The sequence below is a fragment of the Ruegeria sp. BG11 genome, from assembly GCF_056538565.1.
Map to the genome: position 1 here is coordinate 168,664 of NZ_JBQFTH010000002.1, position 55,742 is coordinate 224,405.

The 55,742-nt window shown below is 58.9% G+C and carries 54 protein-coding genes, 1 pseudogene and 1 riboswitch (2 of these 56 only partly in view); of the genes and pseudogenes, 29 read left to right on the plus strand and 26 right to left on the minus strand.

Going from position 1 to position 55,742, the window contains the following annotated elements:
• The 6 genes from rpiA to ACR0JF_RS05020 form a co-directional block, all read left to right on the plus strand.
• Positions 1–499 carry the 3' portion of a ribose-5-phosphate isomerase RpiA gene (gene rpiA, locus ACR0JF_RS04995; RefSeq protein WP_170660460.1) on the plus strand. It extends 290 nt beyond the left edge of the window, so 499 of the gene's 789 nt are visible here — the last part of the coding sequence; its start codon lies off the left edge, out of view; its stop codon occupies positions 497–499.
• Between the two features lie 124 nt (positions 500–623).
• Positions 624–1,982, plus strand: coding sequence for a glutathione-disulfide reductase (gene gor, locus ACR0JF_RS05000; RefSeq protein ID WP_170660554.1), 1,359 nt, complete (start codon positions 624–626; stop codon positions 1,980–1,982).
• Positions 1,983–2,054: 72 nt separating this feature from the next.
• Positions 2,055–3,200, plus strand: coding sequence for an FtsH protease activity modulator HflK (gene hflK / locus ACR0JF_RS05005; protein WP_170470140.1), 1,146 nt, complete (start codon positions 2,055–2,057; stop codon positions 3,198–3,200).
• Positions 3,200–4,078 (plus strand): protease modulator HflC, encoded by an 879-nt coding sequence (gene hflC / locus ACR0JF_RS05010; protein ID WP_170376326.1) that lies wholly within the window; start codon positions 3,200–3,202, stop codon positions 4,076–4,078. The genes hflK and hflC overlap by 1 nt, the downstream gene beginning before the upstream one ends.
• Positions 4,078–4,272 (plus strand): DUF2065 domain-containing protein, encoded by a 195-nt coding sequence (locus ACR0JF_RS05015; protein ID WP_170660459.1) that lies wholly within the window; start codon positions 4,078–4,080, stop codon positions 4,270–4,272. Before hflC ends, ACR0JF_RS05015 begins: the two co-directional genes overlap by 1 nt.
• A gap of 185 nt (positions 4,273–4,457) precedes the next feature.
• A complete protein-coding gene (locus tag ACR0JF_RS05020) occupies positions 4,458–5,894 on the plus strand; it encodes a Do family serine endopeptidase (protein ID WP_170642501.1) in 1,437 nt (478 codons plus the stop codon).
• Positions 5,895–6,119: 225 nt separating this feature from the next.
• On the opposite strand, the gene ACR0JF_RS05025 is transcribed toward ACR0JF_RS05020, so the two are convergent.
• The 5 genes from ACR0JF_RS05025 to ACR0JF_RS05045 form a co-directional block, all read right to left on the minus strand.
• Entirely contained in the window at positions 6,120–6,788 is a 669-nt protein-coding gene (locus ACR0JF_RS05025) for a Crp/Fnr family transcriptional regulator (RefSeq protein ID WP_170376330.1), read from the minus strand.
• A 121-nt stretch (positions 6,789–6,909) separates the two neighbouring features.
• A complete protein-coding gene (locus ACR0JF_RS05030) occupies positions 6,910–7,515 on the minus strand; it encodes an inner membrane-spanning protein YciB (RefSeq protein ID WP_170376332.1) in 606 nt (201 codons plus the stop codon).
• Positions 7,516–7,531: 16 nt separating this feature from the next.
• Positions 7,532–8,434 carry a DMT family transporter gene (locus ACR0JF_RS05035; protein ID WP_170660458.1) on the minus strand — a complete coding sequence of 301 codons (903 nt, stop codon included), beginning with the start codon at positions 8,432–8,434 and terminating at the stop codon, positions 7,532–7,534.
• Between the two features lie 86 nt (positions 8,435–8,520).
• Entirely contained in the window at positions 8,521–9,603 is a 1,083-nt protein-coding gene (gene ftsY, locus ACR0JF_RS05040; protein WP_170747504.1) for a signal recognition particle-docking protein FtsY, read from the minus strand.
• Between the two features lie 59 nt (positions 9,604–9,662).
• Positions 9,663–10,301 (minus strand): lysoplasmalogenase, encoded by a 639-nt coding sequence (locus ACR0JF_RS05045; protein WP_170660456.1) that lies wholly within the window; start codon positions 10,299–10,301, stop codon positions 9,663–9,665.
• A 129-nt stretch (positions 10,302–10,430) separates the two neighbouring features.
• Between ACR0JF_RS05045 and ACR0JF_RS05050 the strand changes: the two genes are divergently transcribed.
• Positions 10,431–10,826, plus strand: coding sequence for a hypothetical protein (locus ACR0JF_RS05050; protein ID WP_170660455.1), 396 nt, complete (start codon positions 10,431–10,433; stop codon positions 10,824–10,826).
• A 2-nt stretch (positions 10,827–10,828) separates the two neighbouring features.
• Here ACR0JF_RS05050 and ACR0JF_RS05055 read toward each other — a convergent pair whose 3' ends face one another.
• Genes ACR0JF_RS05055 through xseA form a run of 3 tightly spaced genes read right to left on the minus strand, consistent with a single transcriptional unit; the run spans position 10,829 to position 12,957 of the window.
• Entirely contained in the window at positions 10,829–11,083 is a 255-nt protein-coding gene (locus tag ACR0JF_RS05055) for a glutathione binding-like protein (protein WP_480668926.1), read from the minus strand.
• 38 nt (positions 11,084–11,121) lie between these two features.
• Positions 11,122–11,469, minus strand: a complete 348-nt coding sequence (locus tag ACR0JF_RS05060) for a glutathione S-transferase N-terminal domain-containing protein (protein ID WP_480668928.1) — start codon at positions 11,467–11,469, stop codon at positions 11,122–11,124.
• Between the two features lie 3 nt (positions 11,470–11,472).
• A complete protein-coding gene (gene xseA, locus ACR0JF_RS05065; protein WP_170660454.1) occupies positions 11,473–12,957 on the minus strand; it encodes an exodeoxyribonuclease VII large subunit in 1,485 nt (494 codons plus the stop codon).
• 76 nt (positions 12,958–13,033) lie between these two features.
• Between xseA and purD the strand changes: the two genes are divergently transcribed.
• Positions 13,034–14,296: a phosphoribosylamine--glycine ligase gene (gene purD, locus ACR0JF_RS05070; protein ID WP_170660453.1), complete on the plus strand. Its 1,263-nt coding sequence runs from the start codon at positions 13,034–13,036 to the stop codon at positions 14,294–14,296.
• An 80-nt stretch (positions 14,297–14,376) separates the two neighbouring features.
• Here the strand turns inward: purD and ACR0JF_RS05075 are convergent, their stop codons facing one another.
• On the minus strand, positions 14,377–15,144 hold the full coding sequence (locus tag ACR0JF_RS05075) for an FG-GAP repeat domain-containing protein (protein WP_170660452.1): 768 nt from the start codon (positions 15,142–15,144) through the stop codon (positions 14,377–14,379).
• Complete coding sequence (locus tag ACR0JF_RS05080; RefSeq protein WP_170376365.1) at positions 15,144–15,467, minus strand: 2Fe-2S iron-sulfur cluster-binding protein; 324 nt, start codon at positions 15,465–15,467, stop codon at positions 15,144–15,146. Before ACR0JF_RS05080 ends, ACR0JF_RS05075 begins: the two co-directional genes overlap by 1 nt.
• Before the next feature lie 127 nt (positions 15,468–15,594).
• Here ACR0JF_RS05080 and ACR0JF_RS05085 point away from each other — a divergent pair, with 127 nt between their 5' ends.
• Entirely contained in the window at positions 15,595–15,972 is a 378-nt protein-coding gene (locus ACR0JF_RS05085; RefSeq protein ID WP_170660451.1) for an OB-fold nucleic acid binding domain-containing protein, read from the plus strand.
• A gap of 17 nt (positions 15,973–15,989) precedes the next feature.
• On the opposite strand, the gene ACR0JF_RS05090 is transcribed toward ACR0JF_RS05085, so the two are convergent.
• Positions 15,990–16,382 (minus strand): hypothetical protein, encoded by a 393-nt coding sequence (locus ACR0JF_RS05090; protein WP_480668931.1) that lies wholly within the window; start codon positions 16,380–16,382, stop codon positions 15,990–15,992.
• 185 nt (positions 16,383–16,567) lie between these two features.
• Complete coding sequence (locus tag ACR0JF_RS05095; protein WP_170660450.1) at positions 16,568–17,257, minus strand: glutathione S-transferase N-terminal domain-containing protein; 690 nt, start codon at positions 17,255–17,257, stop codon at positions 16,568–16,570.
• A 128-nt stretch (positions 17,258–17,385) separates the two neighbouring features.
• Positions 17,386–17,463: riboswitch (SAM riboswitch) on the plus strand.
• 65 nt (positions 17,464–17,528) lie between these two features.
• Between ACR0JF_RS05095 and metZ the strand changes: the two genes are divergently transcribed.
• Positions 17,529–18,722: an O-succinylhomoserine sulfhydrylase gene (gene metZ, locus ACR0JF_RS05100; protein WP_170660449.1), complete on the plus strand. Its 1,194-nt coding sequence runs from the start codon at positions 17,529–17,531 to the stop codon at positions 18,720–18,722.
• 218 nt (positions 18,723–18,940) lie between these two features.
• On the plus strand, positions 18,941–20,044 hold the full coding sequence (gene folE2 / locus ACR0JF_RS05105) for a GTP cyclohydrolase FolE2 (RefSeq protein WP_170660448.1): 1,104 nt from the start codon (positions 18,941–18,943) through the stop codon (positions 20,042–20,044).
• A 413-nt stretch (positions 20,045–20,457) separates the two neighbouring features.
• On the opposite strand, the gene ACR0JF_RS05110 is transcribed toward folE2, so the two are convergent.
• The gene (locus tag ACR0JF_RS05110) at positions 20,458–21,150 is read right to left on the minus strand and encodes a hypothetical protein (RefSeq protein WP_170660447.1); all 693 of its coding nucleotides are present in this window, start codon (positions 21,148–21,150) and stop codon (positions 20,458–20,460) included.
• Here ACR0JF_RS05110 and ACR0JF_RS05115 point away from each other — a divergent pair.
• Both ACR0JF_RS05115 and ACR0JF_RS05120 read left to right on the plus strand, forming a co-directional pair.
• Positions 21,149–22,597 (plus strand): TrkH family potassium uptake protein, encoded by a 1,449-nt coding sequence (locus ACR0JF_RS05115; RefSeq protein ID WP_170660446.1) that lies wholly within the window; start codon positions 21,149–21,151, stop codon positions 22,595–22,597. The two genes, ACR0JF_RS05110 and ACR0JF_RS05115, sit on opposite strands and share 2 nt — an antisense overlap.
• Positions 22,597–24,171 carry a 5-guanidino-2-oxopentanoate decarboxylase gene (locus ACR0JF_RS05120; protein ID WP_170660445.1) on the plus strand — a complete coding sequence of 525 codons (1,575 nt, stop codon included), beginning with the start codon at positions 22,597–22,599 and terminating at the stop codon, positions 24,169–24,171. Before ACR0JF_RS05115 ends, ACR0JF_RS05120 begins: the two co-directional genes overlap by 1 nt.
• Positions 24,172–24,227: 56 nt before the next feature.
• Here the strand turns inward: ACR0JF_RS05120 and ACR0JF_RS05125 are convergent, their stop codons facing one another.
• The gene (locus ACR0JF_RS05125; protein WP_170660444.1) at positions 24,228–25,967 is read right to left on the minus strand and encodes a serine protease; all 1,740 of its coding nucleotides are present in this window, start codon (positions 25,965–25,967) and stop codon (positions 24,228–24,230) included.
• A gap of 205 nt (positions 25,968–26,172) precedes the next feature.
• Between ACR0JF_RS05125 and ACR0JF_RS05130 the strand changes: the two genes are divergently transcribed.
• Entirely contained in the window at positions 26,173–27,102 is a 930-nt protein-coding gene (locus ACR0JF_RS05130; protein WP_170376388.1) for a glycine--tRNA ligase subunit alpha, read from the plus strand.
• Positions 27,103–27,110: 8 nt separating this feature from the next.
• On the opposite strand, the gene ACR0JF_RS05135 is transcribed toward ACR0JF_RS05130, so the two are convergent.
• The gene (locus tag ACR0JF_RS05135; protein ID WP_170660443.1) at positions 27,111–27,743 is read right to left on the minus strand and encodes a MarC family protein; all 633 of its coding nucleotides are present in this window, start codon (positions 27,741–27,743) and stop codon (positions 27,111–27,113) included.
• Positions 27,744–27,822: 79 nt separating this feature from the next.
• Here ACR0JF_RS05135 and ACR0JF_RS05140 point away from each other — a divergent pair, with 79 nt between their 5' ends.
• From ACR0JF_RS05140 to glmM, 8 genes and pseudogenes are all read left to right on the plus strand, one after another.
• On the plus strand, positions 27,823–28,344 hold the full coding sequence (locus ACR0JF_RS05140; RefSeq protein WP_170660442.1) for a DUF6446 family protein: 522 nt from the start codon (positions 27,823–27,825) through the stop codon (positions 28,342–28,344).
• Positions 28,345–28,354: 10 nt separating this feature from the next.
• Positions 28,355–29,565: pseudogene (gltS, locus tag ACR0JF_RS05145) on the plus strand (sodium/glutamate symporter).
• 9 nt (positions 29,566–29,574) lie between these two features.
• Positions 29,575–31,794, plus strand: coding sequence for a glycine--tRNA ligase subunit beta (gene glyS, locus ACR0JF_RS05150; protein WP_170660441.1), 2,220 nt, complete (start codon positions 29,575–29,577; stop codon positions 31,792–31,794).
• A 68-nt stretch (positions 31,795–31,862) separates the two neighbouring features.
• Positions 31,863–34,424 carry a pyruvate, phosphate dikinase gene (locus ACR0JF_RS05155; protein WP_170660553.1) on the plus strand — a complete coding sequence of 854 codons (2,562 nt, stop codon included), beginning with the start codon at positions 31,863–31,865 and terminating at the stop codon, positions 34,422–34,424.
• Positions 34,425–34,610: 186 nt separating this feature from the next.
• Positions 34,611–35,252 (plus strand): cell wall hydrolase, encoded by a 642-nt coding sequence (locus ACR0JF_RS05160; RefSeq protein WP_170660440.1) that lies wholly within the window; start codon positions 34,611–34,613, stop codon positions 35,250–35,252.
• 163 nt (positions 35,253–35,415) lie between these two features.
• The gene (locus ACR0JF_RS05165; RefSeq protein WP_170470064.1) at positions 35,416–36,336 is read left to right on the plus strand and encodes a dihydroneopterin aldolase; all 921 of its coding nucleotides are present in this window, start codon (positions 35,416–35,418) and stop codon (positions 36,334–36,336) included.
• Positions 36,333–37,331: a dihydropteroate synthase gene (gene folP, locus ACR0JF_RS05170; RefSeq protein WP_170660439.1), complete on the plus strand. Its 999-nt coding sequence runs from the start codon at positions 36,333–36,335 to the stop codon at positions 37,329–37,331. The genes ACR0JF_RS05165 and folP overlap by 4 nt, the downstream gene beginning before the upstream one ends.
• A 34-nt stretch (positions 37,332–37,365) precedes the next feature.
• Positions 37,366–38,709: a phosphoglucosamine mutase gene (glmM, locus tag ACR0JF_RS05175; RefSeq protein WP_170660438.1), complete on the plus strand. Its 1,344-nt coding sequence runs from the start codon at positions 37,366–37,368 to the stop codon at positions 38,707–38,709.
• Here the strand turns inward: glmM and ACR0JF_RS05180 are convergent.
• Both ACR0JF_RS05180 and ilvC read right to left on the minus strand, forming a co-directional pair.
• On the minus strand, positions 38,706–39,608 hold the full coding sequence (locus ACR0JF_RS05180; RefSeq protein ID WP_170660437.1) for a DMT family transporter: 903 nt from the start codon (positions 39,606–39,608) through the stop codon (positions 38,706–38,708). The two genes, glmM and ACR0JF_RS05180, sit on opposite strands and share 4 nt — an antisense overlap.
• 125 nt (positions 39,609–39,733) lie before the next feature.
• Positions 39,734–40,756, minus strand: coding sequence for a ketol-acid reductoisomerase (gene ilvC, locus ACR0JF_RS05185; protein WP_170660436.1), 1,023 nt, complete (start codon positions 40,754–40,756; stop codon positions 39,734–39,736).
• Between the two features lie 131 nt (positions 40,757–40,887).
• Between ilvC and ACR0JF_RS05190 the strand changes: the two genes are divergently transcribed.
• Complete coding sequence (locus ACR0JF_RS05190) at positions 40,888–41,343, plus strand: Lrp/AsnC family transcriptional regulator (RefSeq protein WP_170660435.1); 456 nt, start codon at positions 40,888–40,890, stop codon at positions 41,341–41,343.
• Positions 41,340–41,798 (plus strand): Lrp/AsnC family transcriptional regulator, encoded by a 459-nt coding sequence (locus ACR0JF_RS05195; protein ID WP_170376412.1) that lies wholly within the window; start codon positions 41,340–41,342, stop codon positions 41,796–41,798. Before ACR0JF_RS05190 ends, ACR0JF_RS05195 begins: the two co-directional genes overlap by 4 nt.
• A gap of 6 nt (positions 41,799–41,804) precedes the next feature.
• On the opposite strand, the gene ACR0JF_RS05200 is transcribed toward ACR0JF_RS05195, so the two are convergent.
• Complete coding sequence (locus tag ACR0JF_RS05200) at positions 41,805–42,506, minus strand: GntR family transcriptional regulator (protein WP_170470049.1); 702 nt, start codon at positions 42,504–42,506, stop codon at positions 41,805–41,807.
• A 231-nt stretch (positions 42,507–42,737) separates the two neighbouring features.
• On the opposite strand from ACR0JF_RS05200, the gene ACR0JF_RS05205 reads away from it, so the two are divergent.
• Positions 42,738–43,865, plus strand: coding sequence for an aminotransferase class V-fold PLP-dependent enzyme (locus tag ACR0JF_RS05205; protein WP_170660434.1), 1,128 nt, complete (start codon positions 42,738–42,740; stop codon positions 43,863–43,865).
• A 12-nt stretch (positions 43,866–43,877) separates the two neighbouring features.
• Here ACR0JF_RS05205 and ACR0JF_RS05210 read toward each other — a convergent pair whose 3' ends face one another.
• From ACR0JF_RS05210 to ACR0JF_RS05220, 3 genes are all read right to left on the minus strand, one after another.
• Positions 43,878–45,074 carry a UbiH/UbiF family hydroxylase gene (locus ACR0JF_RS05210; protein WP_170660433.1) on the minus strand — a complete coding sequence of 399 codons (1,197 nt, stop codon included), beginning with the start codon at positions 45,072–45,074 and terminating at the stop codon, positions 43,878–43,880.
• 73 nt (positions 45,075–45,147) lie between these two features.
• Complete coding sequence (locus tag ACR0JF_RS05215) at positions 45,148–45,396, minus strand: hypothetical protein (protein ID WP_170660432.1); 249 nt, start codon at positions 45,394–45,396, stop codon at positions 45,148–45,150.
• Positions 45,397–45,482: 86 nt separating this feature from the next.
• On the minus strand, positions 45,483–46,127 hold the full coding sequence (locus ACR0JF_RS05220; RefSeq protein WP_170660431.1) for a pyrimidine 5'-nucleotidase: 645 nt from the start codon (positions 46,125–46,127) through the stop codon (positions 45,483–45,485).
• A 100-nt stretch (positions 46,128–46,227) separates the two neighbouring features.
• On the opposite strand from ACR0JF_RS05220, the gene ACR0JF_RS05225 reads away from it, so the two are divergent.
• On the plus strand, positions 46,228–46,875 hold the full coding sequence (locus tag ACR0JF_RS05225; RefSeq protein ID WP_170376422.1) for a GntR family transcriptional regulator: 648 nt from the start codon (positions 46,228–46,230) through the stop codon (positions 46,873–46,875).
• Here ACR0JF_RS05225 and ACR0JF_RS05230 read toward each other — a convergent pair.
• Together ACR0JF_RS05230 and carA are read right to left on the minus strand one after the other, a co-directional pair.
• The gene (locus ACR0JF_RS05230; RefSeq protein ID WP_170660430.1) at positions 46,872–48,755 is read right to left on the minus strand and encodes a glycosyltransferase; all 1,884 of its coding nucleotides are present in this window, start codon (positions 48,753–48,755) and stop codon (positions 46,872–46,874) included. The genes ACR0JF_RS05225 and ACR0JF_RS05230 overlap by 4 nt on opposite strands.
• Before the next feature lie 94 nt (positions 48,756–48,849).
• Positions 48,850–50,016, minus strand: coding sequence for a glutamine-hydrolyzing carbamoyl-phosphate synthase small subunit (gene carA / locus ACR0JF_RS05235; RefSeq protein WP_170660429.1), 1,167 nt, complete (start codon positions 50,014–50,016; stop codon positions 48,850–48,852).
• Between the two features lie 182 nt (positions 50,017–50,198).
• Between carA and ACR0JF_RS05240 the strand changes: the two genes are divergently transcribed.
• The gene (locus ACR0JF_RS05240; protein WP_170660428.1) at positions 50,199–50,684 is read left to right on the plus strand and encodes a GatB/YqeY domain-containing protein; all 486 of its coding nucleotides are present in this window, start codon (positions 50,199–50,201) and stop codon (positions 50,682–50,684) included.
• A gap of 12 nt (positions 50,685–50,696) precedes the next feature.
• On the opposite strand, the gene ACR0JF_RS05245 is transcribed toward ACR0JF_RS05240, so the two are convergent.
• From ACR0JF_RS05245 to ctaD, 3 genes are all read right to left on the minus strand, one after another.
• Positions 50,697–51,188: a DUF2244 domain-containing protein gene (locus ACR0JF_RS05245; protein ID WP_170457932.1), complete on the minus strand. Its 492-nt coding sequence runs from the start codon at positions 51,186–51,188 to the stop codon at positions 50,697–50,699.
• A 44-nt stretch (positions 51,189–51,232) separates the two neighbouring features.
• Complete coding sequence (locus tag ACR0JF_RS05250; protein WP_170660427.1) at positions 51,233–51,832, minus strand: 2-hydroxychromene-2-carboxylate isomerase; 600 nt, start codon at positions 51,830–51,832, stop codon at positions 51,233–51,235.
• A 145-nt stretch (positions 51,833–51,977) separates the two neighbouring features.
• Positions 51,978–53,636: a cytochrome c oxidase subunit I gene (ctaD, locus tag ACR0JF_RS05255; RefSeq protein WP_170470015.1), complete on the minus strand. Its 1,659-nt coding sequence runs from the start codon at positions 53,634–53,636 to the stop codon at positions 51,978–51,980.
• A 307-nt stretch (positions 53,637–53,943) separates the two neighbouring features.
• Here ctaD and ACR0JF_RS05260 point away from each other — a divergent pair, with 307 nt between their 5' ends.
• Both ACR0JF_RS05260 and ACR0JF_RS05265 read left to right on the plus strand, forming a co-directional pair.
• Positions 53,944–54,360 (plus strand): HIT family protein, encoded by a 417-nt coding sequence (locus tag ACR0JF_RS05260; RefSeq protein WP_170376449.1) that lies wholly within the window; start codon positions 53,944–53,946, stop codon positions 54,358–54,360.
• Positions 54,361–55,419: 1,059 nt separating this feature from the next.
• A protein-coding gene (locus tag ACR0JF_RS05265; protein WP_480610687.1) for a hypothetical protein crosses the window boundary here: on the plus strand, positions 55,420–55,742 show its 5' portion. It continues 76 nt past the right edge of the window; the window shows 323 of its 399 coding nt (coding positions 1–323); its start codon is at positions 55,420–55,422; its stop codon lies beyond the right edge, outside the window.

The window sequence follows — 55,742 nt, forward strand, 5'->3', positions numbered from 1 at the left end:
TCTTAACCTGATCAAAGGCGGAGGCGGTGCGCATCTGCAGGAAAAAATCGTGGCAACGGCCAGCGATCAGATGGTAGTGATCGCTGATGCTGGGAAAGAGGTCGAAACGCTCGGCGCATTCCCGCTGCCGGTCGAGGTGATCCCATTTGGCTGGCAGACCACTCGAACGCTGATCGAAGAAGTTCTGGACACGATGGATGTGCTTGGCACCAATTCAGCCCTTCGCATGAATGGTGAGGCCCCATTTGTAACCGATGAGGGCAACCATATCCTCGACCTGCATCTGCAGCGGATCGGCAATGCCCGGCAAATGGCGCTGGTTCTGAATCAGGTGCCCGGTGTGGTCGAGAACGGGCTGTTCATAGACATCTGCGATAAGGTTGTTGTGGGCTACGGCGATGGCCGGGTCGAGCTACGCGATATCAATGCCGGAACCGTTGAACTGGACCAGTTCCTTGGGGGCACCAAGGACAACCTGTTTTCGGATTTTTCCGACTGAGTGGAAAGCGACATCCCGAAGACGTGTTGGAATATACTGGAAATTTACGCCTTTGGGGGTTGGCAGGGCGGTTTTCGCGCCCAGATATCCAAAGAATTTTGCAAGCTGAATGAAGGAACCCAGCATGAGCTTTGACTATGACCTCTTCGTAATCGGCGGAGGCTCGGGTGGGGTCCGCGCGGCGCGCGTAGCAGCGGGTGAAAACGGCGCCAAGGTGGCGCTGGCGGAAGAGGATCGGTACGGCGGCACTTGCGTTATCCGTGGCTGCGTTCCAAAGAAACTTATGGTCTTCGCCAGCGAATATTCGGGGATGGTCGGTGACGCGCAGGCCTATGGGTGGGACATTCAGCCCGGTGCGTTCAACTGGAACACCTTCCACGACAAGCTGGTGACGGAACTGGATCGGCTGGAAGGTATCTACCGCAACATCCTGAAAAACAACGGTGTCGAAAGCTTTGATCAGCGCGCAAAAGTGGTCGATCCGCATACGGTTGAACTGGCCGACGGCACACGCAAAACTGCCAAGCATATCCTGATTGCGACGGGTGGCCGTCCGGTTGTGCCGGATTTCCCCGGCTCGGATCTGGCGATCACCTCGAATGAAATCTTCCACCTTGAGAAGCTGCCCGAAAGCATCCTGATCGTCGGTGGCGGCTATATCGCCAGCGAATTTGCCGGGATCATGAACGGGTTGGGCGTCAAGACCACTCAGTTCTACCGCGGTGCGCAGATCCTGCGTGGCTTTGACGAAGAAGCGCGTGGCCTGATCTGCGAAGAGATGCGCCAAAACGGTATCGACGTGCGTCTGGGCACCAATGTGCTTGAGATGACGAAAGAGGGCGACAAGATCCGGGTCAAAGCCACCGACGGGACCGAGGATCATTTCGACGTGGTCATGTATGCCACCGGGCGCACTCCGAATGCGGACAATCTGGGGCTTGAGGACGTGGGCGTCGAACGGGGTCGCAAGGGTGAAATCGTTGTGGATGAATACAGTCAGACCGGGGTGCCCTCGATCTATGCGATTGGCGATGTGACCGATCGTGTGAACCTGACCCCGGTTGCGATCCGCGAAGGCATGGCCTTTGTTGAGACCGTCTTCAAAGGCAACCCGACCCCAGTGGATCATGAGCTGATCCCGACCGCGATTTTCACCCAGCCCGAATTCGGCACGGTGGGCCTCAGCGAGGAAGAGGCGGCCGCGCAGGAACCGATCGAGGTCTATGCGACTTCGTTCAAGCCGATGCAGAAATCCTTTGCCGGTGGTACTCAGAGGGTTCTGATGAAGCTGATCGTCTCTCAGGCGACGCGCAAGGTGTTGGGTTGCCACATCGTGGCGCCTGGCGCGGGTGAGATGATCCAGCTGGCGGGCATTGCCGTCAAAATGGGCGCGACCAAGGAAGATTTCGACCGCACGGTTGCAGTTCACCCGGTCATGGCCGAAGAACTGGTGACAATGCGGCAACCTGTACGCACGGCTTGATTTGCAACTGCGCGCAACCAAGTTACAAGGAACACCGTGATCACACGGTCAAACACAAGGGAATAGACACATATGGCGGGCAACAGCGGTGGCCCCTGGGGGGGCGGAGGCTCCTCTGGTGGTGGAGGAAATCGGGGTAATAACGGTGACGGGCGCAAGCCTCCCGAAGGGGAGAGCCCGCAGATCCCCGAGATCGATGAGCTGATGAAAAAAGGGCAAGAGCAGCTGCGTGTCCTCATGGGCGGTCGCGGCGGCGGTGGCCGTGGCAGCAACGGTTCAGGCGGTGGCGGCGGTGGTCCGATCTTTACCAAAGGCACTGTGGCGATTGGCGCATTGGTTGCGATCGGCCTCTGGGCTGCAGCCAGCTTTTACACCGTCAAGCCGGAAGAGCAGTCGGTTGAACTGTTCCTTGGCGAGTTCTCGGCTGTTGGAAATCCCGGTCTGAACTTTGCGCCTTGGCCGTTCGTAACCGCTGAAGTCATTCCTGTTACGCGGGAACAGAACGAAGACATGGGCGGCGCGCGTGGCAGCGACGATGGTCTGATGCTGACCGGTGACGAAAACGTGGTCGATATCGACTATCAGGTCGTTTGGAATATCAACGACCCCGCCAAGTTCCTCTTCAACCTGCGTGACCCGCGCCAAACGATCCAAGCGGTGTCGGAATCTGCGATGCGTGAGATTATCGCGCAAAGCGAACTTGCTCCGATCCTGAACAGAGACCGCGGCATCATCGCAGAACGTCTGCAAGAGCTGATTCAGGCGACAATGGACAGCTACGATTCGGGCGTGAACATCGTCCGTGTGAACTTCGACAAGGCTGACCCGCCTCAGGACGTGATTGCCGCGTTCCGTGACGTTCAGGCTGCTGCGCAGGAACGGGATCGTTTGCAGAACGTTGCTGATGCCTATGCCAACCGTGTTCTCGCGGAAGCGCGCGGTGAAGCCGCTCAGGTTCTGGAAGAGGCTGAAGCCTATCGCGCCCAGCAGATTAACAGTGCACAGGGTGAGGCCAGCCGCTTCAGCGCGGTTCTGGAGGAATACTCCAAAGCACCAGATGTGACCCGCAAGCGTTTGTATCTGGAGCGTATGGAGCAGGTTCTGGGTGACGTGGACAAGATCATCCTGGACGAAAACACCGGCGGCTCGGGGCAGGGCGTTGTGCCGTACCTGCCGTTGAACGAACTGCGTCGTACCCCTGCAGCGGAGAGCAACTGATGCGTAAAACGACATTTATCCTACCCGTCGTCTTCCTCGCGATTGTTGGTGTTCTGTCCTCGATCTTCATCGTGGATGAGCGTGAGCGCGCTCTGGTTCTGCAGTTTGGTCGCGTTGTCGCAGTCAAGGAAGAGCCCGGATTGGCGTTTAAAATCCCTCTGATTCAAGAGGTTGTTCGCTATGATGACCGCATCCTGTCGATCGACGTGCAACCGCTTGAGGTGACACCCCTTGATGACCGTCGTCTGGTGGTTGATGCCTTCGCACGCTACCGGATTTCGGATCTGGAGCAGTTCCGTCAGGCCGTTGGTGTTGGCGGTATTCCGGTTGCCGAGGACCGTCTGGACCGTATCCTTCGTGCGGAAACTCGGGAAGTTCTGGGTTCGGTCTCCTCGCGGGATATCCTCAGCTCTGACCGTGCGGCCCTGATGCTGCGCATCCGTAACAGCGCAATTGCTGAGGCAAGGGCGCTGGGCGTCAACGTCATCGACGTGCGCCTGAAAGCCACCGACCTGCCGCAGGCGAACCTTGAAGCGACCTTTGATCGGATGAAAGCCGAGCGGGAACGGGAAGCAACCGACGAACGCGCCCGTGGTAACGAAGCCGCCCAGCGTGTCCGCGCGCAGGCAGACAGGACCGTTGTTGAACTGGTTTCGGACGCCAATCGTGAGGCCGAAATCATCCGCGGTGAGGCAGATGCCGAACGTAACGCGATCTTCGCCGACGCCTTTGGCAAAGACCCAGAGTTCTTTGAGTTTTACCGCTCGCTCTCCGCTTATGAGCGTGCACTGCAGGGCGGGAACAGCTCAATGGTCCTCAGCCCGGATTCGGAGTTCTTCAACTACCTGAAATCGCCCACCGGGCAGGCGACCCAGTAATGGGAATGGTCCTTCTGGCCTTTGGGCTGGTGTTGATTGTCGAGGGGCTGGCCTATGCGCTGGCCCCTTCGCTTATTGAACGTATGCTAGAGGCGCTGCGCACGCTGCCAGAACAGGCGCGGCGTTTGTCAGGGCTACTCTGTGTTGTCAGCGGTCTTGTGCTGCTTTGGGGCGCCTATCAGCTGGGGTTTTGACCCATTGACCTCACTTGCCGGTGATTTCCCCGCGATCCTCAGTTGCGAGCGTGATCAAACCGACTACATTGGGTGGAAAGATAGTCTGCCTTCGGGCGGTCTGTAAGAAATTTACGACAAGGAGTTCCCAAGTGCAGGCACAAGCGCGCAGTATTTCCGTCCGGCGAGACGATGGTGTTGGTTTCATGCGACTGATGTGGCTGGCCTTCGGAGCGATGGTTCTGATCGCAGCGCAAACAGTTGCGGCGTATGCGCGTGGGGAAAGCCTTGCGCCGCTGGCGGAACAGATCAGCCCGGCGGTGGTCAATATCACCACATCGACCCTGATCGAAGGCCAGACCGGGCCGCAGGGGATCGTGCCCGAAGGCTCTCCGTTCGAAGACTTCTTCCGCGAGTTTCAGGATCGCAACGGCGATAATGGCGACCGCCCGCGCCGCAGCAACGCGCTGGGGTCGGGTTTCGTGATCTCGGAAGACGGTTTTATCGTTACAAACAACCACGTCATCGCCGAGGCCGATGAGATCCTGATCGAGTTCTTCCCCGGCGATGGTCAGCCCGTGAAGGAACTGCCTGCAAAGGTGATCGGCACGGATGAGAAAACCGATATCGCGCTGCTCAAGGTCGAGGCTTCGGGGCCGCTGCAATACGTCCAGTTCGGCGACAGCGACACGGCGCGTGTTGGTGACTGGGTGATTGCCATGGGCAACCCGCTTGGGCAGGGATTCTCGGTTTCCGCGGGGATCGTCTCGGCCCGCAATCGTGCGCTCAGCGGCTCCTATGACGACTACATCCAGACCGATGCGGCGATCAACCGGGGCAACTCGGGTGGTCCTCTGTTCAACATGGATGGTCAGGTCATCGGCGTGAATACCGCGATTCTGTCGCCCAACGGCGGCTCGATCGGTATCGGGTTTTCGATGGCCTCCAATGTCGTAACCAAGGTCGTCGACCAGCTGCGTGAGTTCGGCGAAACCCGCCGGGGTTGGTTGGGCGTGCGCATTCAGGATGTGACCGAAGACATGGCCGAGGCGATGGGTTTGGACAAACCCGGTGGCGCGCTGATCAGCGATGTACCGGAGGGTCCTGCGAAAGAGGCCGGTCTGAAAGCTGGGGACGTGATCCTCAGCTTTGACGGGGTCGAGGTCGAAGACACGCGCGGTCTGGTGCGTCAGGTCGGTGAGACGACCGTGGGCAAATCAGTTCGTGTGGTGGTACATCGCGACGGTGGCACTCAGACTATTCTGGTCACACTAGGGCGCCGTGAGGATGCGGAGCGTGCCGAAACGAGTGAGGAAGATACTCCGGACGCGCCAACCGACGAAAACGCTGACATTCTGGGCCTGACCATTTCACCGCTTACAGATACGCTGCGTGAAGATCTGGGCTTGGACGCTGAGGCGGACGGTCTGGTTGTGACCGAGGTTGACGAAGCCTCGGAAGCCTTCGCCAAGGGTCTGCGCGCAGGTGATCTGATTACCGAAGCCGGGCAGCAAAAGGTCGAATCCATCAGCGACCTTGAGGCGCGTATTGAAGAAGCTACCGAAGCCGGGCGCAAATCCCTGCTGCTGTTGGTACGCCGCGGCGGCGACCCGCGCTTTGTCGCGTTGAGCCTTGAAAACTAAGCTCATCACATAACTACCGAAAAGGGCCGGGGGTTTCCCCGGCCTTTTTTCATGTCCTTTTAGGCCCGGCAGAAAGAAAATAAGCCATATGCCTTTTGGGCATATGGCTTAGGTACAGGGAGAGATCAGCGGACAGATATCGGGGATGATTACTGACCTCCTACGGTAACAGGTTTACCCTAGGGCACTGACTTCTGAGTCGTCTGTGAACAAGATCACAAAAGGTCAGATCAAGTCCGATTCAGCCAACGCGCGCAAAGCTTCGATGTCGTGGATCAGCAATCCGCCCCGCGATGCCTCAACCACATTGTCCCGTTTCCAGATCGAAATGGTTTTCGAGACGGCCTCACGCGTTGCTCCGACGAATTCAGCCAATTCACTTTGCGACAGGGTAATGCGTTCCGTGGGATCGTCTTGCAGAGACGACAGGTGCAGCAGTTTGCGCGCCAGTCGAATCGGCATCGGCAGGAACACCTGCTCGTTCAACTGCGAGCTCATCGACCGCATGCGCAATCCGGCCAGACGGACCATATCAACGGCAAGATCGGGATGTTGACGGATTTGCTCCATCACGTCCCGGCGACGCACCCGCAGAACCCGAGAAGGTTCAGCAGCCGCAACAGTCGCAGTGCGAGGGCCGCTGTCGAACAGAGCGATTTCACCGAAAACCTCGCCCGGACGCATGAGTGTCAGCGCCAGCTTTCGGCCGCTCATCGCCAGGAAGGACACTTCGAGCGTCCCTTCGACGATGGCATAAAGCGCATCGCCTTCGTCATCCTGATCGAACAGGGTTTCGTTTTTATCCAAAGAGATTTCCGTCGCCAGCGCCGAGAGCATCTCGCGCAGCCCTTCGGATGCATCGGACAGGAAGCCGCTATTTGGGAATACCGCCATTCGGGTACTAATCTCCGGAGTAGGATGGTGAGTGGTTACTCAATTATTCACAGCAAGGTCAACAAGCCAAGTGGTTTCCTTGGATGAGTGTCAAACTGATACCAACGGGGCTTTGGGTCGACTACTGGCGATCGGGGTCTTCCAGATAGCTTTGCAGGCGATGGAACTGGTACATCAGGAAGGCCATTAGCGCGATGGGAAAGGCGAAGGTTTCGATCTTGACCCACAGATCGGTGGACATGGTGCGCCAGACGATCTCATTGGCGATGGCCAGAACGGCAAAGCAAGCACAGAGGCGCCGCGTCAGGATCATCCAACCTTCGTGTTTCATCGGTAGCATCTCGTCCAGAACGTAGGCGAGGTAGGACTTGCCCTGAAGCAAACCGATCCCCAGAATGACCGAGAAGAACCCGTAGACCAGCGTGGTTTTCATTTTGAAGAACCGCTCATCATTGAACCAGGCGGTTAGGCCACCAAAGAAGATCACCATGAAAGCGGTGAAAATCTGCATCCGGCTGAGCTTGCCTGTCAGAAACCACAAGATGCCCATTGCCGCAAGCATCAGCGGAACAAAGAGGATGGTTGCGATGATAAAGCCCGAATATTCGATGCCGCCGATTAGAAAGCTGTCATCACGCAGTCGCAGGTAGATGAAGAAGAAGGCCAGAGGGGGCCCCAGCTCCAGCACCTGTTTCAGAAACGGGTTGATCTCTTTTTTGCCTGTCATCGTGGTGTCCTGCTGTTCATCCGCCCATTTCAACGATTACAGCGCCCAATGCAATCAGTGCCATCAGGGCGATGCGTCTTGGGCCAACGGTTTCTTTCAAAACCAGCCAGCCGATCAAGGCTGCAAATACAGTTGATGTTTCGCGCAGTACGGCCGCTTCTCCGACTTTGTCCAATCGGGTGGCCAGCATGATGGCTCCGAATGACAGCGGCGCGATCAAGCCGCCTGCGAGCCCGCGCAGCATCAGCGGACCTGGGGAAGAGCGGTTGATCATGGCACGCCATCTGAGGAACGCGTAGATCGGCATCGCGAAGCCGTCGATCATGAAGAACCAGGCCAGAAAGGTGAACGGATCGGCGGTGGCGCGTATGCCATAGGCGTCATAAGTCGTGTAAAGCGCCACGAAAAGGCCGGTGGCAATCGCCAGGGTGAGCGCGATACCCAGAGTCTCACGATTGGTTTCCAGAAACCGGAAGTTATAGGCAGCCAGCCCGAAGATACCGGCCAGAAGGACGGCCACACCGAACCATTGCGTGCCTGTGAAGGTTTCTCCGAACAGAAGGTAGGCTCCGATTACAGTGAAAAGTGGGCCGGTGCCGCGAACGATTGGGTAAACCACCGTGTAGGAGCCTTTGGTATAGGCCAAGGCCTGAAGGATCTTGTAGGTAATGTGGATCAGCCAGACGATGCCGAAAATGGGCCACATATAGGGTTCGGGCCATGGCACGACGAATAGGGCAAAGGGGATGGCCATCAGGCAATAGCAGGCGTCGATGGCCCCACGAGACAGCCACGGATCGTGGCGGCCCTTTTGCAGTGCTCCGAAGACCGCGTGCAGAAAAGCTGCCATCAACGCCAGGCCTAGGGCGAGGGTGTGGCCCGCTTCGGTGCCTTCGAGTGAGATCAGCCAGTCGCTCAATTGTCAGAACTTGTCCAGTGTGACGAGGCTGGGGGCCGTCTGCCCCCAGACCCCCGAGGATATTTTCAGCCAGATGAAGAGGCGGATCAGTTTTGGTCGAGGCCGGTCAGGGCCGCTGCGAATTCTTCGGGGTCGAACGGGGCGAGGTCGTCTATTTGCTCTCCTACGCCGATGGCGTGGATGGGCAGGCCGAACTTGTCGGCAAGCGCGACCAGCACGCCGCCTTTGGCTGTGCCGTCCAGTTTGGTCATCACAAGGCCCGACACGTCGGCGAGTTTGCGGAAGGTTTCCACCTGGCTGAGGGCGTTCTGGCCCGTGGTCGCATCCAGCACAAGCAGAGTGTTGTGTGGCGCGGTTTCGTCGACCTTGCGGATCACGCGGACGATCTTGGCCAGTTCTTCCATCAGGTCGGCGCGGTTTTGCAGGCGGCCTGCAGTGTCGATCATCAGAAGGTCGGCGCCGTCCTGTTGCGCTTTTGTCAGGGCGTCAAAGGCAAGACTGGCAGGGTCCGAGCCTTCGGGGGCGGTCAGAACCGGGACGCCAGCGCGGTCACCCCAGACCTGCAACTGCTCCACGGCGGCGGCGCGGAAGGTGTCTCCGGCGGCGATCACGACTTTCTTGCCAGCGGATTTGAACTGGCTGGCCAGTTTGCCGATGGTTGTGGTCTTGCCCGATCCGTTGACGCCAACCACCAGCACCACTTGCGGGCGTTTGGGGTAGATCGGCAGGGGGCGGGCCACCGGCTCCATCACGCGGGCCACTTCTTGCGCCAGCAGTTGCTTGATCTCGCGGGACGAGAGTTTGCGGCCAAAACGCCCCTCGGCCATGTTCGAGGTAACGCGCAGGGCGGTGTCGACGCCCATGTCCGAGGCGATCAACAGCTCTTCGAGCTGTTCCAGCATATCGTCATCCAGCGTCCGGCGGATTTCGGCCTTGGTTTCTGTGCGGCTGAACAGGCGACCCAGCAATCCGCTGGATGCGGGCTGAATTTCTTGCAAAGTCTCTGGTAGCGGCGCAGCTTCCTGCGGCTGCGGCTGCGGCTGCGGCTGCGCCACCGGCTCTGGTGCGGTGGTTTCTTCACCTCCGTCTTCGACAATGGCGTCCAGCCCTTCCTCAAGACGAGACGAGGATTTGAACAGCTTGTCCTTCAGCTTTGAAAAAAACGCCATTTTCGGTCTCCGCAGGTGTTCCCCTCCACCTAATGTGGATTTGCCGGAGTTGCAAAGGGTCAGGTGAAGGCGATCAGTAGTCCAGCCTGCGCGCCCCAATAAAGCGGCCAGACCAGATAGGGCGTCAGCTTCTGCGCCGGGTGGTCTTGAGGCAGCAGAAACTTCTCGGTTGCCAGCACGAGGTCTGAGGCGATGAATGCCAGTGCCGCAGGTAAGGCCCAACGCAGCATTCCGGTCTCGGGCAAAGATAGAACTGCGACGCCCATGCCAAGGATGATCGGGATGTAGATCAGAACCGGGAGTTTCAGCTCTCCGGCGCGTGGGGCCAGCAAAGTGGCGGCAACGATCCCCAGAATGAGGAGCAACCAGAAATATCCCGGCCGTTCCAGAATAAGGTCAATGTTGCTGCTGGGGTGAGCAAGGAAAAGCGCGATATAAGCGATATGCCCCGCAGCAAACGCGCCGATCCCTGCAATGAAAGTGGTGTCGGACTCTCGCGACAGCAGAGCATCCCCAAACGCGCAGAGGCCCAAGGCGACAACCAGCAAGGTCGCGCCACCGCTGAGGAGGGCGAAGAGGACCAGCACAGCAACCGACGCGGTTTTCAGAACGGTGCGGAGCGCGCTTGCCGGGCGCGGGGACAGCGGCAAATAGGCCAAGGCGCAAGCGGCGGCGAGCCAGAATAGCAGGTGTGTCACGTCGGTCCCCTCAGTCTTGTTCGGGACCAATGTTCTTTGCGGTGGCACGCGGCACAATAATGACGTGGGGGCAGGTGAATACCGGCGTGGTGATTGGCCATACCCGCCTGCATCTGACACTATGGCCCCATGTTGAGGCATCTTGTGATTCTATTGGCGCTGTCGGCGCAGACGGTGGGCGCGCAAACGGCGCTGTCCGGTGCCGAGTTCGATGCGTACACGCGGGGCAAAACCCTGTTTTATGGTTTTGAAGGGCAGGTTTATGGGGTTGAGCGATACTTGCCCAACCGCCGCGTGATCTGGTCGTTTTTGGACGGACAGTGCAAAGAAGGCGTCTGGTATCAGCGCGAGGATCAAATCTGTTTCGTCTACGAGGACCGGCTGGACCCGCAATGCTGGGTATTCACCAGATCGGGCGGTGGGCTGATCGCGCAGTTCGAGGGCGATCCGCAGGCTACCGAGCTTTATGAGGCCGAGGACTTGGGTGAAGAGATGGTCTGTCTGGGACCCGAGGTCGGGGTCTGATCTTAGCCAACGCGCAGGTCGGTATAGCTGACCATCACATGTTGCTGGAACGTGGGCCTGTCGGTCAGCCAGACGTAGTAGCGCTTCAGGTTTGGCAGTCGCGCGCGGGGGATGTCGATATCGTAGTACCGATACAAGATATGGCCCTGTTGGATGTCAGCAAGCGTCAGGTCGGATCCGGCGATGAAGCCTTTGCCGACTAGCCGGTCATTATAAATTTTCAGTTTGGTTTCAAGGGCTTTTACGGTGATCTTCATGATCTTTTCATCCCGTTCCAAAGCGGGCGTGCGACCACCTACCAGAACACCGGTACCGTGAAGGCCATTGCAAGGTTAATCTTGGCCCAATCGGCCCATTTGTCGACCTCGGCCTGCTTAACCGGGTCTTGGGGCCAAAAGAGCTCGGCGCCATAGAGGTTGGCGAGATAGCGCAAGATCGCTCCGGTCTCCCAAAGGGGCGGGTCGGTTCCGTATTGAAGCACAGGAATGGCACGGTTCGGGTTCAGGTCCCAGAAAACCTGCGTGTCCAAGCCGCCAAAATGATGGCCAACATCGTGGCGGTGGTATTCGAGACCCAACTCACCCACGCACCACATCAGGGCCTGAACATTGGATGACGTTTTGCGGCCCCAAATCGTCAGCATGATCTAGAATAGCGACCCCTGATTCGGTGTGCCCGGTTTGGCTTTCCTTGCCGAGGGTCTACCGCCTCCTCCCGTCGTCAGGCGGCCGTCCGAGAATTCGATCTCAAGCACAGCGTGTTTGGCAGCCTGAGCCTTGGTGGTCACGACGTCGCCCTCGGCGCGGACAACCGCATAGCCCCGTGCCAGCGTTGCCTTGTAGCTGAGCGTTTCGCGTAGGCGGTCGGTTGCTGTCAGTTGTTGGCGCAGGCGCTCTAGTCGGACGGTTTGGGCGGCGTCCAGTCTCTCAGCCAGTCGGGCGGTCGATTGGCGCTGTTGTTCAATCTCGCGCTGGATCGGGCGGAGGGAGAGGCGCGAAGACAGGTTGCGCAGGTGTTCCTGACGGGAGGAGACGACGCTTCGCAAAGTCGAGGGACGCAGATGCGCCGACATCTCGACCAGTTGCAGGCGACGGTTTTGTACCCCGCGATTCAATGCGGGTGTCAAGCGTTCTGCAATTAGATCAAGGCGCTGTCGTGGAGAGTTCAACAAGCTGTCTGGACGTGGAAGCGCACGCGACACGTCACGCAGGCGTTGCGCGCGGCGTTGAACCGCATCGCTTGCAGCGCGCGACAGGCGCGCGCCCTGTTCGTTGGTCCAGGCCATCAATTCCATACGTACGGGGACAGCCAATTCCGCAGCGGCCGTTGGCGTCGGCGCGCGGCGGTCGGAGACAAAGTCGATCAGCGTGGTGTCCGTCTCGTGCCCCACGGCCGAGATCAGCGGGATCTCTGATGCCGCAGCCGCGCGGGCCACGCTTTCTTCGTTAAATCCCCACAGGTCTTCGATCGAGCCGCCACCGCGTGCAACGATGATCAGATCGGGGCGCGGCAGTGCGCCACCGGGCGTCAGCGCGTTGAAGCCGTCGATGGCGCGGGTCACCTCGGGCGCACAATTTGCACCCTGCACGGCGACAGGCCAGATCAGAACCTTGCTGGGAAACCGGTCGCGCAGGCGATGCAGAATATCGCGGATCACCGCCCCGGATGGAGAGGTCACGACACCGATGATCTGGGGTAGGTAGGGCAGTGGTTTCTTACGCTCGGGCGCAAACAGCCCTTCGGCTTCAAGCTGCTTTTTGCGCTTTTCCAGCAGCGCCATCAGCGCGCCTTGGCCAGCGACTGCGACCTCATCGACATTCATGTTGTATTTGGATTGCGCGCCGAATGCTGTGAGGCGACCGGTGACGACGACCTCCAACCCTTCTTCGGGAACAACCGACAGGCCGGAAACCTGACCTTTCCAGGTGGTACAGGCCAGAACGTTCCGGTCGTCCTTGATGTCGTAATACAAATGACCCGAGCGCGCCTTGAACACGCGACCGACCTCGCCGCGTACACGGATTCGACCGAACGAGCCCTCTAGTGTGCGCTTCACTTCGCCAGAAATCTCGGAAACTGAGTATTCGGGGGTGTTTTGGCCGGGAATTGGGTCGTCAAGCAGGTCGGACATTTCAGCGCCTTGTGTCAAATGCCTTGCCAGCTTAGAACGCCGCGCAGGCGAGGCCAAGCAGATCGGAGACGACCCAATGAACATTCTTATTCTCGGCAGCGGTGGGCGTGAGCACAGCCTCGCTTGGGCGGTTATGCAGAACCCCAAATGCGACCGTCTGATTGTTGCGCCGGGCAATGCCGGGATCGCCCAGATCGCCGAATGCGCATCGCTGGATATCGAGAATGGCGGTGCAGTGGTTAATTTCTCTGAGGCGAACGCGATAGACTTCGTGATCGTTGGCCCCGAGGCCCCTTTGGCCGCTGGCGTGGCCGACCGGTTGCGTGAAGCCGGTGTGCGGGTGTTTGGCCCCTCTGCCGAAGCGGCTCGGTTGGAAGCCTCGAAAAGTTTCACCAAAGAGGTTTGCGATGCCTCGGGCGCGCCTACCGCCGCCTATGCTCGGTTCACCGAAGCCGCGCCCGCCAAGGCCTACATCCAAGAGCAGGGCGTTCCGATCGTGGTCAAGGCTGATGGTCTGGCGGCAGGCAAGGGCGTGATTGTGGCGATGGACGAGCAGACCGCCTTGGACGCAATTGACGACATGTTTGGCGGGGCGTTCGGTGGGGCTGGTGCCGAGGTTGTCATCGAAGAGTTTATGGATGGCGAAGAGGCCTCGTTATTCGTGCTGTGCGATGGAGAGAATATCCTGTCCATCGGCACCGCGCAGGATCACAAGCGCGTGGGCGAAGGAGATACAGGTCTGAACACCGGCGGGATGGGGGCCTATTCCCCGGCTCCGGTTCTGAGCGCCGAGGTTGAGGCGCGCGCGATGGATGAAATCATCCTCCCGACCATGGCCGAGATGAAGCGCAGGGGCTCGCCGTTTCAAGGGGTTCTATACGCCGGTCTGATGATCAAGGACGGGCAGCCGCGTTTGGTGGAATACAACGTCCGGTTTGGCGATCCCGAATGTCAGGTTTTGATGATGCGGCTTGGCGCGCAAGCGATGGACCTGATGCATGCCGCAGCCGAAGGACGCTTGGACGAGACGCGCGTGAACTGGGCCGATGATCATGCGATGACCGTTGTTATGGCAGCCAACGGGTATCCGGGTGCTTATGAGAAAGGCTCGGTTATCAAAGGTTTGGACAACCTTCCTGAAGACAGCAGCAACATGGTTTTTCACGCCGGGACAAAGGCTGTTGAGGGGCAGATACAAGCGGTTGGCGGACGTGTTCTGAACGTCACCGCCCGAGGTGCTACGTTGCAAGAAGCGCGGGATCGGGCCTATGCCATGGTTGACGGGGTGGCTTGGCCCGAGGGCTTTTATCGCCGCGATATTGGGTGGCGAGCGCTTTGACTTTGATGTGGGTCAGGGGGCTTTGCCCCCTCGGCCTGCGGCCTCTCCCCCAGGATATTTTTAGCCAGATGAAGAGCGGATCAACACTGTAAGGCTTGGTTCACGCTTTGGCGGCCTGTGAAGGGGCCGAGGTCCGACTTGGTCCACCCCTTGTCGTAGGTGACGCTGATGATGCGCGACCAGTTGGCGCTGGCTATTATCAGTTCTGGCGTCTTGCCGCAGTCACGCAGGCCACCAGAGATATAGTCTTCGCCGATACGGTGATTGGTTAGGCCCGGCAGTGAGGCGATCTCGGCCAAGGCGCCCTCTTTGTAGCGCCATATGCGAAGGGTTTTGGCGAGGTGAGGGCGGTCGATATAAGCGATCTCGGTATAGCCATCGCCATCAAGGTCGCCGGCTCCGATCGGGGCAAGCCAGCGGAAGCGGGTTCCGATATGCGGGGTGGCAGCGATCTTTTTGCCGCTTGCGTCGTAGATTGCAAGTTGTGCGCCAAGTTGAGCGTGGGACTCGACCACGACTACTTCGGGCTTTCCGTCCGAGTCCATGTCCACCAGTCGCGGAGAAAGGTCTTCGAAAACCCGATCTTGGGGCAGGCGTATCGTCCGCAACGTTTGCACGTTGTCTGAACCGCGCGTTTCGACCCGGAGTTCCAATGCGCCGTATTCCACGGCGTCACCCAATACGCCATGGGCATAGCGCGTCGTGGGCTCAGCAAATCGGGCTTCGATGATTTCTCCTGATGCTGCGGCAGAGCTTGCGCCCGCCAGCCAAAGGCACAACATCAGTGTCGCGCCGCGTGCCCGACGGTGCCAGGGGCAGGCGGGGGGACGCGGCTCTTTGGAGGGCATCAGATCTGTTTTTCTGGCATTTGCACGACCAGACCGTCCAGTGCGTCCGTGACCTTGATCTGGCAGGTCAGGCGCGAGCGGGCGGGATCGGGCTCATAGGCAAAGTCCAGCATGTCCTCTTCCATGTCATCCTTGGCGGGGATTTTCTCGACCCAGTCGGGGTGGATATAGACGTGGCAGGTCGAGCAGGCGCAGGCGCCGCCGCAATCGGCCTCGATGCCGGGAATGTTGTTGTCTCGGGCCCCTTCCATAACGGTCAGCCCATTGGCGACGTCGACTGTATGTTCAGTACCGCTATGCTCGACATAGGTGATCTTTGCCATGGCTTGCGTCTTCCTTTTGCGATGTTCGAATTCTTCCTTAATCAAGGCATTTAGGTCTTTCTAGCCTCATTTGCGACTCTGTGCGCCGCGTCTGGACTTTCTGCGTGATTGTTCTATTTTTGTTCTCATGCTTGTTGCCGCGACTTGTCCTGATGTTTCAAACCGAACCTGGCCCCGCCCACCGGCCTGTTTGCCCGCCAACCGGCTTGATCAGCCACCCGAAGGCGCGCGGGTGGCGGTGGCGGGTCTGGTGATCCTGCGACAGCGGCCGGGAACCGCCAACGGGGTGATCTTTCTGACGCTTGAGGATGAGACGGGGATCGTGAACATCGTGGTTTGGCGCAAGATCTACGAGCAATTCCGCCGTGCGGTGATATCGGGGCGGTTGCTGAAGGTTACGGGCCGAATGCAGAAGGTCGACGCGGTGATCCATGTCATCGCGGAAGAGATCGAGGATATCTCGGGAATGCTGGATGTTCTGGTGCGGGGAAGGGGCGAGCAGTGACACCCTCTAGGGTCGCTTCAAGATGAGGTCGGCAAGCCGTTACACTGTGCGGCCGCACGAGCTCGTGTTTCAATCAGCTGTTTAAGTAGATCCGAATTTCGCCGCAGACGTTGCGCTTCGGCATCGCGGTTGATCGGGATCGGAACTTCGGTCGTTTTCTTTCGTTCCTTCGTGCAGGCATATAAAACACCGTTTTTTACACATCTGTCCACGTATGTTTCAGTGAAGGAGTGCTTCTTTATCCTATACCCTCTGCTGAGGTTGGCTTGCGCCGCCTTAACCTCTTTTTGGGCGCTTGCTATCTGACCGTTATAGGCAAACCTCACTTGCTGAATGCAGGATTCATATGGGGAAACGGTACATGCAGACACAATTAAACCCGCCCCAAGGACGATGAATTTCCAATTCATCCAAAATCTCCAGAGAAATGTATTTATGCGGCGTTTCTGCCAGCAAGAATCGATTATACCTTAAGTTGAGCGGAGAAAAGGTATCGTGGCAAAAAAATTATATAAAATAATAGATTGCCGGACGCTCGTCTGCAATCCAGCGACGGCTTTAGCGAAATACCTTCCAGGTGGGAATGCGCGTTACCTTATCGCTTGAACAAAACACTCTGCGCTTGTTTGCTACTGTGATCCCCACGCAGCTCGGCGTGTAGGGCGCGTCCGGCTTGAACGGCGGGGCGGGCGCTCACAGCCTCTAGCCAGCGGGCGAAGTGAGGCTTATCGTCCAGAACTTGCTGCTGACCCTCCCAAAGGCTCGCCCAGCCCCAAATCGACATATCGGCGATCGAGTAAAAATCACCCGCGACATACTCGTTCTCGGCCAGACGCCGATCCAGCACGCCGTAAAGCCGGGCGACTTCGGCTCGGTAGCGGTCTTTGGCATAGGGCAGGTCCTGCGGAGGCTCCAGGTTAGGGGCGTATTTAAGGAAGTGATGCGCCTGACCCGCCATCGGGCCCACGCCGCCCATCTGCCACATCAGCCACTCTTCTACCGCAACCCTGTCCCGTTCGGTCGTGCCATAAAACCGGCCGGTTTTGCGCGCCAGATACATCAGGATCGCGCCGCTTTCGAACACCGTGATCGGCGCACCATCAGGCCCGTCGGGATCGACGATGGCGGGCATGCGGTTATTGGGTGAGATCTTCAGAAACTCCGGATCGAACTGGTCGCCCTTACCGATGTTGATCAGATGGGTGGTGTAGGGCAGCTCCATCTCTTCCAGGGCGATGGAGGCTTTCCAACCGTTCGGGGTGGGCCAGAAATACAGGTCGATCATGATGTCTCCTATGTTTCAGGCGATCATGAGGGTTTTTGGGGAAGGGGCAAGCGACAGAGGGCCATGTTACGAAAGCGTGACCGAACCCTGCCTGCACTTGACCCCGCGCACGCTGCGACGTAAAGGCAACCCTGCTACGTGGCGATTTGTTACCGGATTGCGGGCCACGCTAAACAACACCGCTAAAAGGTCAGGATGAAAGGCCCCTTTCGCTTGACCGCGTCTGGGGTTTTTTTGATGTGCCTCGGGGATCGAGGCCGAAAGGAATGACATGAGCGAGAACTGGACCAAACGCACCCAAGCCGTCCATGGCGGCATCCGTCGCAGTCAGTACAACGAGGTGAGCGAAGCGATCTTCCTGACCCAGGGCTTCGTATACGACACCGCCGAGCAGGCCGAGGCCCGGTTCCTTGAATGTGGCCCGGACGAATTCATCTATGCCCGCTATGGCAACCCGACAGTGTCGATGTTCGAACAGCGTATCGCCGCGCTAGAAGGGGCCGAGGATGCCTTTGCCACCGCGTCTGGCATGGCCGCTGTCAATGGTGCGTTGACCTCGATGCTGAAAGCGGGGGACCATGTGGTCTCGGCCAAAGCGCTGTTCGGGTCGTGCCTATTCATCCTGGAAAACATCCTGACCCGCTACGGCGTTGAAGTGACGTTTGTCGATGGCACCGATCTTGACCAGTGGAGGGCGGCGATCCGCCCGGACACAAAGGCTGTTTTCTTCGAATCCATGTCAAACCCGACGCTCGAGGTGATCGACATTGCCGCCGTTGCGGAACTGGCCCATGCGGTTGGTGCACTGGTTCTGGTGGACAACGTGTTCTCGACTCCGGTGTTCTCGCGCGCGGTCGAACAGGGCGCGGATGTGGTGATCTATTCGGCGACCAAACATATCGACGGGCAGGGCCGGGCGCTCGGTGGTGTGATCCTTGGCACCAAGGAGTTTATCCGTGGCACGGTCGAGCCTTACATGAAACACACCGGCGGTGCACTTAGCCCGTTCAGCGCTTGGATCATGCTCAAGGGTCTCGAGACTATGGCCCTACGGGTCAACGCGCAGGCCGCAACTGCGCAGGCCGTGGCCGAGGCGCTGGAAGGTCACTCGGCGCTGGAACGGACGCTTTATCCGGGTCTGAAAACCCATGCACAGAATGCTCTGGTACAGACGCAACTGGGGGGCAAGGGCGGAACCGTGCTGTCTTTGGACATCAAGGGCGGCAAGGACGCAGCATTTGCATTTCTGAATGCGCTGACGATCCCGGTGATCTCGAACAATCTGGGGGATGCGAAATCCATTGCTACGCATCCGGCAACCACAACCCATCAACGTCTGAGCGATGAACAGAAAGATGAACTGGGCATCACACCCGGTCTGATCCGCCTTTCCATTGGTCTAGAGGATGCAAACGACCTGTTGGCCGATATCCAGCGCGCTCTGGACGTTTCGCAGGGCCAGTAGAAAAGCCTTAAACCGGTGCCGTGACAGGCAGAGAGGTGGAACAACCTGCCTCTCTGACCCGAGGAGGCTGGCGGCACACTGTGTCGCTACCGCGCGCAGAATGCCGGATTTACGCTGGGTTTTTTCGATCCATCCTGTTAATTGGCCCGTATCGGGTTAAACTGGATACTGAACTTCAGCCGTTTGAATTTCGACGGCCAACCGAGGAACCTCAGCCTATGAATGTTCACCCCCGTGACATCGACGACGCCCCGAACCGGGAACAGGCCGCAGAAGCGCTGAAATTGCTGCGGCAATGGGCCAAGACCGCGCCTGCGGCCGAGATTAGCCAGCTCGACCCGTCCTTGGCGCGGCTCGTGCCCGGCATGTCGGCGGTGAACTATCCATCCCTGTCACGTGAATTTCCCGAAGGTTTTGTTGCGGATGAGGCGTACCGAGCCACATTGCCAGACCTGCAAAACGGCCCGTCCAGCCTGATCCGGGGCGCCAAGCAGCAGATCCAGCACGTGGGCATCTCGAACTTTCGCCTACCGATCCGTTTTCACCGCAAGGATGGGGATGACCTGACGCTCGAGACTTCGGTCACTGGCACGGTGAGCCTTGAGGCCGAGAAGAAGGGCATCAACATGTCCCGCATCATGCGGTCCTTCTACAAACACGCCGAGCGGACCTTCAGCTTTGAGGTAATGGAAGCCGCGCTGAGCGACTATCTGACCGACCTCGACAGTTTCGACGCGCGTCTGCAGATGCGCTTTTCTTACCCGGCCAAGGTGAAAAGCCTGCGCTCTGGCCTCGAGGGCTACCAGTATTACGACATCGCGCTGGAGCTGATCGAACAGAACGGTGTGCGCCAGAAGATCATGCATCTGGACTATGTCTATTCCTCGACCTGTCCTTGCTCACTAGAACTGAGCGAGCATGCCCGGTCGCAGCGTGGACAGTTGGCAACGCCGCACTCGCAGCGCTCGGTCGCGCGGATTTCGGTACTGGTGGATTGCGACGCCGACTGCCTGTGGTTCGAAGACCTGATCGAGCTGTGCCGCAGAGCGGTTCCGACGGAAACGCAGGTCATGGTAAAGCGTGAGGATGAGCAGGCTTTTGCCGAACTGAACGCGGCCAATCCGATCTTTGTCGAAGACGCTGCGCGCCTGTTCTGTGCGGAACTGCTGGCCGATCATCACGTGGGCGATTTCCGTGTGATCGCCAGCCATCAGGAGAGCCTGCACAGCCATGATGCGGTCTCGATCCTGACGGAGGGGCCTACATTCGCGGCCTCCAGCCTTGATCCGCGTCTGTTCACGACTTTATTCCACGTGGGTTAACCCTCCGGAGATGCGGAAAATTTAGCCGCGTCCTCCCAAAAACAGCGCTTTTTCGCCGCAATGCAGCAAAACTTGCTGCGTATGCGCAGTAAATGGGCTATGAAGGCAGGGAATGCAGCTGCCGCTTGCTCGTTGTCAAACGGGTGTGCCGCCCCCGGAAGGAAGCCGAGACGTGCGACGCCTTGGACTGCAAGACCCCGCCAACCGCCCGAGTGATCGGCGCGGACTGGGCATCCCTCTCTCAGTGTTCCGGCTGCATCGCATTTACAGGAGAGACATGTCATGAACCCAATTTCCCAACCGTTGGAGCTGCAGGCGGCTGCAATGCGCGTGGCTGGATACGCCGTGGTCAGCCAGATGAAGATTATGCAGATCATGGCCCGGTCGGCCATGGAACTGCCGATGGCGCCCCTTCATGCGCTGCGCAATACCGCATCGGAGCCGGCGCCGGCCAAACCTGCAGCAAAACGTGCGGCTGCACCTAAACCTGTTGCCAAACCGGCTGCAAAACCTGCTCCGGCCAAGCGGGCCATGACTGCCAAGAAGGTGCAATCCAAACCCGCCGCATCGAAGCCTAAGGCTGAGCCGGTTGCAAAATTCACCGCCAAACCGCGCCCGGCGGCAAAACCCGCCGCCGCCAAAGTTGCGCTCGCATCTGCAACGCCTAAACCGGCGGCTAAGGCTGCGCCTGCAGCAGCAAAGCCCAAACCGGCCGCTAAGGCGACCCCAGTAACAGCAAAGCCCAAGACAGTTGCCAAGGCAGCGCCTGCACCGGTGACATCCAAACCCTCGGCCAAGGCTGCCCCTGCGCCCGCAACACCTAAACCGGCGGCCAAGGCAACTCCGGCAAAGACCGTGGCTAAAAAGGCGGCACCGGCCAAAACTCCGGCGGCGCCCAAGACTGCGCCAAAACCCGCGGCCAAGGCACCAAGTGCGGCACCGGCCAAAGCGGCTGCAGCGACGACAGAGCCCCCTAAACCGGCCCCTCGCAAGACGCGCGCGCCGTCTAAACCGCCCGCAATGCCCAAGGTCGTTGCGAAATCCGACGAGTAATCGGGGTCATCTGCTTGACACGGTCGGGCTGGCGCGCCAACGCTGCGCGTCATGATGGATCTTCGCCCGGTCGGATATGTGATTGGCATGCTGGTCGCCATTCTGGGGGCGACCATGCTGCTGCCTATGCTTGCCGACATGATTGAGGGGCGGGGCGAGTGGCATGTCTTTCTTGAAAGCGCGATCATCACCGTTCTGACCGGCGTTGTCCTTGCGCTGAGCTGCGCCAATGGTGTGGGCGAAGGTCTGACCATCCGTCAGACCTTTTTGCTGACCTCTGGCGTCTGGGTCGCGCTGCCGGTGTTCGGAGCAATTCCGTTTTTGTTTGGCGAGACCGAGCTGCGCTTTGTCGACGCGTATTTCGAAGCGATGTCGGGCCTGACCACCACCGGATCGACCGTGATTTCGGGTCTGGATGACCTACCGCAGGGCCTGCTGCTATGGCGCGGTATCCTGCAATGGCTGGGCGGCATCGGGATCATCGTTGTGGCTATGGTTTTTCTGCCTGAACTGCGGGTTGGTGGTATGCAAATCTTTCGCTCGGAAGGTTTTGAAACCATGGGGAAAATCCTTCCTCGCGCGCAGGAGATCGCGGGCCAGATCTCGCTGATCTACGTGTTCCTGACGCTGTCCTGCGGCCTTGTCTATGCGGCCGTCGGAATGGGATTCTTTGATGCGACGGTCCACGCCATGACCACCATTGCAACGGGCGGATTTTCGAACTACGACAGCTCGTTTGCAAACTTCAGCGGCCCGGCGGAATACGCGGCCTCGGTCTTCATGATCCTCGCAGCGCTGCCTTTCGTGCGCTATGTGCAACTGGCCAATGGCAACACCTCGTCGCTATGGCAGGACAGTCAGATCCGCGCCTTTCTGGCAACCATTCTGGTACTGGTCGTCGTGATGTCTGTGTTCCTGACCTCGGTCTTTCCGCACCATTGGGAGCGGGCTCTGCGCGAGTCGCTGTTCAATATCACCTCGATCATCTCGGGCACCGGTTATGCAAGTGTCGACTACATGCTCTGGGGCAGCTTCCCGATCATGCTGTTCTTCCTGATCGGCCTGATCGGAGGCTGCGCCGGATCGACCGCCTGTTCGATCAAGGTGTTCCGCTATCAGCTTCTGTTTGCGTCGATCAAAACGCAAATCCGACGCATCCGGTCACCGCATGGGGTGTTCGTACCGCTCTATGACGGGCGCCCCGTCAGTCGGGACGTACTGACCTCGGTCATGAGCTTTTTCATGTTCTTCGTCCTGTCGATGGGGATTCTGTCCTGGGCGCTAGCGCTGACCGGGCTGGACTTCATCACATCCGTTTCGGGTGCCGCGACGGCGCTGGCCAATGTCGGGCCGGGGCTGGGGAACCAAATCGGCCCGGCGGGCAATTTCGCCGGTCTGAACGACACCGCAAAATGGCTGTTGACCGCAGGCATGCTCGTCGGCCGACTTGAGCTGCTGGCCGTCTACGCAATCTTTACCGTCCAATTCTGGAGAGACTGATGAAAAGACCGCTTGGTGCGCAGCTGTCCCATATGCTGAGGGATCGCGGCGTGGATGTGATTTTTGGCATTCCCGGCGTCCACAATCAGGAAATGTATCGCGGCATTGAAGAGGCCGGGATCACCCATGTGCTGGCCCGGCACGAGCAGGGCGCCGGGTTTATGGCCGATGGCTATGCGCGGGCGACAGGCAAGCCGGGCGTTGCCTATGTCATCACGGGTCCGGGGCTGTGCAACATCATGACACCGATGGGGCAGGCCTATAGCGACTCGGTCCCGATGCTGGTGCTGTCATCCTGTCTGGATGAGACGCAGGCGCAACGCGGTCAGTTGCATCAGATGAAGGACCAGCAAGGGGCGGCGGGTACTGTCGCGGATTGGTCGGCGCAAGCGAACACTGCGCAGGCCGCTTATGGCTTGGTCGAGCGCGCGTTCGAAGAATTCGAACTCTCGCGCCCGCGACCCAAGCACATTCAGGTGCCGATTGCGCAGCTTGAGGGCGACGCCGATCCCGCGCTATTCCCGAACCAACCGGCCTTGCGCCCCAAGGTGTTTGCCCCGGATGTCGCGCCGGTAGTGTCCTTGCTGAACATCTCCAAACGGCCTTTGTTCATTCTGGGTGGTGGTTGCAAATCGAACGAATGGCGGCAGATTCTGACCCAGCTGGGTGCAGCCTGTTTCACGACTTACGCAGGGCGTGGCATGGTCGGGGCGAACTATCAGCTGGATTTCGGGGCGATGCTGCCTCGGCCCGGCAGCGCCGAGGTGATCGCCTCAGCCGATCTGGTGATCGCTGTTGGGGCCGAGTTGGGCGAAGTTGACCTCTGGCGGGAAGAGCTTGGCCATTCGGCGCATCTGGTCCGCGTCGACTTGGACCCCGAGGTCCTGTCAGACCGCCACCGCGCTGCTGTCAAGATTCAGGCCGACAGTGCCAGCTTTGCCCGCGCCCTGTGGGCCGTTACTGAAAGCGCCAAACCTGCGACGGGTTGGACGGCTGAGGAAGTCGCCGAGGCGCGCGCCCGTTGGCGGGCCGAGGTTGATGCAGAGCGCCCAGGCATCGTGCCCGTCGTTGATACGCTGCGCGCCGCGATGCCTGCTGACACCATGATCTATTCCGACATGACCCAATTCGCCTACGCCGCGAAAGAGGTCTGGGACATGGCCTATCCCCATCATTGGCACCATCCGACCGGCTTTGGCACCTTGGGCTATGCGTTGCCCGCTGGCATCGGTGGGGCAGTGGCGCGGCGCGGGCGGCCAACGGCGGTCATAGCCGGGGACTATGGGTTCCACTACACGATGCAAGAGCTGGGCGTGGCGGTAGAGCTGGGCCTGTCTTTGCCGATTATCCTCTGGGACAACGGCAAGCTGAAAGAGATCGAGGATAGTATGGTCCGCAGTCAGATTGCGCCTAACGCGGTTGTGGCGCGCAATCCTGATTTTTGCAAACTGGCCGAGGCGTTCGGGGCGTTTTCCAGTGCGCCGAAAACTGTGGATGAGATGAAGGAGGCTGTCAAAGCTGCATTTCAGGCCTCGGGGCCGACATTGATCTACGTAACGCCGGACATTCTGTAGGCAGGAAAAAAGCCGCCGCGCAGATGCGCAGCGGCTTTTTCAGTTTGGGGACATTGTTAGTCCCAGCAATGCACCAGAACAGTCATTCCATTGGCGCGGCGGCTCAGCTCATTGGGTGAGATCTCAGCCGTCTCTTGCGCCTCTTGGCCCGAGATGCCCGCTTGCGTCAGGACATCATTCAGCCCTTGGGTCGAAACCGCCAGACTGACCGAGCGGGGTAAGGCGCGGCCCTCGGACGGGGTGGGCAGAAGCATGCCGACAACGCGGCCGCTGTCGTCAAAGACCGGACCACCGGCATCGCCCGGTTGGGCAGCCAGAGCGAGACGTTTCACACCGGCTTCTCCGTTCAGGCCGCGCACGTCCGCGATCTGACCGAAGGTGAGCGTCGGTGCACCCAAAGCCCCTTCGTAAGAGAAACCGGAGACCGCGACCTCCGACTGAATGCGCGGCTGGTCTGAGCGGAACTCGGCTACGTTGATCGGGGCCAAAGACTTACGCGGGTGCAGAACAGACACGCCCAGATCGGCGTCCGTCCAGGTCACCTGAAGCTCCTGATCGCCTTCCAGCGTGACACGGCTGCAACTGTCGGCGGCCTCGGATACGGTTAGGACAGTGCCGGATGCATCCGCGAAGAAGCCCGAACGAGACAGGCGCGGTTTGCGAACCTGAAGACCCGAGACCAGATCGACGCGCTGCTCAGCATCTGCGCCTGCGCTGGAATCCAGTACTGCATCAGTGGTGGTAAAGCTGGTTTTCATAGCGGCCAGAACGCGGGCGCGGCGGGCCTCATCACCCTCGGGCCAGACCAGCGTGAAGCCTTTGATCTTGCCATCCTTCAGCGCCGCTTCGGTGTAAGAGACGATGCCTTTGCCGCGCCCTTCCATAGTAAAGCGATCGCCTCGCAGTTCTCGCGGGCCGACCAGTGGCACGATTTCCAGCGACTGCATTACCTCATAGAGCGCGCGCAAGGTGGATTTACCGCCTTCCTGACTGATCAGCAGCGCTTGTGCGTTCAGGTCAGAGGTGCTTTGGAAATGCGCAAAAGGGGCCTCATAGTGATCAAAGGCGATGGCCTCCAGCGGCAGATCAACTGTGATCCCGGCCTGCTCGTCAGTGTATCGTGCCATTCCGACGCTGATCAGCGGAGCGTTATAGTCCTCGATCAATGCGGCGCGTTGGACGGTGGTGAGAACGCCGGTTGACTCATATCCGTTGAAGCTCTGCCAGTCGGCCATCGAACGACGTGTGCCTTGGCCGAAGGCTCCGTCTATGGTCGAGTTATAGAACCCCGCGGCCTGAAGTGCAGTCTGCAGGTCCTTGCGTTCCTGCGACGTCAGCAAACGCTCAGATTGCAGCGCCTGGGCACGGGTTTCATCCGAAGGCTGCGGGGTTGCGTCAGACAGCGTGTCAATGGTGGGCTGTTCGGGTTCGACCGGCGGGGCAACGGTGCCCCGGTTCAACACATTCGCCCCGATCGGCCAGTACTGCTGGCCCAAGGAACTTGAGAAGGTGATGAAACTGTCGCGAGGAATTTGTCCTTCGGCGCGGTAAACCCGCAGCACCTGTTCCGCGTCGCTGCGCAGGTAGGGGCCGATCACAATGGCGTACCAACCGCTGCCCAGGCGAAAACCGTTCACGTCAGGCAGTGCGCGGGCGTAGTCCTGCGCACGATCCTGTGCCTCACGCAGGGATGGCTGCGCCTCGACCTGAACCCAGACACCTTGATCTTGCTGGGCGGTTGCGGCGCGCAGGCCGACCAAAAGAAACAATAAAATTGCCGTAAATACTCGTGTCATTTTCTGCCCGTTTATGCAGTTTTGATGCTTTTGCTCAGAATACCCGATTTCGGGTGGCGAAAGCCATGGCGAGAATGCGGGGAATTTGCGGTGTGGCAGCGCAGATACAGCAGGGACCCATTGGCCCGTTGACGCCCCTCGGCCCCTTGCATAGGAAGGGCGAAACCCATCGGAACCGGGCGCAGGCGCGCCCAAAGGGAATGTCATGACAGATCAGTCCAGCGCACCTCGTTCTTTTCAGGAGATCATCCTGCGGCTTCAGACCTATTGGGCCTCGAAAGGCTGTGCGATTCTGCAGCCTTATGACATGGAGGTCGGGGCAGGGACGTTCCACCCGGCGACAACCCTGCGCGCGCTCGGGTCCAAGGCATGGGCCGCGGCTTATGTTCAGCCCTCGCGCCGTCCGACGGACGGGCGATATGGTGAGAACCCGAACCGTCTGCAGCACTACTATCAGTATCAGGTTCTGATCAAACCCAGCCCGCCGGACCTTCAAGAACTGTATCTGGGCAGCCTCGAGGCTATCGGCATCGACATGGAGCTGCATGACATCCGTTTTGTCGAAGACGACTGGGAAAGCCCGACCCTTGGGGCATGGGGTCTTGGATGGGAGGTCTGGTGCGACGGTATGGAAGTCAGTCAGTTCACCTATTTCCAGCAGGTCGGTGGTCATGATTGCACGCCAGTTTCTGGCGAGCTGACCTATGGTCTGGAGCGTCTGGCGATGTATGTGCTGGGCATCGACCACGTGATGGACATGCCGTTCAACGACCCTCAGTCCCCCAGCCCGCTGACATACGGAGACATCTTCAAGCAGACCGAAGAGGAATACGCCCGATGGAACTTTGATGTGGCGAACACCGAAGTTCTGCTGCGTCATTTCGAAGAGGCCGAGGCCGAATGCGCCACCATTCTGGCGCAACAGCATGATGATCCGAAAACAGGCAAGCGCATCGTAATGGCGCACCCGGCCTATGATCAGTGCATTAAGGCCAGCCACATCTTCAACCTGCTGGACGCGCGCGGGGTGATCTCGGTAACCGAACGCCAGGCCTATATCGGCCGTGTCCGGGCGCTGGCCAAGCAATGCGCTGATGCGTTTGTCCTGACCGAGGCCGCCGGGTACGAGGCCTGATGCAGCGTTCAGGCCAATCCGGGCAGCAATGCCTTGAGGCCGTCAGAAATCATGCCGATGGCGATGGCCGACAGGATCATACCCATGAAGCGGCTCATGATGACGCGTGCGTTGCTCGAAAGACGTTTGGACAGCCATGGGGCATTCCAGAAGGTTACCAAAAGCAAGGCGACGACGATCAAGAATACACCCGCGAAAACAACGGCTTCAAGCGGCTTGTTGACGTGATGCGCGTACAGGATCAGGGTCGTGATCGTGCCCGGGCCAACCAGAATGGGAAAGGCCAGCGGATAGAACGCGACTGTGTCAGGCGCAGGATAGGCCTCTTTTTCTCCGTCCGTTCCGTGATGCGAGGTGCTTTCGTTGCCGTTCAGCATATTCAGGCCGATCATCAGTACAACCAACCCTCCGGCGACACGCAGATGGTCCACGCTGATTCCGAACAAGCTCAGCGTCTGACTCCCAATGGCTGCGAACGCGCCGCCCAGGACCAGGCAGTAGAGCGCGGTTTTAACTGCGACTTTACGTTGATCCGCAGGGGGCAGGTCCTGCGTAACACTCAGGAACACAGGCAGGTTGGTGATCGGGTTCATGATCGCAAACAGCGCACCAAAGAACCCAACGGCGAGGGTCGATTCCATGAAAACACCCTTTTGGTATCAATCTTCACTGCGAAACCTGTCCGATTTTTCAGGAACTTGAAAGAGGCAGCCTAAGACAATGACAGGAAAATTGCTTGCGATCATTCTGGGGCTTTCGGCTGTGCTGGCCGGAGCGGGCATGTATTACCTTCAAGTCTACGGCTTCTATTATGAGGTCGAACCGAAGCCCGGACAGGACGTCGCCCTGTTGCCTGTGGATGGCGGAACTCCGCAGCCGATTGCCTATTCGTCGTTTCAGGCGATTGATGCGGATAGCTCTCCGATCCGGTATCGGGCCTGTTTCAACACGGATCTCTCCGAGGAACAGTTATCCGGCTTCATACCGGTCGAGAACGCTGAGCCCCTGACAGCTCCGGTTTGGTTTGACTGCTATGATGCGGTCGCCGTGGCCGAAGCGTTGAAATCCGGGCAGGCGCAGGCCTTCATCAGCGCGAAGAATATTCACTACGGAGTCGACCGCATTGTTGCGATCACCGAAGATGGGCAGGGCTTTGTCTGGCATTCCCTGAACAATTGCGGTGAAAAAGCCTACGATGGCACTGTAGTAGGCGAGGAATGCCCACCCAGACCGCAGGAGTAAGGAGACCGCCATGCAGCACGTCGTCGAAATTCCTGAGTTTCTGACGGCGACCTTAGGTTTTGCCGTTTACCTGCTTGGCGCACGGATCAATGATCGCGTCGCCGCACTTCGCAATTTCAACATCCCCGAACCCGTCACCGGAGGGTTGCTGGCTTCGTTTACCGTTCTGGCGCTGTATTTGATATTTGATCTTGAATTGTCATTCGAGCTGGGTACGCGGGATTTTCTACTGGTCGTATTTTTTGTCGGGATCGGATTGAACGCACGTCTGTCTGACCTGATTTCGGGGGTAAGCCGCTGTTTTTGCTTCTTATCCTGACCCTCGTGCCGATGGTTGCGCAAAACATGATCGGGGCGGCTGGCGCTTCCATGTTCGGCTATCCGGCGCAGGCGGGTGTTCTGCTCGGCTCGGCGGCGCTGATCGGCGGGCACGGGACTGCAATCACATGGGCGCCGGAAGTTGCGCGGGCGACAGGGTTGGACAGCGCGACCGAGCTTGGGGATGCCGTTGCAACGCTGGGTTTGGTTCTAGCCGCCCTGGTCGGTGGACCTATCGCGCGCTTGCTGGTTGAGGGGCGCAATCTCAGCCCCGACCGTCCAGACGAAGGGCCAAGTGTCGGACTGCCGGACGAAACAGAGGGCAAGTCGCTCGATATCGACCACCTGTCGATCATGCGCATTTTGCTGCATCTAAACCTCGCGATCATTGCGGGCTATTCTCTGAACGAAGCAATCTCGGCAGCCGGTCTAAAGCTGCCGCTATTTGTGCCATGTTGGATCATGGGAATCGTCATCGCCAATCTACGCGCCTTAGTGGCACCGTCGGCCCCACCGGTATCGCGCACGCCATCGCTGGCGTTGATCTCGGAATTTGCCTTGGGCGCGTTTCTGGCGATGTCACTAATGAGCCTTCAGCTCTGGACCATCGCCGAGCTTGGCATGGCCATCGTCGTCATCATGTCCGCCCAAACCCTGTTCACGGTGGTTTTCGTGCTGTGGGTGCTGTTCCCGGTCATGGGCGCAAACTATCGCGCCGCCGTGTTGGCTGCGGGGTTCGGAGGCTTCGCGTTAGGTGCAGCCCCCACTGCTATTGCGAATATGACCGCAGTAACCAAGCGATATGGTCCATCACCTATTGCCTTTATCGTGCTGCCCCTTGTATCCGCATTCTTTGTGGATATAGCCAATGCCATCGTCATCCAGACGATCGTAAATTTCTAAGGACCGAAAATGCCCGACCTGCTGATCGAACTGTTTTCCGAGGAGATCCCCGCGCGTATGCAGACCCGCGCGGGTGAGGACCTGAAAAAGCGGATCACCGATGGTTTGGTCGAGGCCGGTCTGACCTATGCCTCTGCCGCCGCCCTGACCACGCCGCGTCGCCTGACTTTGGCAGTCGAAGGGCTGCTGTCTGAGAGCCCCACGATCCGTGAGGAACGCAAAGGCCCCAAGGTCGGTGCGCCGGACAAAGCGATCGAAGGCTTCCTGCGCGGCGCTGGCTTGACCCGTGATCAGTTGGAAGAACGTGACACGCCCAAGGGTGCGGTCTATTTCGCCCAGATCGAAAAGCCCGGACGCCCGGCGGCTGAGATCGTGGCCGAAGTGCTTGAGGCCACGATCCGCAACTTCCCATGGCCCAAGTCGATGCGCTGGGGCTCCGGCCCGATGCGATGGGTGCGGCCTCTGCACTCGATCCTGTGCATTCTGACCGATGAGGCGGGCGCGCAAGTCGTTCCGCTTGAGGTCGAAGGCATCACCTCCGGCGACACGACCGAGGGCCACCGGTTCATGGCCCCGAACCGCTTTGCCGTTTCCTCGTTCGAGGATTTTGCCGCCAAACTGAAACGCGCCTTTGTGGTCCTGTCGCCCGAGGAACGTGCCAAGCATATCTGGAACGACGCCCAGAACATGGCCTTTGCTGCCGGTCTGGAAGTGGTCGACGACAAAGGTCTGCTGGCCGAGGTCGCTGGTCTGGTTGAATGGCCCGTGGTGTTGATGGGGCAGATTGACGACGAATTCCTCGACCTACCGCCTGAGGTACTGCAGACCTCGATGAAAGAGCACCAGAAGTTCTTTTCCGTGAAGAACCCCAAGACAGGCTGGATCGAGCGCTTCATCACCGTCGCCAACCGTGAAACTGCTGACAATGGTGCGACCATTCTAGCCGGGAACCAGAAGGTTCTTTCGGCCCGTCTGGCGGATGCGAAATTCTTCTGGGAGAACGATCTGCGCGTCGCCAAGTCGGACATCGCCCAATGGACCCGCGCGCTGGAGAATGTGACCTTCCACAACAAGCTGGGCACACAGGCGGAACGCATCGACCGCATCGCCGCACTGGCCCGCGAACTGGCCCCGTTGACCGGAGCAGATGCCGATCAGGCCGAAAAAGCCGCGCGTCTGGCCAAGGCCGATCTGAGCTCTGAGATGGTCTATGAATTCCCCGAACTTCAGGGTCTTATGGGCCGCTATTACATCGAAGCAGCAGGCGAGGACGCCGCCGTGGCCGCTGTGGCGCAGGATCACTACTCGCCGCTTGGCCCGTCAGATGACGTGCCGACCGCACCGCTTTCGGTGACCGTGGCGCTGGCCGACAAGCTGGACACGCTGACCGGGTTCTGGGCGATTGATGAGAAGCCGACCGGTTCGAAGGACCCGTTTGCTCTGCGTCGTGCTGCTTTGGGTGTAACTCGATTGATTCTCGAAAACGATCTGCGGCTGTCTTTGGATCGGTTCTTTGACAGCCAACTGATACGAGCAGAAAGCGCAATCAATGAGGCGCTGCCGGAGGCTAACGTTCTTGATCTATTGGAAGAAATCGCAGAACGAGGTGTCTTTGGTGCTGCATTCCAGACCGTAAGAGACAAAATAGATGATTTGCCTGCGGCAGCTTTTCTTGAACTTGAGAAAAAGGTCCCAGATGCATCTGACGATCTTCTGTCGTTTTTTCACGACCGCCTCAAAGTCTTCCTCCGAGATGAGGGCATCCGTCACGACGTCATCGACGCCTGTATTGTGATGGACGGCAATGATGACCTCAACCTACTGGTCAAACGCGCCCGGGCTCTGAACACGGTGATTGCGACCGAGGATGGGGAAAACCTCGTGCAGGGGTTCAAGCGGGCCAACAACATCCTGACGCAGGCCGAAGAGAAGGACGGCGTCGAATACTCCTACGGTGCGGATGTGAAATTCGCCGAGACGGACAGCGAAAAGACTCTGTTCTCGGCGCTTGACGCGGCGCAGGCGCAGATTGATCCGGCGCTCAGTGCCGAGGAATTCCCGACCGCCATGGCGGCCATGGCCGCGCTGCGCGGGCCGGTTGATGCGTTCTTTGAGGATGTGCAGGTTAACACCGACAATGACATCCTGCGTCGCAACCGTCTGAACTTGCTCAGCCAGATCCGCTCGGTCTGTTCCAGCGTTGCCGATCTGACCAAGATCGAAGGCTAAAGGTCCGGGCGCGCGGATTTGCGCGCCCAGATCACCCTTGCGTGACGGGCGCAGGGGCCTATGCTGCGGTGAAACCAAAAGGTGCCGCAGTGCAGAATAATCCGCATACCACGCTCATCACGTCCACCGCGCCCGTTGCCCCGCACACCCATGGGGGGCGGGCAAAGTGCCTGCAACGTCTGGTCCGGTTGGAGATGCCGGTGCCGCGCACGGTCGCGTTGTCTTTTGACGCGGTGCAGCGCATTGCCGAGGGACAAATCCCCGATCTGGCCGCAATCCTTGAGCAATTCGAGCCGACGGCGTTGTTGTGTGTGCGTCCCAGTTCCGAGGACCCCGATTGGGGCGGCCCCGGTGCGGTTCTGAATATCGGTATGAACGAAGCGCGGTTTGCCGAGCTGTCGAACTCGATGGGTGATGAGCCTGCCGCCGCCATGTATCTGCGCTTTGTGCAAAGCTACGCGATCCATGTGGCGCGTCTGGATGCGGATGTGTTCGACGAGATTGACGAGGATGGTGTCGCGGGGTTGAAGCGTACTCTGCACGCCTATGAGGATGAGACTGATGAGGTTTTTCCCGAGGATCGCGGTGAGCAGCTGATTGGAGTTCTGCGCTCGATGGCGCGGGCGTGGGATGGCACTTCAGCGCGCCTGCTGCGTCAGGCCAAGGGGGCTCCGGCCGATGCGGGGTTGGGGCTTGTCATCCAAGAGATGATTCCGGGCGTCGGGCAGGGTGAATGCGGCTCGGGCGTGCTGCAGTTGGTGGATCCGACCACCGGGATGCCTCAGATCACTGGCCGGTACCTGAGCCAGAGCCAGGGGCGGGATGCGTTGGGCGAAGATGTCTCAGCGCTCTATCTTGAGAAAGACCCGCGGGGACCGTCGCTGGAAGAAGTGGCGCCCAGCGCCTTTGCCGATCTGAAGGCTCAGGCCGCTTTGATGCGCGAGAAGCTGCGCGAGGAAATGCAGGTCGAATTCGTGATCCAGAACGGCAATGTGCATATTCTGGACGGTGTACGTGTTCAGCGGACCTCGCGCGCGGCGATGCGAATTGCGGTGCGGTTGGCTGAAGACGGTATCATCCCGCCACAAGAGGCGGTGATGCGCGTGGACCCTCATGCGCTTAACGAGCTGCTGCACCGTCAGGTCCACCCCGAGGCAGAGCGGGATGTACTGACCACCGCAATCGGCGCAAGTCCGGGGGCATCGACCGGCAAGATCGTGTTTACGGCCGCCGAGGCGCAAGCCAGCGCTGCGCGGGGTGAGGCCTGTGTTCTGGTGCGCCGCGAAACCTCGCCCGAGGATGTGCGGGGCATGCATGCTGCCGTTGCCGTCCTGACCGAAAAGGGCGGGATGACCAGCCATGCCGCCGTGATCGGGCGTGGTTTGGGGCTGCCCTGCATCGTCGGCGCGTCCGAGATGCGGTTCCAGACCAAGAAGAAAATGCTGACGACCCCGGATGGGCGGGTGTTCAAGACCGGAGACATTCTGACGATTGACGGAAGCTCAGGTCAGGTTCTGGCGGGGCAGCCCGAGATGCTCGAGGCCGCGCTGGACGACTGTTTCCAGACACTCATGGGCTGGGCCGATGCCGAGCGGGACATCGAAATCCGCGCCAATGCCGATACCCCTGCGGATGCGCAGACCGCGCGGAATTTTCAAGCGCAGGGCATCGGCCTGTGCCGGACTGAGCATATGTTCTTTGACCCCGGTCGCCTGATCGTGATGCGCGAGATGATCTTTGCGCAAACCTCCTCGGGTCGTGCCGCCGTGTTGGAGCGTTTGCTGCCCATGCAGCGTGACGACTTTGTGCAGCTTTTCCGTATCATGGAGGGGCAACCGGTCTGCATTCGCCTGTTTGACCCTCCGCTGCACGAATTCCTGCCCACCACCCGCGGCGGCCAGCGCGAACTGGCCGAAGCGCTGGATCTGCCTGTTTCGGATGTGGAGCGTCGCGTCTCTGCGATGACCGAATACAACCCGATGCTGGGCCTGCGCGGGGTGCGTCTGGGCGTTACGGTGCCCGAAATCTACGACATGCAGGCCCGCGCGATCTTTGAAGCTACGCTGGAGGCCCGCAAAAACGGTGCGCCAGTTGTACCCGAGGTGATGATCCCGCTGGTCTCGGCCAAGCGAGAGGTCGAGTTGGTCAAATCCCGCATCGACTCGGTGGCAGCCGCTGTCGCAGCGGAGCAGGGGCAGGAGTTCGAATACCGCCTCGGTGTGATGGTCGAAACACCACGCGCTTGCCTGCGCGCCGAAGAGATTGCGCCAAACACCGCGTTTTTAAGCTTCGGAACCAACGACCTGACCCAGATGACCTATGGTCTTTCACGCGACGACGCGGGGCGTTTCATGTCGGCCTATGTCCGGCAGGGGGTGTTCACAGAGGACCCGTTCCATGTTCTGGACGCCGACGGGGTTGGCGAATTGCTCAAGCTCGGGTCCGAGAGAGGGCGCGCGGCACAGCCCGATGTGACCCTTTCAGTCTGCGGAGAACACGGCGGAAACCCCGAATCAATCGCCATTTGCCGCGATCTTGGCTTTGACTATGTGTCCTGCTCTCCGTTCCGGGTACCGGTCGCTCGGCTGGCTGCCGCTCAACTAGCGATTTCGTCCAGACTTGGGGGTTGACAGCAGCCTGAAACCCAATGATTAGTGGTCAATAAGCGAACTTGTGGCGGAATTGTTTTTCTCCACGAGCGAATTTCCACTTGTATTTGTCTCTGATCTGGACCTTTGCGCAAGACTGCGCTAAATGCCTCGTCGCGCCCGCCGGGGGAGGGTTCGGCGCGTGAAGTGCCTGTGCGAGGTTATCTGATGCTACGTTACATAATGGCTGTTGCCACATTGGCGGCAACCGTGCTGCCGAGTGCGTCCTACGCTGAGAGGGAAGCTACGGATGCCGATAAGAAAGAACTGGTTACCCGCAATGAATTGCCGGCTCAGAGCTTTCGGGATTATCTGAAATTGTTCCAGCCGCGCAAAGTGGTGGAACCGATCAAAGTATCCTATTCCAAGGATTGGCTGGACCAACAGCCCAAAGCGTCTGGAGATGAAGGCTGGAAATGCCTGTCAGAGGCGCTGTATTTTGAAGCCCGCGGCGAAAGCGTGCGCGGCCAGTTCGCCGTTGCAGAGGTTATCCTGAACCGGGTCAAGAGCAGCCGCTTTCCCGATAGTCTCTGCGGTGTGATCCGTCAGGGGACCGGTAAAAAGTACCAGTGCCAGTTCACCTATACATGTGATGGCCGCAAGGAAGTGATCAACGAGAAGAAAGCCTTTGAGCGTGTCTCAAAAGTCGCCCGCGCGGCGATGGATGGCGTTGCCAAAGAGCTGACTGAAGGGGCGACCCACTATCATACCACTGCGGTCCGCCCGTCCTGGGCGCGGGTTTATAAACAGACGGCGAAGATTGGTGTGCACATCTTCTACCGTCACAACTACCGCACTGCGAGCAATTGAGGCAGGTCTAGCGCTGCGTCTTGAACTCAAGGCGCAGCGTATACCATTGCACGCAGAAAAAGCGTCGAAATCAGCGGTTGGAATGGCGTTTGTATGAATGCTATAGGCCCTCGAACCGCCTAGACTGGGCGAAAGTTTCACCGAGCCCAAGAAGGCCTGACCCATGAGTTCTGAAATCCGCCTCGCTTTTGCGCACCCCTCTGAACGGTCCGAGGCGACCTCGCCCAGAGGGCCTTTGGATCGCATCTCGCTGCGTGATCATACTGTCGAGGTTGAGATCGGTGCCTTTCAGGCCGAACGTGGTACGACACAGCGTATCTGCTTCAATATCGTGGTCGAGGTGCGTCCGCTGACCTCGGATATTGACGATGATGTGGATCGTATCCTGTCCTATGACCGCGTGACCGAAGCGATTGCCTATGAACTGGCGGCCGAGCGTCTGAACCTGTTGGAAACGCTGGCTGAACGCGTGGCCGAACGTATCCTGCTGGAGCCGCAAGCAGTTCGAGTATTTGTTCGGATCGAAAAGCTTGATCGTGGCCCCGGTGCGCTCGGGGTCGAGATAGTGCGCGGCAAGGATGCCGTGCATCACGACGTCGTCGAAGAGGAACGCCCTCATCCACGTCTTGTTTATCTATCGAATGAGGCGATGGCCTCGGATAACCTGACCGGCTGGATCGATCAGTTGGAAAACCGTCAGCGTCCCTTGATCCTGTGTGTCGGGGCCTCGGACCTTCCAGTGCCACAGACGGGTCACGCTATGACACAGCGCCGCATCGACCTGTTGTCGATCGAACAGAACGCGTGGGTTCTGGCCGCGCGCGATCATCGCTGCGTGGTCGTCTCGACCCGGACTGAGCTGGACTGGGCGATGAAGAACGGCCAGATTTGCGTCTGGGCCCCGTCAAAGATCGTTCTGGATGCTGTCGATGGCCCCTCGGCCGCGCCATCCGACGCGGTTGCGCTGGCGGCATGGTTTGCCGCCACCTTTGAGGCCAGCGAGATGATGGTGATCGGAGGCGCATTGCCGAAAGAGCCGAAAACGCCGCTGCGTGCAGTGGCCATTGATCAGGCACAATTGTGAGCCGCTACTACCGACCGCTGGTTCAGCACGGTACGGCTCGTCCGGATGAAGCGGTGCCTCTGGCCGGGCAGTCGCTCTGGTTCACTCATGCCGAAGCGCTTTCACGCGATGGAGCGTCTCAGGTCGTAGCCGCAGCGGATATCCCCGCGGATGTGCTACAGCGCCTCAGCCGCCCGCGCGCTGCCCTGTCCGGTTTGGATATGGCGCGTCCACATATCATGGGCATCCTGAACACAACGCCTGACAGCTTCTCGGACGGTGGCATCCACAGCTCGGTCGAGGCGGCGCAGGCCGGAGCCCTTGAGATGGTCTCACACGGCGCCACGATTCTGGATATCGGCGGAGAATCTACGCGTCCTGGTGCAGATTTCGTCCCAGCAGACGAAGAGATCGCCCGGACCCGCCCGGTGATCGAAGCGATCCGGGCTGAAACGAATTCTTTGATCTCAATCGACACGCGCAAGGCCGTTGTGGCCAAAGCGGCCTGCGAGGCCGGGGCGGGGCTGGTCAATGACGTATCGGGCTTCACGTACGACCCGGAGCTTGCGCCGTTCTGCGCAGGGCTGGGCGCGCCGGTCTGCGTCATGCATATGCAGGGCGATCCCGCGACAATGCAGGACAACCCGGTCTATGAAAACGTCGTGCTGGATGTCTACGATTTTCTGGCCGGTCAGATCGAACGGCTTGAGGCGTTGGGCCTGAACCGGGATCTGATCATCGTCGATGCGGGCATCGGTTTCGGCAAGACCGAGGATCACAATCTGGCCCTGCTGCGTAACTTGAGCCTGTTCCACGGCCTGGGCTGCCCGATTCTACTGGGCGTCTCGCGCAAGGGCTTTATCGGGTCCATCGGGCAGGAGCCGCGAAAGACCGCGCGCGCGCCGGGGTCAATCGCGGTTGCTCTGGACGGATTGTCCCAGGGCGTGCAGATCATTCGGGTCCATGACGTGGCCGAGACCGCTCAGGCCTTGCGCCTATGGGCTGCCGTCCGTTAATCCGGTCACAAGCAGAATTTACGGAGAGTCGACTATGCGCAAGCTGTTCGGAACTGACGGTGTGCGGGGCACAGCCAATACGCATCCGATGACAGCAGAAATGGCCTTGCGCATAGGTGCGGCGGTCGGGCGCTATTTCCGCCGCGACTCGACCGGAGTTCACCGCGTGGTCATCGGCAAGGACACGCGACTGTCTGGCTATATGCTGGAAAACGCGCTGACGGCAGGTTTGACCTCGACCGGCATGAACGTATTGCTGCTGGGTCCGGTGCCGACCCCTGCGGTCGGGCTGATGACCCAATCCATGCGCGCGGATCTGGGGGTTATGATCTCGGCCAGCCACAATCCGGCGGAAGATAACGGCATCAAGTTCTTTGGGCCTGACGGATATAAACTCTCAGACCAGGCCGAGCTTGAGATTGAACGTTTGATCGAAGAAGGCGTCAACCCCGCTCAGGCGCAGAATATCGGGCGTGCCCGCCGGGTTGATGATGCGCGGTTCCGTTATGGCGAGCGGGTCAAATCCTCGCTTCCGCGCGATGTGCGTCTGGATGGTTTGAAAGTGGTGATCGACTGCGCCAATGGTGCGGCTCACCGCACGGCGCCCGAGGTCCTATGGGAGCTTGGCGCCGAAGTCATCCCGATGGGCGTGTCGCCGAACGGCAAGAACATCAATCTCGAATGCGGTTCGACCAAGCCACGCGTTGCTGCGGAAACCGTTGTCTCGCATGGCGCGGATGTTGGTATCTGCCTCGATGGAGATGCGGATCGGGTCATCGTGATTGACGAAAACGGCAAGGTTGCCGATGGCGATCAACTGATGGCCCTGTTGGCCGGGGCGTGGGCCCGCGCCGAGCAACTGCGTGGTGGTGCCTTGGTGGCGACGGTCATGTCCAACCTCGGGTTGGAGCGACATCTCCAAGGGCAGGGCTTGCGGCTGGAGCGGACGGCGGTCGGAGATCGCTATGTTGTGGAGCGGATGCGCCAGGGCGGCTTTAACCTTGGCGGCGAGCAATCCGGCCATATCGTCATGAGCGACTACGCGACAACCGGCGACGGCCTGATGGCTGGGCTACATTTCCTTTCCGAGATGGTTCTGAGCGGACGCAAAGCCTCTGAGCTTGCGCAGCAGTTTGAAACGGTGCCTCAACTGTTGAAGAACGTGCGCTATCAACAGGGTCAATTGCCGCTTGAGGTCGCCAGCGTTCAAGCCGCGATTGCCGATGCCGAAGCGCGCCTGAACGGACAGGGGCGCCTGCTGATCCGCAAGTCAGGAACCGAGCCGTTGATCCGAGTCATGGCTGAATGCGAGGACGCCAACCTGCTGACGCAAGTGGTTGATGGCATTGTGGCCGAGGTCGAGGCAGCGGCGTCCTAGCGGCCCATCAGAGCTTTGCGCAGGCTGAACCACTGGCTGATGGCCATGCCCGTCAGGATCAAGGTCAGTGCGATGTAGAATCGCAGAGGCAGGGCCTCGGACAGGATCCACGCTCCGAAAACCATCGACCATACGGGGACCTGATAGTTCACGAGGGTCAGAAACACCGACCCCGCGCTGCGTGTGATCGAAACGCGCAAGAGGTTTGCCAAGGCTGTGGGCACCAGGCCCAGTACGATCAGCGCCAGAGTGGGGCGGGTTCCTTGCCATTCGGGCAGCCCTTCGGTCATCAGCATGATCGGCAACAACAGCGCCGCGCCCACCAGCAGGGTCAGGGCGGCCAGTGCAACCGGATCAATCGGAGGGCACCGACGCGTCAGGATGGATGAAACCGCGTAACACAAGGCGGCCGTGATGCAGGCCATCTGCGCAAGCGGCTCGGTTCCTTGGCCCAGTTGCAAAAGCCCCGGACCTATCAAGACCAGTGCCCCGGAAAACCCGAGGCACACCCCCAGAAATCGACGCAAGTTAAGCGGTTCGTCCGAGAAGAAATGCGCCAGTGGCAGCACCATCAAGGGGATGGCCGCCATCGACAGGCCCGCAAAGGCCGAAGGCACGAATTGCTGTCCCCAGCTGAGCAGCATGAACGGTATCGCCGTGGACAGCAGGCCAATCAAGATGATCGAGCCGCCAAGCGCCGGAGTGAGGGTTGGAAAACGGCGTCCGGTGATCCGCATCAGCAAAAGCAGCGTCAAAGCGCCAAGCGTAGTGCGGGACGTTGCAACCGTGATCGGGCCATACCCCTCAAGCGCCATGGCAACGACCATGAATGTACCGCCCCAGATGAGACCAAGCGAGAAGACGCCGATCCAATCCTGTTTTGTGGGCTGGGACACCATAGTAGTACCTGTGGCTTAGCGTAAAAAAATTGCCTTTGGTCAGGCGTTTATGGGCTGATATTTAAGTGGGTTCAAATGAAAAAAGGCGGCCATATGGGCCGCCCTTTCGCCGACGGGTGCCGGGCTTAGTTCTTTTCTTTGTCGACCATTTTGCCGGCCGAGATCCAGGGCATCATGGCGCGCAGTTTGGCGCCGGTTTCCTCGATCATGTGCTCGTCATTGGCACGGCGCGACGCTTTGATGGTCGGCTGACCAACGGCATTTTCCAGCATGAAATCACGAACGAATTTACCCTGCTGGATGTCGTTCAAAACCTCTTTCATACGCGCTTTGGTCTCGTCGTATTTCAGGATACGCGGACCGGTGACGTACTGGCCGTACTCAGCCGTGTTCGAGATCGAGTAATCCATGTTGGCGATGCCGCCTTCGTAAATCAGGTCAACGATCAGCTTCACTTCGTGCAGACACTCGAAATAGGCCATCTCGGGCGCGTAGCCCGCTTCGACCAGAGTTTCAAAGCCGCAGCGGATCAGCTCAACCAGGCCACCGCACAGAACAGCTTGTTCGCCGAACAGGTCGGTTTCGCATTCTTCACGGAAGTTGGTCTCGATGATGCCCGAGCGACCGCCACCGATGGCCGAACAGTAGGACAGGCCGATTTCCAGTGCTTTGCCGGTTGCGTCGTTGTTGACGGCAACAAGGCAAGGCACGCCGCCGCCTTTGGTGTATTCGCCGCGTACGGTGTGGCCGGGGCCTTTGGGAGCCATCATGATGACGTCGACGCCTTCTTTCGGCTCGATCAGGCCGAAATGGACGTTCAGCCCGTGAGCGAAGGCAATGGCTGAGCCCGGTTTGATGTTGTCATGCACGTATTTCATGTAGGTTTCAGCCTGCAGTTCGTCGGGCATGGTGAACATGATGACGTCGCACCAGGCTGCCGCTTCGGCGATACCCATGACCTCCAGACCTTCTGCTTCGGCTTTCTTGGCCGAGGGCGAGCCTTCGCGCAGAGCAACAACGAGGTTCTTCGCACCCGAGTCGCGCAGGTTCAGCGCGTGCGCGTGGCCTTGCGAGCCATAGCCCAGGATGGCAACTTTTTTGTCTTTGATCAGGTTGATGTCGCAATCGCGATCGTAATAGACGCGCATTTCGCTGGTCCTTTCTGTTTCGATTGCTGTGCTTTTAGCCTGAGCCTTTGGTATTGGCGATAGGGTTGAGATTGAGTATTTGTAAAAAAGATGAAGAATAATTCTCTGAATTGTGAGAACGTGAAAAAATCATGCTTGATGATATTGATCGGCGGATACTGCGCCATTTTCAGGCGGAGCCAAGCCTGACAACGGCCGAACTTGCCGAACGGTGCCGTATCAGTTCGGGTGTTTGCTGGCGACGGATCGAAAAAATGCAGGCGGCAGGGGTGATCGAAGGCCAAGAGGCCGTGATCGACTGGGCCGCCTTGGGCTACGCCGTCGAGGTCTCGTTGAGGATCACGCTGGACAAGACACAAGCACGCGCGTTTGACGAATTTACTGCGGCCGCGCGCGAGGTTGCCGAGGTAATCGAGATTCAAACCTTCCTTGGCCGCGTGGATGTGCGCCTTTCGGTACTAGCGCGGGATATGGCCCACTATCAGCAGGTCTATCGGGACCGCATTCTGACCCTGCCGCATATTGCCGATATCGAAGCATTGATGCACATCGCGCGCCTCAAACGGGATGAGGTGCTGCCAGTATGATTGAGCTGGATGAAATCGACCGCAAGATCCTCCGCGCACTGGTGCAGGACGCAACCCAAAGCGCCGGCGCGCTTGGGCGTCGTCTGGACCTGTCGCAACCCGCAACGTGGCGGCGCATCCGCCGTTTGGAAGAGGCGGGCGTAATCAAGGGCCGTCGTCTACGCCTGAATGCCGAGGCTTTGGGGTTCGGTGTCACCGTTTTCCTCGGTGTCAAACTGGCCCGCAAGGGGCAGGTGAGCCTTGAGGACTTCGAGCGCGCTGTCAGCGCCATCCCTGAGGTACAAACCGTCGAGCATGTACTGGGGTTATACGACTACCGCCTGCGCGTGGTTGCCCGAGACCTGTCGGATTTCGAACGGGTCCTGCGGCGGCGGATTATGACCCTTCCCGGTGCAGGCGATGTCGAGGCAAATGTCTTGCTCAGCGAAGAACGGTTACCCGGACCAATTGGTTGAACCGGATCAGTACTTGGTGCGAATGCAGAAGCCCGGATGATGCGTCATCCGCGCAAAGGTCAGGGGCTTTTCATCTTTCCAGGTTGTGCGCTCCAATTGAATCATCGACGTGCCCGCGGTGGTGCCCATGAACTCGGCCAATCGGCTGTCGGCTGACACGGCGCAAAATGCGACTTCGGCATCGGTAAACGGTGCTGCATTCAACAGCCATTCGTGCGGGCCATTGTCACTCAGGTCGGCCTGCTCGACTTCGGGGACGGTTTCAAGGTTGATCCAGCGTTCTTCTAACTGAAACGGTCTGTTGTCGGAGTAGTGCATGCAAATGACGTGCAGGATGCGCGCATCTGGCGCCACGCTGAGCTGCGATGCCAGCCAGCCGGGGCTGGTGACAACGTTGCGCTCGACCAGGGCATAGCGATACGCCGCGTTCTGGTTTTCGACCACCTGACGAGTCAAGGAAAACTCCAGCTTGGCATGTTTGCTGGGTTCTTTCTTGACGCGTGTTCCGCTTTTGCGTTTGCGTTCGACGACTCCCTGATCGGCCAGTTCGCGCAGGGCGCGGTTGACGGTCGCGCGGGCGCAATTGAACTCTTCCGCCAGCTGGGTCTCGGTCGGCAGCAATGATCCCTGAGGCCAAATACGGCTTTCGATCCTGCGCTTTACTTCATCTCGAACACTCTGAAAGCTGATCCGCTTATTTGCAGTCACGGGTTTTAATTTCCCTTCGTTTTAAAAGTGTATGCATCTGGGCAGAAGCACGCAGAAGTGTAAAGGGTATGTGATACTAGTTGGCGTCAATACTAAAATAATGGCGTGTTTGAGGGTTAATTTTTTCTGAAAAACAAAGATGACTTTGCGTCACCTTTTCGTCGGAAATGCGCTTTACCCGCAATGATAATGTGTTGAAGGTGCCGTCAACACTGATTGAAAGGACATCAAATGCCCGCCTTGCTGGATTCCATCGACCCAAATGGCCTGGAAGAATTTTCGGTTGTGTTCACGGACCGATCCCTGAATCACATGTCTGCGAGCTTTCAGCAGGTGATGCGCGATATCTCGGGCATGCTGAAGCAGGTCTACAATGCGGATGGCGTTGCCATAATCCCGGGTGGTGGCACCTATGGGATGGAGGCCGTGGCCCGTCAATTTGCCCGTGATGCCAATGTCTTGGTGGTGCGCAACGGGTGGTTTTCCTACCGTTGGAGCCAGATCATCGAAAACGGAGCTCTGACCGGATCAGTCACGGTGATGAAGGCGCGCGAGACTGGCAATGACAGCCCGTCGCCATTTGCGCCCGCAACGATTGACGATGTGGTTGCCGCGATCCGCGAGCAGCGCCCGGATGTGGTGTTTGCCCCGCATGTGGAAACGTCGGCCGGGGTGATTCTACCGGATGACTATGTTTCGGCCATGGCCGCAGCCGCGCATGAGGTCGGCGCGCTGATGGTTCTGGATTGCATCGCGTCTGGCTGCGTTTGGGTCGACATGAAGGCCACCGGCGTCGATGTTTTGATCTCGGCCCCCCAGAAAGGCTGGAGCGCGTCGCCTTGTGCCGGTTTGGTCATGCTGTCCGACCGAGCCGAGGCGCGGTTGCAGGACACTCAGTCCGACAGCTTTGCCATCGACCTCAAGAAATGGCGGCAAATTATGCAGGCCTATGAGGGCGGCGGTCACGCCTATCACGCAACCATGCCAACCGACGCGCTGCGCGCGTTCCGCGATACCATGGCCGAGACGCAGGACTACGGCTTTGAAAAATTGCGTGAGGCGCAATGGGCCTTGGGCAATGGCGTGCGTGCAATGCTTAAGGACAAGGGCATCGTTTCAGTCGCGGCCGAGGGCTTTGGCGCTCCGGGCGTCGTGGTCAGCTATACCGCCGATCCCGAGATCCAGAACGGCAAGAAATTCGCCGCTTTGGGGATGCAGATCGCGGCTGGTGTGCCGCTGCAATGTGATGAGCCTGCCGGTTTCAGCACGTTCCGGTTGGGTCTGTTCGGTCTCGACAAGCTCTATGACGTCGACGGCACGATTGCACGTTTGAAGCGCGTGTTGGATCAAGTTCTGTAAGCCGCTAGGGCCTCAGCGCATGCCAAGGCCCATCTGCATCAACGTTTTGCGCACCGGCGCCATGGAATAAAGTGCGTTGAGGCCCATGGCGCGTGCATCCCTCAGGGGGCGCGCTTCAAGCATCGAGGTGCGGTTCAGAAGGTCGATCCCCTTCACCCGCAGCTCGATCTCGGTATGGCGGGCTTTGTGGTAGGCCTCAAGCATCTGTGCATCGCCCAGAGTGTCGGGCCGGGCCTGTGCAAGGTCCAGCAGGGTTCGCAGATCGCCCAGAGACATGTTTAGACCCTGCGCGCCGATGGGCGGCACGACATGGGCGGCTTCGGCCATCAGGGCAATACGTTCACCCGACAACCGCTCAGCCGATTGGCTGATGATCGGCCAGATCGTGCGGTGTGAGGCCAGCTTCAAAGGTCCAAACAACCCGCAGGAGCGTTCTGTCATCGCGGCCTCAAAAGCATCTGCGTCGAGGTTCAGCAACTCGACCGCGCGCGGACCGCGCTCCATCCAGACAATGGCCGACGATGGCTGACCCTGCCAATCGGGCAAGGGCACCAAGGTGAATGGCCCGCCAGAACGGTGGATCTCGGTCGAGACATTATCATGCGCGATTGGGTGTGTCACCGCAAAGGCCAGGGCCTTTTGACCGTAACGCGTGGTGTGAACGGAAATCCCGGCGGCTTCGCGCATCGGTGAGTTGCGACCGTCTGCGGCGATCACCAGCTTGCAGCGGATACGGCTGCCGTCGCTCAGCCCTACTCGGGCCTCGGCGGTGCGGGTGAACAGGCTAACCGTCGCGGTGCCGGGGCGGAAATCGACATTGGGCAGTTCCGACAGGCGTGCGACCATCTCGCGCCGCAGCAGCCAGTTGGGCAGGTTCCAGCCAAAGGGTTGCTCGGAGATATCCGAGGCGTTGAAATCCCGCACAACGCGCGGTTCGGGAATGTCTCCGCCCGCGTCCACGATCCGCATGACTTGCAGCGGTGCGGCGTGGCTGTCCAGCCGGTCCCACACTCCGCATTGTTCCAGCAAAATGCGGGAGGGTTGCAGAAACGCGGTGGTCCGCAGGTCAGAGCCATCCACGTCGCGTTCCGTGATTGGCGGTGTTGGGTCCACGCACACCACGTTGAACCCGGCGGCGCCGAATGCGGCGGCAGCAGTCAGCCCGGCGATGCCGCCGCCGGAAATCAGGATGTCACAGCTGTCAGTCATGGCGCATTCTCCGTTCCCGGCAAAACCTAGTTCGGTTCATGCGTCTGCGCCAAGCGACATCCTGTCCCGCGTGTTAGCCGCGTGAAATCAGGATGAGGACCAAAAACATCATCGGAACCATCATCAATGCGGGGATGTATAGGCCCGGCAGACCAAACAGCAATGCCGAACAGCCCCACATGCTGACAATCGCAGCGGCGGTATAGCCCAGATCCTCGGGGCGGCCATCGGCTACGTCGCGGGCCATCCAGCCAAAAAGGGGAATTGCAAAGAGAAGGCGCTGCCAAATCGGCAGGCGCTGCGGCATCATTGTCGCGGTCATCGGGGTCTCCGTTCTGTTCGTCGCAGACCGGCATATAGGGATGATTTTGCAGCTGCAGAATATACAGATCGTCGCAGTGTGACAGCCTATCGCAGGCGGGCGAGGAAGGCGGTCAGATCGTCGGTGTGGTGGTGGATATGATCGGCGTCATGCGGGTCGGGTGCGACGTGAACCGTGCGCATTCCCATCTCATGTGGGGCGGCCAAATTGCGCGGATCGTCCTCGAACATTGCGGCCGTTTCAGCCGTGATTCCGTCCTGCGCAAAGATTGCTTCGAACGCGGCCTTTTCGGGTTTAGGACGATATTCGGCATGCTCGACTCCGTAGATAGCATCGAACAGACCATTCAGCCCGCGCGCCTCAAGTACACGCTCCGCATAAGGTGCGCTGCCATTGGTGTAAACGATGCGGCGACCGGGCAGGGCGCGGATATGGTCAGCTAGTTCGGCGTCCGGGTCCATATGGCTCAAGTCGACTTGGTGAACAGCGTGCAGGTAAGGGTCGGGGTCCAGATCATGTTCGGCCATCAAACCGGCTAGAGTGGTTCCGTATTCGCGCCAATAGTGCCCGCGCAGGCGGTCAGCCTCAGCCCGGTCGACGCCGATGGCTTGCACAACGTAATCCGTCATCAACACCTCGATCTGATCGAACAGGCGCATCTGCGGCGGGTAGAGGGTGTTGTCCAGATCGAACACCCATTGCGTGACGTGGCTGAAGGACGGTTTAACCATGCCTTGGGTGTAGGGCGCTGCGGGCGGGTTTTCAATGCCGCACTTGATTGCAGGCGGTCAGGACGGATAGACAGGTTCGAACGAGGAGACCAATCGCCCCATGCCCCAATCCAGACACCCCAGCAAAGACGCGTATACGCTTATACTCGACGCCATTGACGTCGGTATCTACAAGCCCGGAGATCGTCTGGTCGAAAGCGAATTGGCCGAACGGTTCGGTGTATCCCGCACCCCCATTCGCGAGGCGTTGCAACGCCTTGAAACGCAGTCTCTGCTAGAACGGGACGGGCGATCGCTGATTGTGGCCTCCCTGAACCACAACCAAATGGCCGAACTTTACATCGTGCGGCGCGAGTTGGAGGGGTTGGCCGCAAGCCTCGCGGCCAAACATGCGACCGAGGAAGAAATTCGCGTGTTGCAGGAGATGGTCGCCGAGGATGACGCCTTGGTCGATGATCCGGCGGCGCTGTCGCGGGCGAATCGACGTTTTCACGAGCAGATCCATTTGGCCTCACACAACCGCTACCTGGTGCAGCAACTGGACCTTGTGCATCGGACCATGGCGCTAATGGCGACCACGTCTCTGGCGGCGCAAGGGCGCAGTGAAATCGCCCAGAGCGAACATAAGGGCATCGTTGAAGCCATCGCTGCACGGGACGAAGAGGCCGCAGCGAAGGCACTGAAAGAGCATATCTCGGTAGCGTTCATGACCCGTCTGAAACAGGATGCGATCCGGCGCGACGGCTAGACCTCTTGCGGCGGGAGGTCCTCAGAAGCCTGCCCGTGCTGGGTTTTGTCCCAGAAGAACGGTTTGGCGGCCAGTTCCCACAATGCTTTGTAGGCGGCCACGACCCCCAATGGGAAATATAGGATCATCGTTGGCACCCAAGGCAGCAGAAAGCGCCGCTCTTTCGCCCAGACGGCGATGACGCCGATGATGAAGTTCAGCGCTTCTGCGGCCAGAAACAGCCAGATCAGAGTTTTGAAGGTCTGCATCGGGATCACCTGCAGGAACGGGTTCTTCAGCCCCAGGGTGGTCAACCAGAACATCCACAAGACGGGGGCCAGCAGAAACTGCCCAACCGTGCCCATGAAAAACGCCTGAACACCGATGAATTTCAGCGGTCCCAGATCCCGCAGCAGGCGCAGCGGCGCGCGCATATGGACAAGGTAGGTGACCATGAAACCTTTGAGCCAGCGCGAGCGTTGCTTGACCCAGGGCCAGGCGCGAAAGTTGGCCTCTTCATAGGTGGTGGTGTTCACGATCTCGGTCCGGTAGCCGGCGCGGCAGAGGCGCACGCCCAGATCGGCGTCCTCGGTCACGTTGTGGGCGTCCCATCCGCCAAGCTCCAGCAGTTTGTCGCGGCGAAAGAAGAAGGTCGTGCCGCCCAGAGGAACCACGAAACCCAGTTTGGCGATCCCCGGAAGAATAACCCGAAACCAGCTGTTATACTCGATGGTAAAGCAGCGAGAGCGCCAGTTGGTGCGCGGGTTGTAGTAATCAAGCGCGCCTTGCAAGCAGACGACTTCGGGCGCGGCCTGCGTGAAGTGTTCAACGACCCGCTCAATTTGGTCGGGTTGGGGGGCATCTTCGGCATCCCAGACGCCCAGAATATCGCCCCGACAGAAATCCAAAGCATAGTTCATGGCGCGGGGCTTAGTGGTCAGGCCGTTCAGCTCGGGCACTTCGATGGTTCGGATCCAACTGGGCAACTCAACCTTTGACAGCGTGTCCCTCGTGACATCGTCCTTTTCCTCAAGCACCAAAATCACATCCAGCAGCGCTTTGGGGTAGGTCAGGCGTTGAAGGCGCCGGATCAGCGCGCCTGCAATCTCACGTTCTTTGTACAAAGGAACCATGATCGACACGCAGGGCTGCCGCAAAGCGGTCACTGGCGAGGACGAGGCAGTCTTCGGGCGCAGGCTTTGGTGAGCAAAGGCCAAGAGCCCCGAGAACCGCATGACCATGAACAACAGCAGCGACACTACAGCCGCCGTCGCCAAAACGGCCATCCCCGTCAGTGGAAATGAAACGAAAGCCAGCAACGCCATTGCGACAATGCTTGCGCTGCGGGTCCGGCTCCAGGCGGTCCAGGTGCGGCAGCTTTGATCCTCGGTCACGCGGGCCTCGGCGTTTTGGGCCAACTGGTCCGAGAAGATCTGCGCAATCGAGCGGTCGATCTGATCGGCGGCGGAGACAACCGGAACGATGGTCAAATCGCAGCCCGCCATTTCGGCTGACACCGTGGCAAAGCGATCCGGGCGTGCGGTGGCGACAAACAAAAACGGACCGATCCGCAACCACGGGATCACATTGTGCCGCAGCCAGAACTCCATTGGTTTGAGAGTGCTTAACTCTGCCGAAGGCGGGGTTTGTAGCAGATCGGCGATCTGCAGATTGGTTTGCGCGGACAAAGCGGCCAGAACGTCTTTGCGGCTGGCCCAGCCCTCACTCACCAGAATTTCTCCGAGAGGAGCGTTCTGGCGGGCCTGAAGGTCCAACGCGTGATCCAGTTGGTCCTGCGTGATCACCCCGGCATCAACCAGACACGCCCCTAAGGGTTTGCGAAGCTCAGGCGACGGGATCGGATGTGTTGCAGAGATTTGTTGTGCGTTCAAATCAACCATGAAAGAAAAACCCCGACGCCTTTTGTTGGCGTCAGGGTTGAACGACTAAGGTTAACGCGCGGTTAACTCTGATAAACACATGGAATTTTGGTGTTTACGCCTGTGCTTTTGCGTCCGCCATCGCACTGGCAAAACGTTCAAACAGGTAGAAACTGTCCTGCGGTCCGGGGGAGGCCTCGGGGTGGTATTGAACCGAATACACCGGGCGGTCGGTCATGCGGATGCCGCAGTTGGAGCCGTCAAACAACGAACGGTGCGTTTCCACCACGCCGTCGGGCAGTGACTGCGCGTCCACCGCGAATCCGTGGTTCATCGAGGTGATCTCGACCTTGCCGGTTTCCAGATCCTTGACCGGGTGGTTCGCGCCGTGGTGGCCGTGGTTCATCTTGACGGTCTGCCCGCCAAGCGCCAAGGCCAGCATCTGGTGACCAAGGCAAATGCCAAAAACCGGCAGCTTGGTGGTGTCGAGGATCTCCTTGATCATCGGCACGGCATATTCGCCAGTGGCCGCCGGGTCGCCGGGGCCGTTGGACAGGAAGACACCGTCGGGCTCATGGGCCAGAACCTCGGCCGCGGTGGCAGTTGCGGGCAGAACGGTTACATCACATCCGGCCGATGCCAGGCAGCGCAGGATGTTGCGCTTTGCGCCGAAATCAAGGGCGACAACCTTGTGGGCAGGGGCCTCTTGCCGCTGATAGCCGTCGGGCCAGGCCCAACGCATCTCATCCCAGCGGTAACTTTGGGCGCAGGTGACGTCTTTCGCGAGGTCCATCCCTTCAAGCCCCGCAAAGCCGCGCGCAGCGGACACCAGTGCTTCGATATCGAAGTTGCCCTCGGGGTCGTGGGCCAATGCGACGTGCGGCGCACCCTGCTGGCGGATCGCGCGGGTCAGGCGGCGGGTGTCTACGCCACCGATCGCGATACGGCCACGACGCTCCAACCAGCCCTTCAGCTCTTCAGCCGAGCGCCAATTCGATGGCTCAGTCGGGTCCCACTTGACGACCATGCCCGCAGCCACTGGATCACCGGTTTCATCGTCTTCAGGGTTTACACCGACATTGCCGATATGCGGGAAGGTGAAGGTAACGATCTGTCCGGCATATGAGGGGTCGGTCATGATCTCTTGATAACCGGTCATGGCGGTGTTGAAGCACAGCTCGGCCACGGTCTGTCCGGTGGCGCCGAAGCCCATTCCGTAGAACAAAGTTCCGTCGGCCAAAGCCAGACATGCGGTGGGCTTGGACGGGGCGTTCTGGGCCATGGCACAACTCTCCTGCAGGTAAATCGGCGCATACCTAAGGGGGTTATACGTTCGGGTCAAGTCTGATCATTTTTTAGGCTATCGTTGTTTTTCAATAGGTTAGCGGTATTCGCCCCCTGTTGTATCACGCTTTTTGTTTGGATATGTTCGGGGTTCCTTTGTCATGGGGATGGACAAACCATATGGACATGCGATCACGGGTGAATGCCGCCCTGAAGCAAGCGATGAAAGACAAGGCAGCTGAAAGGTTGTCGACTCTGCGGCTGATCAATGCTGCGATCAAGGATCGCGATATTGCCGCGCGCGGCTCGCAAAACGAAGAGGCCAAGGGCTGCGGTGACGCCGAGGTTCTTGAAATTCTTGGTAAAATGACCAAGCAGCGCAAGGAAAGCGCCCGCGCGTATGAAGAGGGCGGACGTCTGGATCTGGCGCAACGGGAATTGCTGGAAGTCTCGGTGATCGAGGAGTTCCTGCCCAAGCAGCTGGATGAAGATGAGGTCTCGAAAGCGATTCAGACTGCTATCACCGCGACCGGGGCGGGCTCGATCCGCGATATGGGCAAGGTGATGGGCGAGCTGAAGACGCGCTACACCGGTCAGATGGATTTCGGCAAGGTCGGACCGATGGTCAAAGACCATTTGTGCGCCGCTTCAAACGGCGACTGCTGAGATTGACCCCCTTTACTGCGCGGCCGGTCCGCGCAGTTTTGCTATCAGGTCGTCATAGAGGGTGATCCGTTCATCCTCGGACAGAAACGCGCCAATCTCGACCTCGCGACCAGCTCCGATCAGGGTCACGTAGTGCGGCACTGGCCCACCGGTTTCGTGCATCTCGGGGCGGGCCCAATACCTGTTGCAAGACCATTCCTGCCGCTGTTTTCCTGGAGACTGATGGACCAGTCGCGCCTGGGAGCCGCTGAGTGTCAAAACCTCGACCGCGCTGCGTGCACGGTAGTTCGTCTGGATCGCGAGCCACAGGCCCAGAACCGTCAGCAACAGGAAGGGCAGCAACCCCCATAGGACAACCGATCCCAGCATGGCCAGAATGGGAATAAGGCCGAACGTGAAGACCGACAGGATCACGATCATCGCGCCGCGCGGGGGCAATGAGTTATGCGGCCAGAGGCGCAATTCCTGTTCGGTGTCCGAGGTATGATTCCATTGATAGGGCATAGTGGAAAACTAGCGCAAAGTTATGTGCTGTCTAAGGCTAAAGATCACACGACGTGGCCAACCCGGACCCAAGACAGCGCATCGTCCAATCTGTCATCGCCCCAGAAAACCTCGCCCCTTACGACTAGGCTGGGTGCGCCGAAAACCCCGAGGCGTTTTGCGTGGTCAGTTTCAGCCTCTAGCGCCGCGACGGCATCGGGGCTGCGCGCGCGGGAAAGGACAAGGCGGGGATCTTGCTGGCACCGCAAAAGGGCCTCTGACAGAGCGGTCTCACTGCCTGCCTCGACACCATCTTCAAACCAGATCCGATAGAGGTTCTGGGTGAAATCCTTGCCCCAACCTTCACTCATCCCGAGTAGGGCGATCTGATTGGCCAGAGGCAGGTCCGAAATGGGGTAGGGTGCAGGTAGCTTGGCATGGATGTGATACTTGGCCGCCCGGCGTTCGATATCACGCCACATATAGGCAGATTTCACCGGCTTGCCGGCAAAGGGTACGTTCTGCTGTTCGGACATCACGCTGCGCACGTTGAACGGACGCCAACGCACTGAGGCGTCGTTCTCAGTGCACCAATCATCAAGGCGCATGACCGTCAGAAAGCTGTATGTGCTGCCGATCGAATACCAAAAGTCAATTTCGGGCATCTGGACCCTCCCCGGATTGCCGGATGAGTTTCCCTTACCAGAATAGCCTATTTTGCCCGATCTGGCGATGTGTTGTTCCAAAAGGTAAGCGCGCAAAGAAAAACCCCGCCGGGATGGCGGGGTTTCTTTGTTTTTCAGTTAGGGGTTAGTGCGCGTGGCCTTTGTCCCAGTCTTCCTGCTTTGGCAGCTGCTCGAACGTGTGTTCGGGCGGCGGGGTCGGCAGGGTCCATTCCAGCGTATCCGCGTACTCGTTCCACGGGTTCGGACGTGTTTCCTTTGCGCCGCGGAAGAGGGCGTAGAATACGATGCCGAAGAACAGCAGGAACGAAGCGAAGGACACGAATGCACCGATCGACGACACGAAGTTCCACTGAGCGAAAGCCTCAGGGTAGTCGATATAGCGGCGCGGCATGCCCTGGCGGCCCAGGAAGTGCTGCGGGAAGAAGGTCAGGTTGGCGCCGATGAAGAACATCCAAAAGTGAACCTTTCCCCAGAACTCCGAGTACTGACGACCGGTCATCTTCGAGAAGTAGAAGTAGACGCCAGCGAAGATCGCGAAGACGGCACCCAGGCTCATCACATAGTGGAAGTGCGCCACCACGTAGTAGGTGTCGTGATAGGCACGGTCGATACCAGCCTGCGACAGAACCACACCGGTTACACCGCCAACGGTGAACAGGAACAGGAAGCCGAAGGCAAACAGCATCGGTGTCTTGAACTCGATCGAGCCACCCCACATGGTCGCGATCCACGAGAAGACCTTAACACCGGTTGGAACCGCGATGACCATCGTGGCCAGCATGAAGTAGGCCTGCTGACGCAGCGACATGCCAACGGTGTACATGTGGTGCGCCCAAACGACGAAGCCCAGCACACCAATCGCGATGATTGCCCAGACCATCGGCAGGTAACCGAAGATCGGCTTGCGTGCAAAGGTCGCAATCACGTGGCTGATGATGCCGAAGCCGGGCAGGATCACGATGTACACTTCCGGATGGCCGAAGAACCATAGGATGTGCTGATACAGGATCGGGTCACCGCCACCGGCCGGATCAAAGAACGTAAAGCCAAAGTTACGGTCCATCAGCAGCATGGTGATCGCGCCAGCCAGAACGGGCAGCGACAGCAGAATCAGCCACGAGGTGACGAAGATCGACCAGCTGAACAGCGGCACCTTGAACAGGGTCATGCCCGGGGCACGCATGTTCAGGAAGGTTGTTATCATGTTGATAGCGCCCAGAATCGATGACGCGCCCGAAACGTGAACGGCGAAGATCGCGAGGTCCATGGACATGCCGCCCTCGGTCGTGGACAACGGCGGGTAGAGAACCCAGCCCACGCCTGAACCCAATTGGTCGTTACCGCCGGGGCTGAGCAGTGAGGCCACACCCAGAGAGGTACCAGCGACGTACAGCCAGAAGGACAGGTTGTTCATCCGCGGAAACGCCATATCTGGCGCGCCGATCTGCAACGGCATGAAATAGTTACCAAATCCGCCGAACAGGGCGGGAATGACAACGAAGAACATCATCAGAACACCGTGATAGGTAATCATCACGTTCCACAGATGGCCGTTGGGTGTACATGGATCGGCCATGAAGCCTTCCAGGCACATGTACTGAACACCGGGGTGCATCAGCTCAAGCCGCATGTAAACGGTCATTGCCACCGAGATGAACCCGGCGATAGCCGAGAAGATCAGGTAGAGAATCCCGATGTCCTTGTGGTTGGTCGACATGAACCAGCGCTGAAAGAACGAGCGCTCGTCTTCATGATCGTGGCCATGAATGGCTGCGTCTGCCATTTTAGGTGCCTCCTGTTGCAACTACGCCGCGCAACCAGACCTCTCCGGTGCGCGGGATTACTGCTGGTTTTAGATTGCGTTGAGGTTGCCTTCAATGGCCGAGTTTGATCTGGATCAAGAATAATTGTCGCGGGCAAAGCGCTGCGCCGCGAATTCAGATCATCGATGGGTCGAATCTGGCTATTTCATTCCTTCTTTCAAGAGGTCGCGCAGGTTCGTTGGCCTGAATCGGCCGAGTTCCGCCTTGACCGACGCACGTTCGAACCGCAGAACTCCTTTGAACCCATTGCAAATTCAGAGGCCCGACATGTCAGCATATGATCCGGACAATATTTTCGCCAAAATCCTGCGCGGCGAAATCCCCTCGACCCGCGTATACGAAGATGATGAGACGCTGGCATTCATGGACATCATGCCCCGCACCGATGGTCATCTGCTGGTCATCCCGAAAACCCCATGCCGCAACGTGTTGGACGCCACGCCCGAGCAGTTGAATGCCGTTATGGCAACCGTTCAGAAACTGGCACGTGCTGCCAAGCAGGCGTTCGACGCCGGTGGGGTGACGATTCAGCAATTCAACGAAGCCGCAGGCGGGCAGGAGGTCTTCCACCTACATTTTCACATTCTGCCTCGACATGAAGGTGAACCCCTGCGCGCGCCCGGCACGATGGGGGATTTCGAAGCAATCGCCAAACACGCCGAGCAAATCAAGGCCGCGCTTTAGGCTTTGGCGATGCGTGAATTCGGGTATCGGGCCGTCCGAACTGCCTTAAACATAGCCCGGAAACGAAATTGCCGTTCCGATTTGGGGTCGGAACGGCAGACTCGTACTCATACACATTACGGGTCACCGGAGCAGATCCGGGTTACCGGTTAACATACCACTCACTCAAGACTGGTAGGACAATGTTACTCTTTAACCGGGCGAATGTATGCCGGTTTAATGGAATTTGGTTAAGCTTTTACTTAAATGGCCACAATTGCTGTCGAATATTGCAGGGTTGAAATGACCGATAGCTGCAGCTTGGAAACAGAGGGGCGCGTGCGCAGGGATTGTACGTGGATTTTGCCGCCTAGGCGATTCGATCAAGGCATTTAATGCGCAAGGCTCAGGACGCATAGCCAATGGAAAAAGAGTGCGGCGAACGCAGTTGCGGACACGAAGACTTTGGGGCGCTTGATGTACCTTATTGCCACGCGCTGCCAGTCCTTTAGCCTGCCAAACAAGATCGGTTTTCGAGGCATACGCAACAACCTTCTTGGCACGCAAGCGGTCGTCTTTTGCAAAAGGTGAAAAACTAAGGCGCGTCAATGGTGATCCGTCAAAGACGGACGCAAAGCTACTTTTCAGTTGCAAAGAATAGTCGCGGCATTGAGGGAAAGCGGCCAAGCTATTGTTCTTGTTGGTGCGGTCGAGAAGACTCGAACTTCCACGGGAGTTACCCCACAGCGACCTCAAGTAAACCGCGTGTAAACATTCCGTCTAACGCACTGAAAACTTGGTGTCTTTGACCGCGTGACCTTCTTGGGTTCTTCGCACAGTTAGGTACTGCGAGTACGACTGTTACTGTAACGGAATCCGAGGGGTCAACCCATACATGTAAGGGTGAGTCAGATTGACTCAGGTCCCGATTGCCAAATTGGGAGTTCAACTATCTGTGAGAAAAGAACTTCCATGTCATCAATATTTGGCGACAAAGCCATCGAAACAACTAGCCATTTCCAAAAACAGATGACATACAGGCGCGACTTGGGTAACGCACCAATAAACTGAGAACTCCGAATGATAGACAAAGGGTTAAGTGCCCTATTGAGGCAACAAACCGGCGTCGGCAAACGATCTGACGCGCTCAAACCGTTAGCTTGGTTGATCGGATTGCTGGTAACCCTTTTAATCGGCCTCACATTTAACAAAGCAGACACTAAGATTATTTGGTTCGTCAGCGCGATACTTGCTGCCGCAATTATCTTCTACGGATTTGCTTACACCTTTCTTTTAGTTCGCAACCCAGACGCGCTGCGGTCTGAACAGTTTGCCATTCAAAAGCTTGCGCTGGAACAGGGCATTTACGGTGACAACCTTGTAGGTGAGATCTCCCCAAAAGG

Excerpts from the sequence above, each read along its gene's own strand:
- ACR0JF_RS05075 (WP_170660452.1), bottom strand. The coding sequence starts at position 15,144 with ATGCCCTCCAAAGAGCCGCGTCCCCCCGCCTGCCCCTGGCACCGTCGG.
- ACR0JF_RS05230 (WP_170660430.1), bottom strand. The coding sequence starts at position 48,755 with ATGGTTGATTTGAACGCACAACAAATCTCTGCAACACATCCGATCCCG.
- ACR0JF_RS05090 (WP_480668931.1), bottom strand. The coding sequence starts at position 16,382 with ATGAATTGGAAATTCATCGTCCTTGGGGCGGGTTTAATTGTGTCTGCA.
- ACR0JF_RS05015 (WP_170660459.1), top strand. The coding sequence starts at position 4,078 with ATGGGAATGGTCCTTCTGGCCTTTGGGCTGGTGTTGATTGTCGAGGGG.
- ACR0JF_RS05205 (WP_170660434.1), top strand. The coding sequence starts at position 42,738 with ATGCCCGCCTTGCTGGATTCCATCGACCCAAATGGCCTGGAAGAATTT.
- ACR0JF_RS05195 (WP_170376412.1), top strand. The coding sequence starts at position 41,340 with ATGATTGAGCTGGATGAAATCGACCGCAAGATCCTCCGCGCACTGGTG.
- ilvC (WP_170660436.1), bottom strand. The coding sequence starts at position 40,756 with ATGCGCGTCTATTACGATCGCGATTGCGACATCAACCTGATCAAAGAC.
- ACR0JF_RS05115 (WP_170660446.1), top strand. The coding sequence starts at position 21,149 with ATGATGGATCTTCGCCCGGTCGGATATGTGATTGGCATGCTGGTCGCC.
- ACR0JF_RS05250 (WP_170660427.1), bottom strand. The coding sequence starts at position 51,832 with ATGCCCGAAATTGACTTTTGGTATTCGATCGGCAGCACATACAGCTTT.
- hflC (WP_170376326.1), top strand. The coding sequence starts at position 3,200 with ATGCGTAAAACGACATTTATCCTACCCGTCGTCTTCCTCGCGATTGTT.
- ACR0JF_RS05190 (WP_170660435.1), top strand. The coding sequence starts at position 40,888 with ATGCTTGATGATATTGATCGGCGGATACTGCGCCATTTTCAGGCGGAG.
- ACR0JF_RS05110 (WP_170660447.1), bottom strand. The coding sequence starts at position 21,150 with ATGACGCGCAGCGTTGGCGCGCCAGCCCGACCGTGTCAAGCAGATGAC.
- ACR0JF_RS05140 (WP_170660442.1), top strand. The coding sequence starts at position 27,823 with ATGACAGGAAAATTGCTTGCGATCATTCTGGGGCTTTCGGCTGTGCTG.
- purD (WP_170660453.1), top strand. The coding sequence starts at position 13,034 with ATGAACATTCTTATTCTCGGCAGCGGTGGGCGTGAGCACAGCCTCGCT.
- folE2 (WP_170660448.1), top strand. The coding sequence starts at position 18,941 with ATGAATGTTCACCCCCGTGACATCGACGACGCCCCGAACCGGGAACAG.
- ACR0JF_RS05165 (WP_170470064.1), top strand. The coding sequence starts at position 35,416 with ATGAGTTCTGAAATCCGCCTCGCTTTTGCGCACCCCTCTGAACGGTCC.
- ACR0JF_RS05050 (WP_170660455.1), top strand. The coding sequence starts at position 10,431 with ATGTTGAGGCATCTTGTGATTCTATTGGCGCTGTCGGCGCAGACGGTG.
- ACR0JF_RS05180 (WP_170660437.1), bottom strand. The coding sequence starts at position 39,608 with ATGGTGTCCCAGCCCACAAAACAGGATTGGATCGGCGTCTTCTCGCTT.
- xseA (WP_170660454.1), bottom strand. The coding sequence starts at position 12,957 with ATGTCCGACCTGCTTGACGACCCAATTCCCGGCCAAAACACCCCCGAA.
- ACR0JF_RS05020 (WP_170642501.1), top strand. The coding sequence starts at position 4,458 with ATGCGACTGATGTGGCTGGCCTTCGGAGCGATGGTTCTGATCGCAGCG.
- ACR0JF_RS05220 (WP_170660431.1), bottom strand. The coding sequence starts at position 46,127 with ATGGTTAAACCGTCCTTCAGCCACGTCACGCAATGGGTGTTCGATCTG.
- ACR0JF_RS05245 (WP_170457932.1), bottom strand. The coding sequence starts at position 51,188 with ATGCCCTATCAATGGAATCATACCTCGGACACCGAACAGGAATTGCGC.
- ACR0JF_RS05055 (WP_480668926.1), bottom strand. The coding sequence starts at position 11,083 with ATGAAGATCACCGTAAAAGCCCTTGAAACCAAACTGAAAATTTATAAT.
- ctaD (WP_170470015.1), bottom strand. The coding sequence starts at position 53,636 with ATGGCAGACGCAGCCATTCATGGCCACGATCATGAAGACGAGCGCTCG.
- glmM (WP_170660438.1), top strand. The coding sequence starts at position 37,366 with ATGCGCAAGCTGTTCGGAACTGACGGTGTGCGGGGCACAGCCAATACG.
- ACR0JF_RS05225 (WP_170376422.1), top strand. The coding sequence starts at position 46,228 with ATGCCCCAATCCAGACACCCCAGCAAAGACGCGTATACGCTTATACTC.
- ftsY (WP_170747504.1), bottom strand. The coding sequence starts at position 9,603 with ATGGCGTTTTTTTCAAAGCTGAAGGACAAGCTGTTCAAATCCTCGTCT.
- hflK (WP_170470140.1), top strand. The coding sequence starts at position 2,055 with ATGGCGGGCAACAGCGGTGGCCCCTGGGGGGGCGGAGGCTCCTCTGGT.
- ACR0JF_RS05130 (WP_170376388.1), top strand. The coding sequence starts at position 26,173 with ATGACAGATCAGTCCAGCGCACCTCGTTCTTTTCAGGAGATCATCCTG.
- ACR0JF_RS05120 (WP_170660445.1), top strand. The coding sequence starts at position 22,597 with ATGAAAAGACCGCTTGGTGCGCAGCTGTCCCATATGCTGAGGGATCGC.
- ACR0JF_RS05215 (WP_170660432.1), bottom strand. The coding sequence starts at position 45,396 with ATGACCGCGACAATGATGCCGCAGCGCCTGCCGATTTGGCAGCGCCTT.
- carA (WP_170660429.1), bottom strand. The coding sequence starts at position 50,016 with ATGGCCCAGAACGCCCCGTCCAAGCCCACCGCATGTCTGGCTTTGGCC.
- metZ (WP_170660449.1), top strand. The coding sequence starts at position 17,529 with ATGAGCGAGAACTGGACCAAACGCACCCAAGCCGTCCATGGCGGCATC.
- ACR0JF_RS05260 (WP_170376449.1), top strand. The coding sequence starts at position 53,944 with ATGTCAGCATATGATCCGGACAATATTTTCGCCAAAATCCTGCGCGGC.
- gor (WP_170660554.1), top strand. The coding sequence starts at position 624 with ATGAGCTTTGACTATGACCTCTTCGTAATCGGCGGAGGCTCGGGTGGG.
- ACR0JF_RS05080 (WP_170376365.1), bottom strand. The coding sequence starts at position 15,467 with ATGGCAAAGATCACCTATGTCGAGCATAGCGGTACTGAACATACAGTC.
- ACR0JF_RS05095 (WP_170660450.1), bottom strand. The coding sequence starts at position 17,257 with ATGATCGACCTGTATTTCTGGCCCACCCCGAACGGTTGGAAAGCCTCC.
- ACR0JF_RS05085 (WP_170660451.1), top strand. The coding sequence starts at position 15,595 with ATGCTTGTTGCCGCGACTTGTCCTGATGTTTCAAACCGAACCTGGCCC.
- glyS (WP_170660441.1), top strand. The coding sequence starts at position 29,575 with ATGCCCGACCTGCTGATCGAACTGTTTTCCGAGGAGATCCCCGCGCGT.
- ACR0JF_RS05210 (WP_170660433.1), bottom strand. The coding sequence starts at position 45,074 with ATGACTGACAGCTGTGACATCCTGATTTCCGGCGGCGGCATCGCCGGG.
- ACR0JF_RS05125 (WP_170660444.1), bottom strand. The coding sequence starts at position 25,967 with ATGACACGAGTATTTACGGCAATTTTATTGTTTCTTTTGGTCGGCCTG.
- ACR0JF_RS05135 (WP_170660443.1), bottom strand. The coding sequence starts at position 27,743 with ATGGAATCGACCCTCGCCGTTGGGTTCTTTGGTGCGCTGTTTGCGATC.
- ACR0JF_RS05025 (WP_170376330.1), bottom strand. The coding sequence starts at position 6,788 with ATGGCGGTATTCCCAAATAGCGGCTTCCTGTCCGATGCATCCGAAGGG.
- ACR0JF_RS05160 (WP_170660440.1), top strand. The coding sequence starts at position 34,611 with ATGCTACGTTACATAATGGCTGTTGCCACATTGGCGGCAACCGTGCTG.
- ACR0JF_RS05060 (WP_480668928.1), bottom strand. The coding sequence starts at position 11,469 with ATGCTGACGATTTGGGGCCGCAAAACGTCATCCAATGTTCAGGCCCTG.
- ACR0JF_RS05030 (WP_170376332.1), bottom strand. The coding sequence starts at position 7,515 with ATGACAGGCAAAAAAGAGATCAACCCGTTTCTGAAACAGGTGCTGGAG.
- ACR0JF_RS05240 (WP_170660428.1), top strand. The coding sequence starts at position 50,199 with ATGGACATGCGATCACGGGTGAATGCCGCCCTGAAGCAAGCGATGAAA.